Consider the following 57671-nt stretch of genomic DNA (forward strand, 5'->3'; position numbering starts at 1 on the left):
TCCGTCAGCGCCGTCGCGTCCGCGATCGCGAACGGCACGTTCAACAACCGCGCCAACGTCTGCGCCAGATACGTCTTGCCCGTCCCCGTCGGACCGATCAGCAGCACGTTCGACTTCGACAGCTCGACCGGGTCGCCGTCGGGACCCGACCCCTTGAGGCTCACCCCGGCGCGCACGCGCTTGTAGTGGTTGTAGACGGCCACGGCGAGCGCACGCTTGGCACCGTCCTGACCGATGACGTACTGCTCGAGGAACTCGAAGATCTCGCGAGGCTTGGGCAGCTCGTCGAGCTGCGCCTCCCCTGCCTCGCTGAGCTCCTCCTCGATGATCTCGTTGCACAGGTCGATGCACTCGTCGCAGATGTAGACGCCTGGACCGGCGATGAGCTTCTTGACCTGCTTCTGCGACTTCCCGCAGAACGAGCACTTGAGCAGGTCGGCGCCGTCTGAGATGCGAGCCACTGCGTGTCTCCTTGCCTCGGTGCCCCGGTCGGACGTGTCCTGCTCCCCATTCCACACCACCGCGACGACGTTGTCAGGTGGGCGCTCCGGCGGTGCGCGAGAACACGTCGCGCCGCCGACCCCGGGACGGGATCGACGGCGCGACGCTCGCTCCTGCGCAGCCGGCTCCGGTCAGGGCTTGTTGATCTGGACCGGCTTGCGGCTCTCGAGGACCTGGTCGACGAGACCGTAGTCCTTCGCCTGCGCAGCGGTCAGGATCTTGTCCCGCTCGATGTCCTGGCGGACCTGCTCGATCTCCCGGCCCGAGTGCAGCGCGAGGGTGTCCTCGAGCCACTCGCGCATCCGGATCAGCTCGTTGGCGTGGATCTCGATGTCGGACGCCTGCGCGTAGCCACCGCCCTCCATCGCCGGCTGGTGGATCAGGACCCGTGCGTTGGGCAGCGCGAGACGCTTGCCCGGCTGGCCAGCGGCGAGCAGCACGGCCGCGGCGGAGGCCGCCTGACCGAGGCAGACGGTCTGGATCTGCGGCTTGATGTACTGCATCGTGTCGTAGAGCGCCGTCATCGCCGTGAACGAGCCACCCGGCGAGTTGATGTACAGGATGATGTCGCGGTCGGGGTCCTGGCTCTCGAGGACGAGCAGCTGGGCCATGACGTCGTCGGCGGACGCGTCGTCGACCTGGACGCCCAGGAAGATGATGCGGTCCTCGAACAGCTTGGTGTAGGGGTCCTGGCGCTTGAAGCCGTACGCGGTGCGCTCCTCGAACTGCGGGAGCACGTAGCGTGCCGACGGGGCACCGCCCGGCATGGCGACGCCGCCGGGGCGGGCCGCCGGGCCGGCGAGGCGCTGCGCGGTGGACAGGTACTGGGACTCGGCGCTGAAGCTCACGGGTTCTCCTCGGGTGAAGTCTGTGTCCGGTGGCGGGTTCAGGAGGCCGTGGTGCCGCCGCCGCCGGTGACCGACGAGGCGTTCGTGACGACGTGGTCGATGAAGCCGTACTCCTTGGCCTCCGCGGCCGTGAACCAGTTGTCCCGGTCGTTGTCCTTGACGATCTGCTCGAGCGACTGGCCGGTCTGCTCCGCGGTCAGCTCCGAGAGCACGCGCTTCATGTGCATGATCAGCTGCGCGTTGATCCGCACGTCGGTCGCGGTGCCGCCGATGCCGCCGGACGGCTGGTGCATCATGACCCGGGCGTGCGGCGTCGCGTAGCGCTTGCCCTTGGTGCCCGAGGAGAGCAGGAACTGCCCCATCGACGCGGCCATGCCCATCGCGATCGTGGCGACGTCGGGCTGGATGTACTGCATCGTGTCGTAGATCGCCATGCCGGCCGTGATCGAGCCGCCCGGCGAGTTGATGTACAGCCAGATGTCCTTGTCCGGGGCCTCCGCGGCGAGCAGCATCATCTGCGCGCAGATGGCGTTCGCGTTCTCGTCGCGGACCTCCGACCCGAGCCAGATGATGCGCTCCTTGAGGAGCCGGTTGTAGATGGAGTCGTTGAGTCCGAGGCCCGGACCCTCGGCACGTCCGACCGGGGCCGTCGCGTCGGACGGCAGGTACAGCTCGTTCACTTCCATCTCCTTCGTCGCTCCTGCGGGGCTCCCCGCCTGCGCTGCGAGCGGTCGGGACGGTGTGCTCTCCGTCCGCTACCGCCTTGCTGCAGTGACCCTAACGCGGCGGGGGTCGCGCACTCGTCCCGACAGGGCGCCGTTTCGCTGTCGGCGCACCGACGCGTGGTCGCGGACAGGTCCGGCCGCACGACCACGGCCCGCACCCTCCGGGTGGAGGGTGCGGGCCGTGGTCGACCGGTGGAGCGGGAGGCCTCAGGCCTTCGCGCTCTTCGACGCCTTCTTCTTCTTCGCGGGCTCGGCCGCGGCGGCCTCCTCGGCCTCGACCTCGGCCACGGCCTCCTCGGCGAGCTCCTCGGTCACGGCCTCGGCGGCAGCCACCTCGGCGTCCTCCTCGGAGAGCTCCGGGACCTCGTCGGCCGCGTCGTCGGCGTCGGAGCCGATGAACTCGGTGAGGTCGACGACCGTGCCGGCGGAATCCTTGACCTCGACCTGCCGCAGTGCGACCGCGAGCGCCTTCGACCGGGCGACCTCTCCGACCATCGCGGGGATCTGACCGCCCTTGTCGATCGACTGGATGAACTCGTTCGGGTCCATCCCGTACTGACGCGAGGCCTGCACGAGGTACTCGAGGAGCTCGTTCTGGGCGACCTTGACCTCGAGCTGCTCGGCGAGCGTGTCGAGCAGGATCTGGTTCTTGATGGCCGTGGTCGCCTCCACCGTGACCTCGGCGCGATGCTCGTCGTCCTCGAGCCGGCTCTCGGACTCGAGGTGACGGTGCACCTCGGCCTCGACGACTCCGGCCGGGACCGGGACCTCGACGGCCTCCTCGAGCGCCTTGAGCAGCCCGTCGCGCGCGGCGACGGCCTGGTCCGACGTCTTGCTGCCGGCGGCCTGCTCACGCAGGTCCGTCGTCAGCTCGTCCAGGGTGTCGAACTCGGACGCGAGCTGGGCGAAGTCGTCGTCCGCCGCAGGCAGGTCGCGCTGCTTGACCGAGGTCGCGGTGACCGTCACCTCGGCGTCCTTGCCCTCGTGCTCGCCCCCGGCGAGCGGTGCCGTGAACGTCGTCGTCTCGTCCGCGGACAGCCCGGTGAGCGCCTCGTCCAGCCCGTCGAGCATGTTGCCCGAGCCGATCTGGTAGCTCACGCCGGACACGGAGTCGACCTCCTCGCCGTCGACGACGGCCTTGAGGTCGAGGACGACGAAGTCGCCCTCGGCTGCCGGGCGGTCGACGCCGACGAGGGTGCCGAAGCGCTCGCGCAGCGCGTCGAGGCGCTCGGTCACGTCCTCGTCGCTCACCTCGGCGGCGTCGACGGTCAGCGCGATCGACGACAGGTCCGGGAGCGTGATCTCGGGACGGATCTCGACCTCGGCCGTGAACTTCAACGGCCCCTCCGCCTCGAGCGGCACCTCGGTGACCTCGACCTCGGGCTGGCCGAGCGGACGGATGCCGGACTCGGTGACCGCCTGGCGGTAGAAGCCGGAGAGGCCCTCGTTGACTGCGTGCTCGAGCACGGCCGGCCGACCCACGCGCTGGTCGATGATGCGGGGCGGGACCTTGCCCTTGCGGAAGCCGGGGATGTTCACCTGCTCCGCGATGTGCTGGTAGGCGTGGTCGATGCTCGGCCTGAGCTCGTCGTACTCCACCTCGACGGTCAGCTTGACCTTGGTGGGGTCCAGGGTCTCGACGTCGCTCTTCACTTCGATGGTCTCCAACTGGTCTGGGCGGGCCGGCGTGCGGCCGGGGACAGCACCGTGCTCTCACGCGGACGCGTGGAACGAACGGAACGGGAGCGGAAGGCAGCAGTCCACGGGGATCCCCGCGGACGCGCCGACCACAGACGTCGCACGTGCGCGGACGAACGGGCAACCGTCCTATCGTACGGGAACGGTCAAGCGCGACGGTTCCCCGGGTCTCCTGCGACCGCCCGGAATCGCCCCCCGAGCTCCACGTCGCCGTCCGTCTCCAGCACGACCACGACGCTGTCCGAGACCGCCCAGGACTGGTGCTCCTCGCCCGGTGACCAGAGTGCAAGACGTCCCGGGGTCACGGTCGCTCGGGCGTCGTCGTCGCCGACCACCGTGCACTCCCCCGCCACGACGGCGAACACCTGGGTACGCGTCGCCCGGTGCCTGCCGATCGTGCCTCCGGCGGCGACCCGGGCCACGTGGACCTGGGTCCGCCCGTCCGTCGCCGGCGGCAGGGCGTCCATGACGACCCCGGTGCTCCCGAACCGCTCGACCGGGTACTGCACGACCTCGAAGATCCGCACGTCGGGGTGACAGGATTTGAACCTGCGACCCTCTGCTCCCAAAGCAGATGCGCTACCAAGCTGCGCCACACCCCGATGCCGGCCGCGGGGCGGCGGGCATGGCAAGTGTACTGGTGGAGGGCGGGTCCGGATGCTGGCCCCGGACGGCCTCCGGGGGACTCTGGGGGGGCTCCGGGGGGGCTCTGGGGGACTCTGCGGCGGGCGGGCCCCACGGTTTGCTATCGTTGCCGCCGCAGGCAGCCGGGCTCCCGGCGGCCCTCGCGGGCGTAGCTCAATGGTAGAGCCTCAGTCTTCCAAACTGATCACGCGGGTTCGATTCCCGTCGCCCGCTCCACCCACGGGCGCCCCACCGACTCGGTGGAGCGCCCGTCGTCGTCTCCACCCGCGGACAGCCGTTGCGGCTCCGCGACGCGGACCGATAGCCTCAGGGCAACGCACGTCGCAGCGCCGCACCGCCGCCACCGCACGGCGGCCCGCGACCGTCGGCGCGCATCCGACCAGGAGGAGCGAGGAATGACCGCGAGCACCGCGCTTCCCGCGCCGTCCCGTCGCGCTCTCGCGCGCACCTCCTGTTGTTGCTGTCCCGGCTGTCGCTGACGACCGCCCAGCGCGCGGACCGCCGCGCAGACCGACCGCGAGAGCTCGTGCCGCGCACGACGCGCCGTCGGTCGCCGCACGACGCGCCCCGCCCGTCCGCGGCACCTCGCTCCCGCACCACCACCGCCCCGGCTCGCCCGAGCCGTCGACAGAAGAGGAACTCATGGCACGCATCTACGACGACGTCACCCAGCTCGTCGGCAACACGCCCCTCGTCCGGCTCAACAAGCTCACCGAAGGCGTCGGCGCGACGGTCGTCGGCAAGCTCGAGTTCTACAACCCCGCGAACTCCGTCAAGGACCGCATCGGTGTCGCGATCATCGATGCCGCCGAGGCGTCGGGCGAGCTCGCGCCCGGCGGCACGATCGTCGAGGCCACCTCGGGCAACACCGGCATCGCCCTCGCGATGGTCGGCGCGGCACGCGGCTACGACGTCGTGCTCACGATGCCCGAGACGATGTCCAAGGAGCGTCGCGCGCTGCTGCGGGCCTTCGGCGCCGAGCTCATCCTGACGCCCGGCTCCGAGGGCATGAAGGGCGCGGTGAACCGCGCGGACGAGATCGTCGCCCAGCGCGAGGGCGCGATCCTCGCGCGCCAGTTCGCCAACGAGGCCAACCCCGAGATCCACCGGCGCACGACCGCCGAGGAGATCTGGGCGGACACCGACGGCGAGGTCGACATCGTCGTCGCGGGCATCGGCACCGGCGGGACGATCACCGGAGTCGGCCAGGTGCTCAAGGAGCGCAAGCCGGGCGTGCAGATCGTCGCGGTCGAGCCCGAGGAGTCGGCCATCCTCAACGGCGGCGCGCCCGGGCCGCACAAGATCCAGGGCATCGGCGCGAACTTCGTGCCCGAGATCCTCGACACCTCCGTCTACGACGAGGTCCTGGACGTCAACGCCGAGACCGCCGTCGAGTACGCGCGGCGCGCGGCGAAGGAGGAGGGCCTGCTCGTCGGGATCTCGTCCGGCGCGGCGATCTACGCGGCGCTCGAGCTCGCGAAGCGTCCCGAGAACGCGGGCAAGTTGATCGTCACGATCATCCCGTCGTTCGGCGAGCGCTACCTGTCCTCGATCCTCTACGCCGACCTGCTGGACTGACGTGTCGGCACCTGCTGCGCAGCGCGGCGCACCCGGCTCCCGGGTGCGCCGCTTCCTGCGCGTCCTCGCCGAGGACCTCGAGGCGGCCCGACGGCGCGACCCGGCCGCGCGGACACGTCTGGAGGTGGCGCTCGCGTACCCCGGGCTGCACGCCGTGTGGGCGTACCGGCTGGCGCACCGGATGTGGCGCGAGCCCCTGCTGCGCCTGCCCGCGCGCCTCGTCTCGCAGGCCGCGCGCACCGTCACCGGCGTGGAGATCCACCCGGGTGCCCGCATCGGGCGGAGGCTGTTCATCGACCACGGCATGGGGGTCGTCGTCGGCGAGACGGCCGTGGTCGGGGACGACGTCGTGCTCTTCCACACGTCGACCCTCGGCGGCCGCTCGATGCGCCGCGGCAAGCGCCACCCCACGCTCGGGGACCGGGTGGTCGTCGGTGCCGGCGCCAAGATCCTCGGCCCGGTCTGGGTCGGTGACGACGCGCAGGTCGGCGCGAACGCGGTCGTCGTCAAGGACGTGCCCGCGGGTGCCGTCGCGGTCGGCGTCCCGGCCCGCGTCCGGTTCCCGCGACGCGGCGCCGACGACAGCACGGTGGAGGACCCGTCGCTGCTGATCGAGTACGTCATCTGACCCGCTGCGCGGGCCCGGCACGTGCGGCCTGGGGATGGTCTCGAGCACTCCCGGGCGTCCGCTAGGCTACTTCCAGCGGTACCCGAGACCTCGCGTCCCGGATACCCCCCTGCCCGTGACGCGGCTCGGGTACCGCCCTACTCTCCCCCTCGGACCCACCAGTCCCTCGACGACGAGGAGCACCCATGCGCCTGGGAATCCACACCGGCTACTGGTCCGCCGGGCCTCCCCCCGGGATCCAGGACGCGGTCCTGGCGGCCGACCGGCTCGGCGTCGACTCGGTGTGGACCGCCGAGGCCTACGGGTCCGACGCGTTCACCCCGCTCGCGTGGTGGGGCGCGGCGACCTCGCACGTCCGCCTCGGCACCGCGGTCGCGCAGATCTCCGCGCGCACCCCCGCCGCGACCGCGATGGCCGCGCTGACGCTGGACCATCTCTCGGGCGGTCGCTTCGTGCTCGGCCTCGGCGTCTCCGGGCCGCAGGTCGTCGAGGGCTGGTACGGCCAGCCGTACGCGCGCCCCCTCGCACGCACGCGCGAGTACGTCGACGTCGTGCGTCAGGTCCTCGCGCGCGAGGCTCCGGTCACGTCGGCGGGACCCCACTACCCGCTCCCCCTGCCCGACGGCGCAGGAACAGGTCTGGGCAAGGCGCTGCGCTCGACCGTGCACCCGTTGCGCGCCGACCTGCCGATCCACCTCGCGGCGGAGGGACCCAAGAACATCGCCCTGGCCGGCGAGATCGCCGACGGTTGGCTGCCGCTGTTCTACTCGCCGCGCATGGACGCCTCGTTCCGCGAGCTGCTCGCGGACGGCTTCGCGAAGCGCTCGCAGCACCGCTCGCCGATCGACGACTTCGAGGTCAGCGCGACCGTCCCCGTCGTCGTCGACGAGCACGTGGAGCGCGCCGCGGACACGGTCCGCCCGTTCCTGTCGCTCTACGTGGGCGGCATGGGCGCCAAGGGCGCGAACTTCCACCGCGACGCGCTCGATCGGCTGGGATACTCCGACGCGTGCGACGAGATCCAGGCGCACTACCTCGCGGGCCGCAAGGACCTCGCGGCGGCCGCGGTGCCGACGGCGATGGTCGAGGACGTCGCGCTCGTCGGTCCGGCGGAGAAGATCGCCCACGACCTGGGTGCGTGGCAGGAGACCGCGGTCACGACCCTGCTCGTGCAGGGCGACGCCACGGCGGTCCAGGTGGTCGCCGCCGCGCTGGGAACCGAACCCACCGGGCACTGAGGCCACGCCGACCTCGTGGCGGCCGGGATCAGGGGTGCCGGTCCGGACCGGACCCGCCGGGCGCGGTATCGGCGTCCGGGTCGGGGAACCACACCGCCCGTCGCAGATCGACGCGCCGGCCGTCCGCGCTGAGCGGACAGCCCTCCGCCCGGAGCGTGCGCAGCACCTCCTCGCGCTTGTGCGCCGGGGGGTACCCCGACGCCGCGAGGACGCGCCACCACGGCAGGGGCGCGCCGTCGTCGTCCACGCCGGACGACTCCCGCAGGACCCGGCCCACCTGGCGGGGTCCGCCGCGGTGGAGCGTCTCGCCCACGATCTCTGCGACGAGGCCGTACGTCATCACGCGTGCGGTCGGGATGCGCCCGACGAGGGCGAGCACCGCCGCGGCGTACTCCGCGGCGTCCGCCGTACCGGTCGAGGCACCCAGGTCGTGGGACGGTTGCATCGAGACGGTCTCCCTGCGGGTCGCGCCGGGCGACGGTCGCCGGACCTCGCCATCGTGCCACGTGGGTCACAGGTTGCGCGGCCCGCGAGATTCTCCTGGCGCCGACCACCGCAGGTCGCGATGATCGAGGCATGAGCCACGACCGTCCGCCCGAGCCGACCACCCCTGGCGTCACCGCCGACCGGCTGCCCCCGCGGTACGCGTTCACCGACCTGCAGGTCGAGGACCTGCGTGCCGTGCTCGAGCTCGACGGCACGGTCTTCCCGTCTCCCGTCGAGGTGGACGAGCTGGTCGACCGACCGCTCCCGCTGACGTGGCCGCGCACCCTCGGCGTCGTCCACGAGGTGCCCGACCCCGCCGCCGAACCGGTGGACGGCGCCGTCCCCGTCCTGCGGGACCTCGTGGCCCTGCACAGCTCGTACCCGTTCTCGCGCTTCCCCGTGCCGGGCGGCGTCGCCCCGGTCGCCGGTCTCACGTGGGTCGCGGTGCACCCGGGACACCGCCGACAGGGGATCCTCACCGCGATGATCCACACCCACCTCGCCCGCTGCCGTGAGCGGGGCGAGCCGTTGTCCGCGCTCTTCGCCGCCGAGGCCGCGATCTACGGACGGTTCGGCTACGGTCGCGCGGCCGACGACCTGCGGGTGACCCTGCCCCGTGGCGCGCGACTGCGGGACGTCCCCGGCGCGGCGCGCCACACCGTCCGGATCGAGCGTGCGGACCGCGAGCGCCACGGGGACCTCGTGGCCGACCTGCACCGGCGCGTCGGCGACGACCCGACCGGGCACGGCGGCGTCGTGAACCGACCGGGGTGGGCTGCCCGCGAGACACCCGAGCTGCAGGCGATGTTCTGGGACGACGCGAAGGTCTTCCGCAAGGACCGTGAGCCCACCCGGATCGTCGTCGTCGAGCTCGACGGCGAACCACGGGGCTACGCCCGGTTCCACCGCACGCTCTCCTGGGAACCCTCGGGGCCGCGCGGGTCGGTCCGCACGGGCGAGGTCGTCGCGCTCGACGCGGCCGCCGCCCGGGCGCTGTGGGGGGTGCTCACCGACCTCGACCTCACGCACGAGGTCGTGCCGTTCGTGCTCCCCGTGGACGACGCCGTGACCCACCTGCTCGTCGACCCTCGCTCGGCGACGCCACGGATCGCCGACAACCTGTGGGTGCGGGTCGTCGACGTGGCCGACGCGCTCACCGCCCGACGCTATGCGGCCGACGTGGACGTCGTGCTGCACGTCACCGACGAGCTGCTGGGGGACAACACGGGGCGCTGGCGCGTGCGCGGCGACGCGTTCGGCCCCGCGGTCGCGCACCGCACGGACGACGCGGCCGACCTGTCCCTGGACGTCCGCGAGCTCGGTGCGGCGTACCTGGGCGGCACGAGCCTGGCCGCGCTGGGCGCAGCCGGGTTCGTCGCCGAGCACACGCCGGGTGCGCTCGCCCGGGCGAGCGCCGCCTTCTCGTGGCCGGTGGCGCCGGTCTGCGGCTGGGTCTTCTGAGGAGCCTTCAGCCCTGGCAGCGGGCGCACCGGTACAGCGTGCGGCCTGCCAGCTCGGAGCGCAGCACCGGGGTGCCGCAGACACGGCACGGGAGCCCGTCCCGGTGATAGACGTAGAACGCGTCGTCCGCGGGCACGGTGCCGGGTACCCCGTCGGTGTTCTGGCGCACCGTGCGGGCGCCGGGCCCTGCGCCGGCGACGGCGTCGCGGTCCTCGGGCCGCGTCGTGACGATCGCGCCGTCGCGCGCACCGGCACGCATGAGGACGACGAGGTCGTCCCAGATCGCGCGCAGCACCGCCGCCGGGACGTCGCGTCCGGGTCGCAGCGGGTCCAGCCCGGCGCGGAACGACGACTCCGCGCGGTAGATGTTGCCCACCCCCGCCACGACGTCCTGGTTCATGAGGAGCACCCCCACCGGGGTGCGCGACCGCCGCACCCGCGAGACGAACGTCTCGCGCGGGTCCGGCTCCCCGGGCACGACCTCACGGAGCGGGTCGGGACCGAGCCGTCCGGTGACGGCGCGCTTCTCCGCGTCCGTGATCACCTCGCAGGCCGCCGGACCCGTCAGGTCCGCGACCGCGTGCTCTCCCAGGAGACGAGCGCGGACGGCTCCTCGGGGCGGCGGGGCCGACCACGCGACGTCGGGCCCCTGGCCGGACGCCGACGGTCCCGGAGCGCCCGCGGGGACGGTCTCGCGCTCGCCGACGCGCCGCCGTGGCGCCCCGATCGCGTGCGCGACGGCGGTGCTGCCGTCCCCGGCGAACGTCCAGGCCCCGTACAGACCCAGGTGGACGCGCAACCAGCGCCGGCACCCGGCGGTCGTCGCCGGGCCCGCGCCCGGTCGCGGAGCGAAGCCGAGGAACAGGTGCTTGCCCCAGGCCTCGCTCGCGACGAGCACGTGCCCGTCGACGACGGCCGCGCCCGCGTCGAACCGACCCTGCGGGCTCGAGACCGCCAGCTGCTTCCCGAGGAAGAGGTCGAGGAACGTCCGCGCGAGCCGGTGGACGGTGTGCCCCTCCGGCACCTCAGGCGGAGGTGCCGCGCGAGGCCTCGTACGCGGCGAGCTGGTCGATGCGGCGCTGGTGACGTGCGTCGTCGCTGAACGGCTCGGCGAGGAACGCGTCGACGAGCTCGACGGCCTCGTCCGTCGGGTGCTGCCGGGCTCCCACCGCGACCACGTTCGCGTCGTTGTGCTGGCGTCCCAGCCGTGCGGTCTCGAGGTTCCACGCCAGCGCGGCACGCACGCCGTCGACCTTGTTCGCCGCGATCTGCTCGCCGTTGCCCGACCCACCGATGACGACCCCGAGCGAACCCGGGTCGTCGACGACGGCCTCCCCGGCGGCGAAGCAGAACGACGGGTAGTCGTCCAGGGCGTCGTAGGAGTGGGCGCCGTGGTCGGTGACGTCGTGCCCGGCGGACCGCAGGTGCTCGACGAGGTGGGTCTTGAGCTCGTATCCGGCGTGGTCGGAGGCGATGTGTACGCGCATGGGTCCATCATGCCGCCCCCGGACGCCGGGCACCGTGGCGAGGTCGTAGCCTGAGACGCATGACTCAGACCTCATCGTCGTCCACCCCACCGGCCTCGGACGAGCTGCGCTCGGGCATCGACCGCACCGCGCTCGACCCCGCGACCCGGCCCCAGGACGACCTCTACCGGCACGTCAACGGACGCTGGCTCGCGACGCACGAGATCCCCGGGGACCGCGCGATGGACGGCGCGTTCCGTGCCCTGCACGACCAGGCCGAGGCCGACGTGCGCGACATCATCACCGACCTGGGCGCCCAGGTCGCGTCCGGTGACCCGGACGTGAGCCCGGACGCTGCCAAGGTCGGGGCCCTGTACGCGAGCTTCATGGACACCGAGACGATCGGGTCGCTCGGCACCACGCCGCTGCAGACGGACCTCGCGCTCGTCGCCGCCGCCACGACGCAGGCCGAGCTGACGGGTGCGCTCGGCGCGCTCCAGCGCACCGGCGGGGCGGGCGCCGTCGCCCTGTGGGTCGACAACGACGCGAAGGACCCGGAGCGCTACGTCGTCTACCTGCACCAGTCCGGTCTCGGGCTGCCCGACGAGGCCTACTACCGCGAGGACCAGTACGCACCGGTCCGCGAGACGTACCGGGCGCACGTCGAGCGCATGCTCGGTCTCGTCGGGGTGACGAGCGAGGCGTGGGGTGCCGCTCCCGCCGAGGCCGCGCAGCGGGTCGTGGACCTGGAGACCAGGATCGCCGCGCAGCACTGGGACGTCGTGCGCGACCGCGACGCGGACCTGACGTACAACCCGATGAGCATCGGCGCGCTCGAGGAGTCCGCTCCGGGCTTCGACTGGCGCGCATGGGCGCTCGCGCTCGGCGCCCCCGCGGGCGCTCTGGACGACCTCGTCGTCCGGGAGCCGGACTTCGCTGCCGGCTTCGCGGCGTTGTGGCAGTCCGAGCCGCTCGAGGACTGGAAGCTGTGGATGGTCTTCCACCTGGTGACCGCGCGCGCTCCGTACCTGAACGACGAGCTGGTCGAGGCGAACTTCGACTTCTACGGTCGCACGCTCTCCGGGGCGCAGGAGGTGCGCGAGCGCTGGAAGCGCGGGGTCTCGGTCGTCCAGGGAGCACTGGGCGAGGCGGTCGGCGCGCAGTACGTGGCTCGGCACTTCCCGCCGTCGCACAAGGCACGGATGGAGGAGCTGGTCGCGACCCTCGTCGCTGCCTACCGCGAGTCCATCGGGACCCTCGACTGGATGACCGACGACACCAAGGCCAAGGCCCTCGACAAGCTCGAGGCGTTCACCCCGAAGATCGGCTACCCGGTGCGGTGGCGCGACTACTCGGCACTCGACGTCGAGCCGGACGACCTGGTGGGCAACGTGCGCCGGGCGCACGCGTTCGAGCAGGACCGCGAGCTGGGCAAGATCGGCAGGCCGCTCGACCGCGACGAGTGGTTCATGACGCCCCAGACCGTCAACGCCTACTACAACCCCGGCATGAACGAGATCGTGTTCCCCGCGGCGATCCTGCAGCCGCCCTTCTTCGACCCGGACGCGGAGGACGCCGTGAACTACGGCGGCATCGGCGCGGTGATCGGGCACGAGATCGGGCACGGGTTCGACGACCAGGGGTCGAAGTACGACGGCGCGGGCCGCCTCGAGGACTGGTGGACCCCGAGCGACCGGGACGAGTTCGAGACGCGGACCCGAGCCCTCGTCGCCCAGTACGACGCGTACCGTCCCGCGCAGCTCGGCGACGACGGCCCGCACGTCAACGGAGGCCTGACGATCGGTGAGAACATCGGCGACCTCGGCGGGTTGTCCATCGCGCTCAAGGCGTATCGGATCGCGCTCGGGCGTCCGTTGTCGCAGGCTCCGGTGGTCGACGGCCTCACGGGCGTCGAGCGCGTGCTCCTCGGCTGGGCCCAGGTCTGGCAGTCCAAGGGACGCGACGAGGAGGTCGTGCGCCGCATCGCGACCGACCCGCACTCGCCGAACGAGTTCCGCTGCAACGGCGTGGTGCGCAACGTGGACGAGTTCTACGAGGCCTACGACGTCCGGCCAGGAGACACCCTGTACCTCGATCCGGCGGAGCGCGTGCGCATCTGGTGAGGTGCGCGCAGCTCTGAGCGGCCCGGACGACCCGGGCCGCTCAGAGCGTGCTGATCCCCGCGCGAGCGATGACGAACCCCGTGCCCGTCGTGTCGTCCCGGCACGTCATCCCGGTGTCCTCGCTGTCGCACGTGTAGTCGCCGACCGTCTTGCTCGTCCCGTAGTCCAGCAGCGCGACGCTCTCGTCCGCGGGACCCGGCTGCTCGGAGGCCGGCACGCACGGTTGGTCCACCCCGTCCGCGTCGAGCGTCGCCCGGAAGCCGATGGACCCGTCACAGCCGTCGACGGGCGCGGGCTGGCTCGCGAGCGTCGCGATCGAGCAGGTCACGCCCAGGTCGGTCATCTCGCAGGTGATGTTGCGCGACTCGGACGCGAAGGTCTCCGACACGGTCGGTTCCGCCGGCTCCGCGGACTCGTCGTCCGTGGCGGCCGCGGATGGCGGCGCGGACGACTGCGTGGTGCCCTGCGGGTCGTCGTCGCCGCCTGCCAGGGAGAGGGCGAACAGCACCGCGCCGACGACGAGCAGGACGTCGATCACGATGAAGGCGATCCAGCCCGCACCGAGGCCTCGCCGCCCGCGGCGGCCACCGGAGCGTCCGCCGGACCCGCTGCCGGCACCGCCCGACGGCGGCGACGCCGGCGTGGTCGGTTCCCGGCGCTGCACGCTCTCGGCGGACGGCGCTCCGGCCGCCGCAGGCGGGTGGTACGCGGGCCGGGAACCGTTCGGCGAGGGAGCCGGTGCCTGCTGACCGATCGACCCGACCGGCGCCGGAGCGCCGTATCCCGGTTCGGTCGCGTAGCGGACCCGCTGCGGCGGGACCGCGGACCCCGCCCCGACGACCTGGGTGGACCCGTCCGCAGCTCCCGCGGTCGCGGCCGGCAGCTGGACGGCCGTGGGTGGCCCGTCGCCCGCCGCGACCGGCCGGGTGCGCGGCGCGTGCGCACCTCGCGCGCCGACCGGGGCGAAGGTCGGGGGCAGGGCAGAGCCCGACGACCCACCGGGCGTCGGTGGCGGAGGCGGCGGCACGGGTGCGTTCGCGGACATGCTCGGACTCCTCGTGGGCTTCTCGACGGCCCCGCGTGGTCGCGACCGCCACGGGGCGGGCCGTGCGTGCACGGCCCACAACCTCACGAAGCATGGCACGACGCCCCGGCCGCGGTCGAACCGCACCCACGCGCCCACGTACCGGTCACGTGGAGCAGGGACGGACGGGGAGTCAGTCGAAGACGGGTCCCTGGGTACGGCTGCGCTTGAGCTCGTAGAAGCCCGGCGTCCCGGCGACGAGCACGCACCCGTCCCAGAGCCGGCCGGCGGCCTCGCCCTTCGGGGCGGGTGTCACGACGGGGCCGAAGAACGCGGTACCGCCGAACGCGACGACCGGGGTGCCGACGTCGTCGCCGACGAGCCGGATCCCCTCCGCGTGCGACGCGCGCAGCTGCGGGTCGTACGCGTCGGAGGTGGCGGCGTCGGCCAGCTCCGCCGGCAGCCCGACCTCGGCGAGCGCCTCGGCCACGACCGCGTCGAGGTCCTGCCGCCCCCCGGGGTGGATCCGGGTACCCATCGCGTCGTACAGGGGCTTGACCACGTCGTCGCCGTGCTCCAGCCGCGCGGCGGTCACGACGCGGACCGGACCCCACGCGCGGTCCATCAGCGCACGGTAGTCCTCGGGCAGCTCGCGGTCCTCGTTCAGCACGGCGAGGCTCATGACGTGCCAGTGCACGGTGATGTCACGGACCTGCTCCACCTCTCCGATCCAGCGGCTCGTCATCCACGCCCACGGGCACAGGGGGTCGAACCAGAAGTCGGCGGTGGTGTCGGGTACGTCCGTCGTCGCAGCAGTGGTCACGGAGGGGTCCCTTCGGGATGGACGGTGGGTCGGGTGCTTCTCGCAGCGTATATCCCGGCGGTGGACCGGGGCTGCGTGGGATGATCGTCGCCGGCCCACAGGCCGCACCGAGCTCGTGCACCGAGCCCCGTCCAGACCGACCGAGGAGTAGCAGTGCCCGGAGAGAACCTCACCCGTGCCGAGGCGCGCGAGCGCGCAGAGATCGTCGACGTCGGCTCCTACGACGTCGCCCTCGACCTGACCACGGGGGCGTCGACGTTCGCGTCCACGACCGTCGTCCGGTTCACCGCGACGCAGGGCGCGTCGACGTTCGTCGACCTGGTCGCGCCGACCGTGCGCGAGGTCGTGCTGAACGGGCGTGCGCTCGATCCGGCGCAGGTGTTCGCCGACTCGCGGATCGCGCTGGACGGGCTCGCCGCGGACAACGAGCTGCGCGTCGTCGCCGACTGCGCGTACACCAACACCGGCGAGGGCCTGCACCGCTTCGTGGACCCCGTCGACGACAAGGTGTACCTCTACACGCAGTTCGAGGTTCCGGACGCTCGCCGCGTGCTCGCGGTGTTCGAGCAGCCCGACCTCAAGGCGACCTTCACCTTCACGGTGACGGCACCCGCCGCGTGGCAGGTCGTGAGCAACCAGCCGACGCCGGAGCCGGAGCCGCTCGGCACCGTGGCGGACCCGACGGGCACGGGCGCGGGCGACGTCGAGGTCGCGCGCTGGTCGTTCGGCCCGACCCCCCGCATCTCGTCCTACATCACCGCGCTCGTCGCGGGGCCGTACGTCGTCGAACGCTCCGAGCTGACCAGCGCCGACGGCCGGACGATCCCCCTGGGCGTCTTCTGCCGGGCGTCGCTGGCCGAGCACATGGACGCCGACTACGTGTTCGACAAGACACGCGAGGGCTTCACCTTCTACGAGGAGGCGTTCGCCTGCCCGTACCCGTTCGACAAGTACGACCAGCTCTTCGTGCCCGAGTACAACATGGGCGCGATGGAGAACGCGGGGTGCGTGACGTTCACCGAGACGTACGTGTTCCGCTCCAAGGTGACCGAGGCCGTCAAGGAGCGTCGCGTCGTGACGATCCTCCACGAGCTCGCCCACATGTGGTTCGGCGACCTCGTCACCATGAGGTGGTGGAACGACCTGTGGCTCAACGAGTCGTTCGCGGAGTACGCCTCGACGCTCGCGACCGCGCAGGCCACCGAGTGGACCGAGGCCTGGACGACGTTCGCCGCGATGGAGAAGTCCTGGGCGTACCGTCAGGACCAGCTGCCCTCGACCCACCCGATCGTCGCGACGATCAACGACCTCGAGGACGTCTTCGTCAACTTCGACGGCATCACCTACGCCAAGGGTGCCTCGGTGCTCAAGCAGCTCGTCGCGTGGGTGGGCCAGGAGCAGTTCCTCGCGGGTGTCGCGGCCTACTTCCGCAAGCACGCGTGGGGGAACACCGAGCTGCGCGACCTGCTGGTCGAGCTCGAGGCCACGAGCGGCCGCGACCTCGGTGAGTGGTCGGCGAAGTGGCTCGAGACGGCGGGCGTGAACACGTTGCGCCCCGAGGTCGAGATCGACGCGCACGGACGGATCGTGTCCTTCGCCGTGCTGCAGTCCGCGTCCTCGGACCACCCGACCCTGCGCCCGCACCGCCTCGGCATCGGCTGCTACGACGTGTCCACCGTCGACGGCCGTGAGGTCCTCGTCCGCACGCACCGGGTCGAGATCGACGTCGACGGCGCGCGGACCGAGGTGCCGGAGCTGCTCGGGCTCGACCGCCCGCAGCTGATCCTCCTCAACGACGACGACCTCGCGTACGCCAAGATCCGGCTCGACGACGCGTCGCTCCAGGTCGCGACCGAGCGGCTCGCCGACCTCGCGGACCCGCTGGCCCGCTCGCTCGTGTGGGGTGCCGCGTGGGACGCGACACGCGACGGCGAGGCGTCGGCGAGCGCGTACGTCCAGCTCGTGCTCGCCAACATCGGCCGCGAGACCGAGTCGACCACGATCCGTACGACGCTCAACCAGCTCGCGCTGGCCGCCAAGACGTACGTGGCGCCCGAGCGACGTGCCGAGACCCTCGTCGAGGTCGGCGACGCGCTGTGGACGCTCGCGGGCCGGGCCGAGGCCGGCTCCGACCTGCAGTTCCAGCTCGTGAAGTTCTTCGCCCACCTCGCCTCGACACCCGCGCACGGTGCGATCCTGAGGGGGCTGATCGACGGCTCCGCGCAGCTCGAGCGGCTGGAGATCGACACCGACCTGCGCTGGGAGATCCTCGAGGGCCTCGTCCTGCTCGAACTCGCGGACGACGCCGAGATCGAGGACACGCTGGCGGCGGACTCGACGGCCACGGGACGCCAGTCCGCCGCGCGCGCCCGCGCGACGGTGCCCACGGCCGCGGCGAAGCGCGCAGCGTTCGACCGGCTCGTCGGTTCCGCGGACGCGCCCAACGCGATCGTGCGGGCGACGACGCAGGGCTTCCAGCACGTCAACGACCCCGCGGTGCTCGCACCACTGGTCGGCGCGTACTTCGACGCCCTCCTGCCCCTGTGGGACGCGCGGTCCTACCACATCGCGGAGGCGTTGGTCACCGGTCTGTACCCGGCACCGCTCGCCAGCATCGCCCTGCGGGACGCCACCCGCGAGTGGCTCGAGGCGAACGACGCGGCCCCGCCGGCGCTGCGCCGGCTCGTCGTGGAGAACCTCGCCGGGGTCGAGCGCGCCCTGAACGCCCAGGCCGACGACGACTGACCTCTGCCCGAGGTAGCACGCCGGTCCGGCGTGCTACCTCGGCAGGGGCTGGTTCATCGCGGCGGCGAGGGACCGCAGCCGCGCGTTGTCGAACAGGTCCTCGAGCATGACCACGTTGCCGGCCGAGTCGCCGAGCGGGACCCGCCAGTTCGGGTACTCACGGTCCGTGCCCGGCTGGTTCTGCGCGCGGCGCTCCCCCACGGCGTCGGTGAGGGAGACGCCGAGGAGCGCCGCAGGGCTCTGCCGGATCATCAGGTGCAGCGCCTCCACGAGCTCGCGCTCGGACGGCTCCTCGCCCACGAGGCCCCGCTCCCGGAGGAAGGCGACCGTCCGCTCGCGCTCGACCCGGGCCTGTCGGCGCACAACGGCGACCGGTTCCGTGAGGACGCCGAGCCGCTCCCGCAGCTCCACGTGCTCACCCGCCAGATAGCCCGCCGTCGGGGGCAGGTCGTGGGTCGTGACCGTGGCGAGCGTGAGCGGGCGATAGTCCTCCGGTGCCAGGGGGGCGCCGTCGTCGGTCTTCTCGAACCACAGCACCGACGTGCCGAGCACGCCCCGCTCCGCGAGGTAGTCGCGCACCCACGGCTCGAAGACACCGAGGTCCTCGCCGATGACCGTCGCACCGGCCCGCTGCGCCTCGAGGCACAGGATCCCGATCAGCGCCTCGTGGTCGTAGCTGACGTACGCACCCGCGTCGGCACGGGCGCCGCCGGGGATCCACCACAGCCGGAACAGCCCGATGACGTGGTCGATCCGGATCGCACCGGCGTGCCGCAGGACGGTGCGCAGCATGTCCCGGTACGGCGCGTACCCGGCGCGCGCGAGCGCCTCCGGGTGCCATGGCGGCTGGGACCAGTTCTGCCCCTGCTGGTTGTAGGTGTCCGGCGGCGCGCCCACGGACACCCCCCGCGCGAGGACGGACTGGTTCGCCCAGGCGTCGGCCCCCTCGGGGTGCACGCCGACGGCGAGGTCGTGCATGATGCCCACGCACATGCCGGCCTCGCGTGCGGTGCGCTGCGCGACGCGCAGCTGCTCGTCCGCGACCCACTGCAACCAGCAGTAGAAGTCGATCGTGTCGGAGAGCTGCTCGCGCAGCCCTGCCACCGCCGGCGACGCCGGGTCCAGGACGTCCCGCGGCCACTCGGCGTCGCCGTAGTGGTCCGCGAGCGCGCACCAGGTCGCGAAGTCCTCCAGCCCTCTGCCCTGCCCCGCCCGGAACTCGTCGAACCCCGCCTGCCGGGCGGTCGAGCGCGGCGCGGCGAAGACGACCTCGAGCGCGGCCTTCTTCGCCTCCCACGCCGGGTCGCGGTCGATCGGAGCGGGGTCGGAGCCCAGGTCGCGCACCGGGTCGAACGCCCACTCCACGAGCGAGCGGTCGGCGGCCGACAGGTACGCGGTCTCCCTGATGTCCTCGACCCGCACGTACAGCGGGTTGACGAAGCGCCTGCTCGTCGGCAGGTAGGGCGACGGCGTCATCGGCGTGCGCGGCTCGGCGGCGTGCAGCGGGTTGATGAGCAGGAAGTCCGCCCCGGCCTCACGGGCCGACAGCCACGCCAGGTCGGCGAGGTCGGCCAGGTCCCCGACGCCCCAGGACGCACGCGAGCGCACGGAGTAGAGCTGTGTCATGAACCCCCAGGGGGCGCGGCCCTCCGGCGCCGGCGGCGGGTCGAGCCGCTCCGGCGTGACGACGAGCGTGGCCCGGGCCCGGGCCTCGCCGCTCACGGCGTGCAGGTCGTGCCACCCGAGGGGAAGGTCCGCCGGGATCTCGAACGTCGCGCGCCCGACGCGCCGGCCGTCCACCGTCTGCGGCGGGACCGGGACGTCGAGCTGGGTCGCGTCCCGGCGCTCGCGGACGGGACGCGGGCCGGACGTCCCGCGCGCCGCGTCGTGGGGGGCCTCGAGCTCGATCCAGACCTCGACGTCGGCTCCGTCGGCGACGTGCACGGGCACGGCTGCCGCGGCACCGTGCCGGACGACGACGGTCGGCGGGAGCATCCGGCGCCACGCGTCGTCGCGCGAGTGCTCGAGACTGACCGCGACCTTCTCCGGTGACGACGCCGGGACGCCGAGAGCCTCGAGGACCGAGACGAGGGTCGACGCGCGCACCGCGTGCCGTACGCCGTCGAAGCCGTGGAAGCCGGTCGCGACCCCGTGGGCGTCGGCCAGCTGTGCCAACGGCTCGGGCAGTTCCTCGTGCTGGGGTTCGCTCACGCAGACGATCCTGCCAGAACCGGCCACCGCAGGCAGGACCGGGTCCTCGGCGCGCCCCGGACCGGTTCGACCGGGCAGGTAGCCTGCCACCATGCTCTCCACCTTCCTCGCCGGCGCACAGACCGACCCGGACGGTTTCGACCCGAGCGAGCCGCACGACTGGTTGACCTGGTTCGTCGGGCTCCCGCTGCGCGTGATCCTCATCATCGGGATCGGCGCGGTGGCGCTCGGCCTCCTGCGCCGTGTCATCCGCGGGGTCACCGAGCACATCGCCGCCGGGACACCGACGCGGGCCGGTGCGCGGCTGCGCGGTCTCGGCCGGACCGAGGTGGGCTCCGCCATCATGCGTGCCACGCCGATCGCCAACCCGCTCGCGACCGCTCGCCGCGCCGCGCGCGCCCGCACGATCGGCTCCGTCCTGCGCTCGGCGGCGAACATCCTGATCGGGACCACCGTCGTCCTCATGGTCCTGGCCGAGCTCGGCATGAACATCGGTCCCTTCCTGGCCTCCGCCGGGATCGCCGGCGTGGCGCTCGGCTTCGGTGCCCAGAGCCTCGTGAAGGACTTCCTGTCCGGGACGTTCATGCTGCTCGAGGACCAGTACGGCGTCGGCGACGTCGTCGACTTCGGCGAGGTGACGGGAACGGTCGAGGAGGTGGCGCTGCGCGTGACCAAGGTGCGCGACCTGGACGGGACCGCGTGGTACGTGCGCAACGGCGAGATCCTGCGCACCGGCAACATGTCCCAGGAGTGGGCCCGCGCGACCGTCGACGTCCGGGTGGCCTACTTCGCCGACGTCGACGCGGTGCGTTCCGCGCTCCTCCAGGCGGCGCAGCGCGTCGCGGACGACCCGATGATCGGCTCGTACCTGATGGAGCCCGCCGAGGTCGTCGGGGTCGAGGACCTGACGGCGGAGGCGCTGCGGCTCAAGGTGTGGGTCAAGACCCAGCCCGCCATGCAGTGGGAGGTCGCCCGCGCGCTGCGCGTCAGCGTCCGCGACGTCCTCGCCGAGGCGGGCATCCCGCTCGCCGGCGCCCAGCAGGTCGTCGTCCTCGACCAGTCACCGGCACGGGCGGACGCGCAGGAGAATCCGGTCGACGGTGCCGACGTGCCCCGTGACGCGGCCGCTGCGGCTGCGGGGATCGCGCACCGGGACGCTCAGGACCAGGAGAACAAGGGGTCCTGAGCGACGACGGCCGCACCGGCCGTGGCACGCACGCGCACACGGTCGGGCTCGGCCTGCAGCGCGACGACCGGGCAGACCGTCGACAGCCCGGCAGCGACGACACGCGCGGGGTCCCAGGTGATGACGAGGTCGCCACGACGCACCTCCGCGCCGGCCTCGACGTGCAGCGTGAAGCCGTCCCCGCGCAGGTTCACGGTGTCGATGCCGAGATGGACGAGGATCGCGCGCCCGGAGGTCGTCTCGAGGGCGAACGCGTGCGGGAAGAGGGAACCGATGCGCCCGTCGGCGGGCGCCACCACGTGGGAGTGCTCGACCGGCTCGGGGTCGATCGCGATCCCCGGTCCGACGATCTGCTGCGAGAAGACCGGGTCGGGTACGGCGGACAACGCCACCACGGACCCCGCGAGGGGGCTCGTGACGAGCAGCGACGACAGGTCGTCGTGCGCGGGCGGGCGAGGCGACCGGGCCGTCGTCGGCCCCGTCACCGGTGTGCGCGACCTGCTCAACGCAGCGCGTCGAGGTCGGCGGCGAGGTTGTCGGCCTCCGGTCCCACGATGACCTGGACGACCCGGCCGGACCGCACGACGCCGAACGCGCCGGTCTCCTTCAGGCGTGCCTCGTCCACCAGCTCCGGGTCGCTGACCTCGACGCGCAGCCGCGTGATGCACGGCTCGAGGTCCACCACGTTGCCCTGGCCACCGAGGGCGTCGAGAATGTGCTGTGCCTTCTGGTCCGAGGGAGTGCTCATGAAATGTCGTCTCCTGAGGCAGTGGTGCGGTCAGTACCGCACGGTGGAACGGATCACGGGGCACGTGGTCGTGCTCCTGGCTCCAGGGTAGTCTCCCGACGCCGGGGGGACCGATCGCGCGTCGCGAGCCGCAGGTGCCGCACGTCGCTGCTCTCGGGTACGGTGCCGACCACGAGGCGGCGCGCGCCGAGCGGTGCGGGGCGGCCCGTGCGCAGGACGGCTCGGGGCGCCAGCCCGGGCGGACGGACGAGGCGGTGGCAGCAGGTGGCAGGACAGCTGATCACGGGGATCGGGGTGTGCCCGGGCACGGTCGTGGGGCCGGTGGTGCTCATGCCCGAGCCCGTCGAGGAGCCACCACCAGGCGTACGGGTCGCGCCTCAGGCGGACCACGAGGCGCAGGCGCGACGCATCGACGACGCCGCACGGCACGTCGCGACGGATCTCGAGCGCGCCGCCGCCCAGGCGGACGGCGAGACGCGCGACGTCCTCGAGGCGACCGCGGCGATGGCGGCCGACCCGACGCTCGCCGCCGACGCCCGGCGCCGGGTGCTCTCCGAGCACCTCGTGCCCGAGCGCGCGGTGTGGGAGGCCGCGGACGAGGTGGCGCGACAGTTCACCGAGCTGGGCGGGCACCTCGCCGAGCGGGCGCGCGACGTCGCGGACGTTCGCGACCGGCTCGTGGCCGCGCTGGCCGGCCGGCCCGCGCCCGGCGTGCCCGACCACACGGAGCCGTTCGTCCTCGTCGCCCTCGACCTCGCCCCGTCCGCCACCGCGGCGCTCGACCCGTCGCGGGTCCTGGCGATCGTCACCGACGGCGCCGGACCCACGTCGCACACGGCGATCGTCGCCAACGCCAAGGGCATCCCCGCCGTCGTCGCGGCGGACGGGGCGAGCGCGGCCCTGGCGGCCGGAGACCTGGTGCTGGTCGACGGGTCGGCCGGGACCGTCGTCGTGCACCCGTCGCCGGACCAGGTCGCCGCGGCCCAGGCGCGTGCGCAGCAGGCCCGCACGTTCGACGGGCGCGGACGCACGCGCGACGGGCATCGCGTCCAGCTGCTCGCGAACGTGGGCGACCCGGCGGGTGCCGCGCCGGCCGCCGCCGCGAACGCCGAAGGGGTGGGCCTGTTCCGCTCCGAGTTCTGCTTCCTCGACCGCCAGGACCCGCCCACGGTCGAGGAGCAGGTCACGGCCTACCGGACCGTCTTCCACGAGTTCGCCCACCGCAAGGTCGTCATCCGCACGCTCGACTCCGGCGCGGACAAGCCGCTGCACTTCCTCACGGTCTCGGACGAGGAGAACCCGGCGCTCGGTGTCCGCGGTCTGCGCACCGCGGCGCGCTGGCCCGACCTGCTCGAGCAGCAGCTGGACGCGATCGCGCAGGCCGCCGGTGCCGAGGAGGCCGAGGTCTGGGTCATGGCGCCCATGGTCTCGACCGTCGGCGAGGCCGAGTGGTTCGTCGAGCGCTGTCGCGCGCACGGCCTCGACGTGGCGGGAGTCATGATCGAGGTCCCGAGCGCCGCGCTGCTCGCCGGGCCGATCCTCGCCCGCGCCGCGTTCGCGTCCATCGGCACGAACGACCTCACGCAGTACACGATGGCCGCCGACCGCCTGCTCGGCTCGCTCGCCGAGCTCAGCGACCCGTGGCAGCCGGGCGTCCTGCAGCTCGTCGCCGCGACGTGCGCCGGCGGCGCGCAGCAGGGGCGACCCGTCGGCGTCTGCGGGGAAGCGGCCTCGCAGCCGGTGCTCGCGGTCGTCCTCGTCGGGCTCGGCGTCACCTCGTTGTCCATGACCGCCCGTGCGATCCCCGACGTGGCGGCGCTGCTGCGCGAGGTGGACCACGACGAGTGCCGGCGCCTGGCCCGCCTCGCGCTCGAGGCCGAGAGCGCGGCGCAGGCGCGCGCCGTCGTGCGGCAGAACCTGCCCGTGCTGGCCGAGCTCGGCCTGTGACCTGTGCCCCACCGGCTCGTGGATCCCGTGCCCGCACCCCGGGGCACGGGCACCGCGATGCGATGATGGGCCGGTGAGCCCGGACTCCAGCCCCCGCCCGACGCTGCCCGTCACCTCGGCACGGCCCGGCTCCGTCGCGTCCGGAACGTCGAGCGCGCCGGCGGACGGCCCTGCGGACGACCCCGCGCCGACGCGACCGAGCCGGTCGTTCTACGACGAGGTCGGCGGTCACGACACGTTCGTCCGTCTCGTCGACGCGTTCTACGAGGGAGTGGCCGAGGACCCCGTGATGCGGCCCATGTACCCGGAGCAGGACCTCGCCCCGGCGCGGCGGCGCCTGACGATGTTCCTCGAGCAGTACTGGGGCGGTCCGACGACGTACAGCGAGGAACGTGGCCATCCGCGCCTGCGCATGCGGCACATGCCCTTCACCGTCAACCCGGATGCTCGCGACCGCTGGCTCGCCCACATGCGGGCCGCGGTCGCCACGCTCGATCTCGCCCCGCTCCACGAGGCGACGCTCTGGGACTACCTGGAGCGCGCCGCGCACTCGCTCGTCAACACCTTCGACGACTGAGCACCCGCCCACCGACCCGAGGAGTCCCGTGGCCACCGACCGTCCCGTGCCCGACCCGAGCCCTCCGAGCCGCACGAGCCCGGGTCCGGACGGCCTGACGCCCTCCCCCGGTCCGACGTCGCAGCACGCGCCGAGCACCCAGGTGCCCAACCCGCTCGGCCACCTCCTCGAGGTGCTGCGGCTCGAGCAGGTCGACGACGGCGACGGGTCCGCCGCCGACCCGGAGCACTTCCGCGGCGCGAGCGTCCATCAGCCGAGCGGTCGGGTGTACGGGGGCCAGGTGCTCGCGCAGGCCGTGCTCGCCGCCGGTCGTACCGTCCCCGCCGGTCGCCTCCCCCACTCGCTGCACGGCTACTTCCTGCGGCCGGGTGCCCTCGAGGTGCCGATCGACTTCGCCGTCGAGCGGCTGCGCGACGGCCGGTCGTTCAGCGCACGTCGCACGCACGCGATCCAGCACGGCAAGCCGATCCTGTCGATGATCGCGTCGTTCCAGGAGGCCCAGGACGGGTTCGAGCACACGTCGGCGATGCCGAGCGCACCGCCGCCGCAGGACGTCCCCTCGGCGCTGGAGGTGCTCGGCGGGATCGACCACCCCGTCGCCCGCTTCTGGTCGCACCACTCCGCGTTCGAGCTGCGCCACGTCGGCGGCTCGCTGTACCTCACGCCCGACGCCGAGCCGAAGGACCACCAGATGGTGTGGATGCGCGCGCGGGGGCACGTCGGCGACGACCAGCTGCTGCACCGCGCGCTCATGGCCTACGCGTGCGACCAGGTCATGCTCGAGCCGATCCTGCGACAGTCCGGCACGAGCTGGGTCACGCCGGGCATCTCGATCGCCAGCCTCGACCACGCGATGTGGTGGCACCGCGACGTCCGGGTGGACGAGTGGCTGCTGTTCGTCCAGTCGGCATCGAGCGCGCAGGGTGGTCGTGGGTTGGGCGCCGCCCGCGTGTTCACGCAGGACGGCTCGCTCGTCGCGTCCATCGCGCAGGAGGGCATGGTGCGGCTGCCGGACGCGTGACCCACCCCCGGGACGGTCGCCGGGGGGCCGGCGGTCGTCCTGGCAGTGCGACGTCACCCGAACCGCTGCACACTGACCAGGTGCGACTGCGACGCGTGTCGGTGACCTCCCCCGGCTACTCCCGCCGGCCCAAGGGCGAGGAGTGGGTGTTCCTCGACGTCGAGGGCATGCCCCTGGCCGACGAGGAGGAGGTCGCCCGCTGCACCCGCCTCGCCGTCCCGCCGGCGTGGGGCGACGTCTGGATCTGCCGGTACCCGGACGGCCATGTCCAGGCGTTCGGGCACGACGCCGCCGGACGCGGGCAGTACCTCTACCACGAGCAGTGGCAGGCCCGCCGGGCGCGGCGCAAGCACGACCACGTGCTCGACGTCGGCCGCCGCCTCCCCGCGGCCAGGCGCCGCGTCACGCGGGACCTCGCCCTCCCCGCCGTGCCGCGCGAGAAGGTGCTCGCACTCGCGTTCCGCCTCCTCGACCTCGCCTACTTCCGCGCGGGCGGCGAGCTGTACGCGAAGCAGAACCGCAGCTACGGCCTGGCGACCATCCGCAAGGAGCACGCGAGCGTCCGCCGGGACCACAGCGTCCACTTCCACTACCCGGCGAAGTCCGGGCAGGTGCGCGACGTCGTGGTGGACGACGAGGTGGTCGCGGACCTCGTCACCACCCTCAAGAGGCGTCGTGGCGGGGTCGAGCTGCTGGCGTGGCGCGAGGAGGCGGCCGGCGGGAGCCGGGGATCCGCCGTCTGGCACGACGTGACCAGCGCCGACGTCCAGGCGGACATCAAGGACCGGCTCGGCGACGACGCGACGCCCAAGGACTTCCGCACGTGGCACGCGACGGTCCTCGCCGCGCGTGCGCTCGCGGACGCGGGTGCTCCCCCGTCGTCGGAGCGCGCCCGGCGCCGCGTCGTGGCGGGGATCGTCAAGGACGTCGCCGAGGAGCTGGGCAACACGCCTGCCGTGGCGCGCTCGTCGTACATCGACCCACGGCTGTTCGACCTGTGGGAGCGCGGCGAGACGATCGGCGCGACCCGGTCACGACCGCGCGCCGAGCACGAGGTCCTGGAGCTGCTGGCATGAGGGCCGCGGTCACCGGGGTCACCGGATACGTCGGCGGGCGGCTCGTGCCCGAGCTGCTGCGCGCGGGGTTCGAGGTCCGCGCGCTCGCGCGCCACCCCGAGCGGCTCGCGGGTCGCGACTGGGCGGACGAGGTCGAGGCCGTGGAGGCGGACGCGGGCGACCTCGACCAGATCCGCTCCGCACTCGCCGGGGCGGACGTCGCGTACTACCTCATCCACTCCCTCGGCACCGGACCGACGTTCGAGGCCCGCGACCGCCGGACCGCGCTGACCTTCGCCCGTGCCGCGCGCGAGGCCGGCGTCGCGCGGATCGTCTACCTGGGCGGCATGTTCCCCGACGTCCCCGAGGGAGAGCTCTCGCGCCACCTCGCGTCGCGCAAGGAGGTCGGCGAGATCCTGCTCGCGTCCGGCGTCCCGACGACGGTCCTGCAGGCCGCGGTCATCCTCGGCTCCGGCTCGGCGAGCTTCGAGATGATGCGCTACCTCACCGAGCGGCTGCCCGCGATGACGACGCCCAAGTGGGTGGACAACCGGATCCAGCCGATCGCCGTCCGGGACGTCCTGCACTATCTCGTGGGTTCGGCCACGATGCCCGACGACGTGTCGCGCACGTTCGACATCGGCGGTCCGGACGTGCTGACCTACCGCGACATGATGCAGCGCTATGCCGACGCCGCCGGGCTGCGCCGGCGCAAGATCGTCAGCGTCCCCGTGCTCACGCCGAAGCTGTCGAGCCTGTGGGTCGGGCTGGTCACCCCGGTCCCGAGCGGGATCGCTCGACCGCTCGTCGAGTCGCTGCAGCACGAGGTCTTCTGCCAGGAGCACGACATCGCCCGGTACGTCCTCGACCCGGACGAGGGACTGGTCGGGTTCGACCGTGCGGTCGAGCTCGCGCTCGAGCGCATCCACGACGGCGAGGTGAGCACGCGGTGGTCGTCGGCGGCAGACCCCGGCGCGCCGTCGGACCCGTTGCCGACCGACCCCGACTGGGCCGGCGGGTCGCTGTACGTCGACGAGCGCCGCACCGTCGTCGACGCACCGCGCGACGTCCTGTGGAGCGTGATCGAGGAGATCGGCGGTCAGGGCGGGTGGTACTCCTGGTCGCTCGCGTGGCGGGTGCGCGGGCTGCTGGACCGGTTCGTGGGTGGCCCGGGGCTGCGCCGGGGTCGCCGCGACGAGCGCCGGCTGCGGGTGGACGACGCGGTCGACTTCTGGCGCGTCGAGGCGATCGACCCAGGGCGCCGGCTGCTGCTGCGCGCCGAGATGCGCAGCCCCGGTCTCGCGTGGCTCGAGCTGCGCGTGGACGAGTCCGCCGAGGAGCTGGACGACGCGTCGGACCCGGACACCCCGGGCCCCACGCCGGACGACGCGAGCGGCCCGGGCCGCACGTACTTCGCCCAGCGCGCGCTGTTCTACCCCCACGGCCTCGGTGGTCAGCTCTACTGGTGGGCGGTCAAGCCGTTCCACGGCGTCGTGTTCGGCGGCATGCAGCGCAACATCGCGCAGGCGGCGGAGAGAGCCGCCGAGCGAGGCGACCGGCGCGAGTGACGCCCACGAGCCCGCGTCCCGGGCCCGTGCGACGCTCGGCCGGTCAGGTCCGGCGGCGGAAGGTCAGCGGGTCCTCGACGAACGGCTCCCACGCGGCGCGCTCGGTCTCGCTGAGCCGGCGGGGCCGGCCGGTCGCCGCGTCCACCACGACGATCGTCGTCGTCGCCTTCGCGTACGGGGCCCCGCCCGACGTGGGCCCGGTGCGGGCGAACGTCGCGGCGCCGTCGTGCACCTCGTAGCAGACCTCGATGCTCGCCCCGCCCAGGTGGCCCACCCAGAGCTCGACCCGCACCGGTGTCCGCGTGAACGCGAGCGGGCGCAGGTACTGGATCTCCTGGCGCGCGACGAGCGTGTGGCTGCCGGCGTGCGGTCCGGTCTCGAGGACCGCGGTGGGCCAGGCGTCCTCCCCCGCCTCCGGGTGCACCCAGAACGCGGTGATGCGCGCGTCCTCGAGGAGCCGGAACATCTCCACATTGTTGACGTGCGCGTACGCGTCGAGGTCGGACCACCGCAGCGGGACGGGGACGTGCAGGCGGGTCATGGAGATCCTTCCTCGACGGCGGGCGGTGCCCGCCCATTCTGCCCCCGTGCGGCCGCCGTCAGGACGACGACGCGACGACGGCCGCCGTGCGGCAGCGCGCGAGCGCGTCGAGCTCGTCGCCCACGGGTAGACGCACGAGCCGGTCGCCGACCAGCGCGACGGCGGCCCGCAGCCGCCGTCGGACGCGCGCGGCGCGCCGTCGGGCACCGACCCGTGCCGCGACGCGCGCCACGAGCCCGGTCACGACGCCGAGGACCAGGCCGCCGACCGCGAGCAGCGTGGGCCACGGGACGTCCCCCGTGCCGAGCGAGAGCACGGGAACGGCGAGCTCGGGCAGGCGCAGGTACACGAACGCCCACAGCACGCCGAGCCACGCGACCCCGACGACGAGCGCGGCGAGCACGAGCCACTGCAGGAGGCCGACGGTGCGCCACCAGAGCGGACGCCGTCCCAGCTCGAGGTCCACGCCGACGACCGCCTGGTCGAGCTCGTCGGCGAGCCCCTCCGTCGCGTCGGCGGCCCGCCGCCGCGCGGCCAGCGCCCAGGCGTCCGGCACCCCGGTCGTCGCGCCGTCGACGTACGCGCGGACCGCGGTGCGCGCGCCCGCCCGCACCGTGGCGGGGACGACCGGCAACGAGGTGCGGACGAGCCCGGCGGAGGCGGGCGGCGCGTCCTTGCCTCCCGCAGGTCGAGGGCGCAGCCCGATCCGCCGCAGCGGGTCAGCGCGGAACCTCGCCGTCCACCGCGTGAGCGGCCAGCCCGTCGCCGCGCGGGCGTCGCGCTCGGCGCCGCCGCGCACGGCCGCCACCACGGCGGGCACGCCGGCGGCCGCCTCGAACGCGTCCACGAGCTCGTCGCGCGCCCGACGCTCGGAGCGCGCCGGCGGAGAGGCCCCGCACGCGGCGGCGATCCGACGAGCGACGCCGCGCTCGTCGGCCGCGATCCGGTCGTTCGCCGCGCGGCGCTGCGCGGCCGCGTCGGCCAGCAGCGCGCGCAGCTCGTCGAGCCCCTCCCCCGTGCGCGCGGACGCGCCGAGGATGCGCGCCTCGGCGAGGCCGTCCTCCGTGACGCGGCGGCGCAGGTCGTCGAGGCACGCGGCGGCATCGTCGGGCGTCAGACGGTCCACCTGGTTCAGCACGACGACGGTCACGGCTGCGTGCTCGGCGAGGGGGCGCAGGTAGTGCTCGTGCAGGACAGCGTCCGCGTACTTCTGCGGGTCCACGACCCACACGAGCAGGTCGGCGCGCTCCACGAGCCGCTCGGCACGCACGCGGTGCTCGACGACGACCGAGTCGTGGTCCGGCAGGTCGAGCAGGACGAGACCGCTCGTGAGGTCGGCTCCCGCGCGCGGGCGCAGCACTCGACGCAGACCGCTCGCCGGGCCCTCGCCCCCGGCGGTGAGCGGCGAGGACATCTCGTGCCGACGCCGCACCTCGAGCCAGTCCAGGAGAGGTCCCGCGCCGGAGACCCCGTCCGGTCCCCAGACGGCGGCGAGCGCGCGGGACGTCGTCGGGCGCCGGACGCCGACCTCCGCGAGCTCGGCACCGACCAGAGCGTTGAACACCGACGACTTGCCCGAGCCGGTCGCTCCGGCGAGCGCGACGACCGTGTGATCGGCGGAGAGCCCGGTGCGCTCGCGCGCGTGGGCGACGACGGCCCGGCCGCGCGCGAGCAGGTCGGGGTCCAACCGCCCCTCGGCGACGCGGACGGCGGACGCGAGAGCGGCCGTGCGGTCGGTGAGTCCGATCGTCACGGGCGCTCACCCCTGCGGCGGAACAGGCGGGACCAGCGGCCGGGGCTGCGCTCGGCCACCTCGTCGGAGGTCCCGGCGCCACCCGGCCTCGCGGCCGGCTCCGCTCCCGCCGGACCCGCCCCGCGCAGGCCGCGCGCAGCGTGCCGTGGGCCGCGTTCGACGGGGCGCCGGCCCGCGCGCTCGGCACGCGACGCGTTCTCGACGCCGCGCGCCGCGTCCCGCACGCCGTGCGCGGTCCCGGCGGCGTCCGGCGTGCCGAGCGCGTCGAGCTGGGCCGTGTAGCGCAGGGCCTCGGCGTCGAGCAGCGACCCGATCCGTTCCGTCAGGCGCTCGCGCGCGGTCCGGGCCAGCCGGCGGACGGCGTCGTCGCCGAAGACCGCCTCGAGGAGCTTCTGCGCCACGACCGCCGTCCCGCCCGCGATACCGAGCTCGGCGCCGGTGAGGCCACCCGTCGAGGCGAAGACGACGACCATGAGGCTGACGCCGAGACCGTTGACACCGAGCGACAACGCCCGGGCGGCCCCGCGCTTGCTCGCACCCTGCTCGCGCACGAGGTCGAGCACGTCCCCCTGCCACGCCCGGATCTGCGTGTCGACGGCCGAGCGCAGCCCGGCCGACGTGCGGGACAGGTCCAGCCCGTCGAGCAGGACGGCGCCCGCCGGGTCGGCGCGCCACGCACCGTAGGCCTGCTCCGCCGCGGCCTCCGCGGCGTCGACGACGACCGCCTCGAGCCCGTGCGCGAGCGCCTGCTCCACCTGCGGGGCATCGACCGGCCGCCCGCGGAAGAACGCGGCGACGGCGTCGCGCACACGACCGACCCCTTGCTCGAACGCACGGAAGATCTCGCTCGTGCCGACGAAGTCCTGCCAGCGCGCGAGGACCTCGCCGCGCAGCAGCGCGCCGTCGCTCGTGGCCGCCGCCACGCGGTCCGCCGCGTCGCCGTAGGCGTGCGCTACCGCGGCCCGCAGGCGGGTGTCCGACTCGGCCTGGGCGTCCGCCGCGGACGCGACGTGCACGCTGCGTCGCACCAGGTCGTCGATCGCACCGTCGCGCGTCGCGGTCGCGACGCGGTCGCGGGCGGAGGCGTCGGCCCCGAGGTCGTTCAACCAGCCCGCGGTCTCGCTCACCACGGGTTCGGGGAGCATGCCGTCCACGAGCGCGGTCTCGGCGAGGACGAACAGCCGGGCCGAGTCCAGCCCGTTGTCGTCCATCATCCGGCGCAGGTCCTCGGCCACGGCCTGGGCACCCGGGTCGACGCGGTCGAGGATCATCGCGACCTGCGTGCGACGCCCGACCGCGCGGTGCAGCAGGTCCCACGGGACGGCGTCCGCGTACCGGGCCGCGGTCGTGACGAACAGCCAGAGGTCCGCTGCGGCGAGGAGCTGCGCCGCGAGGTCGCGGTTCGCGCTCTCCACGGAGTCGACGTCGGGAGCGTCGACGAGCGCCAGGCCCTGCGGCACCGCGTCGCTCGCCACGAGGCGCAGCGCACGGTCCCGGACCTCGCCCGTCCCGCTCGTCCCGCCCGTCCCGCCCGTCCCGCCGCTGACGCGCGCCAGGCCGGGCAGCACCCGGTCGGTGGTGAACCAGCGCTCGTCGAGCGGGTGGTGGACGAGCACGGGTGCCCGTGTCGTCGGGCGCAGCACCCCTGGCGCCGACACGTGCTCACCCACGAGGGAGTTGACGAGCGTGGACTTCCCGGCTCCGGTCGAGCCGCCGACGACCACGAGCAGCGGCGCAGCGTGCGACCGGAGGCGGGGCAGCAGGTAGTCGTCGAGCTGGCCCACCGCGGCGCCGAGGTCCGCGCGGGCCGAGGCGGCGCCGGGCAGCTCGAGCGGCAGGCGCACGCCGGCCAAGCGGGACCGCAGGATCTCCAGCGCCTCCACGAGCGGGGCGGTGCCCGACCCCGGCGCGTCGTCGCGGGTCGGGTCCGGCTCGGTCATCCGGCCAGTGTGCACCAGCGCCGCTGGTCAGGCGCGCGCACACGCAGGGGCCGCGGGGCGTCGTGCCCCGCGGCCGCGTGCCGCCGTCAGTCGCGCGTGAGCCGGCGGTACGTCACGCGGTGCGGACGGGCCGCGTCCGCACCGAGGCGCTCGACCTTGTTCTCCTCGTAGGACGCGAAGTTCCCCTCGAACCAGTACCAGCTCGCCGGGCTCTCGTCGGTGCCCTCGTACGCGAGGATGTGCGTCGCGACGCGGTCGAGGAACCACCGGTCGTGAGACACGACCACGGCGCACCCGGGGAACTCGAGCAGCGCGTTCTCGAGCGAGCCGAGCGTCTCGACGTCGAGGTCGTTCGTCGGCTCGTCGAGCAGCAGCAGGTTGCCGCCCTGCTTGAGGGTGAGCGCGAGGTTGAGGCGGTTGCGCTCGCCCCCGGACAGCACGCCCGCGGGCTTCTGCTGGTCCGGTCCCTTGAACCCGAACGACGCGACGTACGCGCGGGACGGGATCTCGACGTTGCCGACCTTGATGAAGTCGAGCCCGTCGGACACGACCTCGAACAGCGTCTTCTTCGGGTCGATACCGCCGCGGGACTGGTCGACGTAGGAGATCGAGACGGTCTCGCCGACCTTGAGCTCGCCGCCGTCGAGCGGCTCGAGCCCCACGATCGTCTTGAAGAGCGTGGTCTTGCCGACGCCGTTCGGGCCGATCACGCCGACGATCCCGTTGCGCGGGAGAGTGAAGCTGAGCCCGTCGATGAGCTGCCGGTCGCCGAACCCCTTCTGCAGGTTCGTCGCCTCGAGGACCAGGCTGCCCAGGCGCGGGCCCGGCGGGATCTGGATCTCCTCGAAGTCGAGCTTGCGCGTGCGCTCGGCCTCCGCGGCCATCTCCTCGTAGCGCGCGAGGCGGGCCTTGGACTTGGTCTGGCGGCCCTTCGCGTTGGAGCGGACCCAGTCGAGCTCCTCCTTGAGGCGCTTGGCGAGCTTCGCGTCCTTCTTGCCCTGGACCTCGAGCCGCTCGCCCTTCTTCTCCAGGTAGGTCGAGTAGTTGCCCTCGTACGGGTACAGGCGCCCGCGGTCGACCTCGCAGATCCACTCCGCGACGTGGTCGAGGAAGTACCGGTCGTGGGTGACCGCGAGGATCGCGCCCGGGTACGACGACAGGTGCTGCTCGAGCCACAGCACGGACTCGGCGTCCAGGTGGTTCGTGGGCTCGTCGAGCAGCAGGAGGTCGGGCTTCTCGAGCAGGAGCTTGCACAGCGCGACCCGGCGCCGCTCACCACCCGAGAGGACCGTGACGTCCGCGTCCGGCGGCGGGCACTGCAGCGCGTCCATCGCCTGCTCGAGCTGCGAGTCGAGGTCCCACGCGTCGGCGGCGTCGATCGCCTCCTGCAGCGTGCCCATCTCGGCGAGCAGCGCGTCGAAGTCCGCGTCGGGCTCGGCCATGAGGGCGGAGATCTCGTCGAAGCGATGCTTCTTCGCCAGGATCTCGGCGACGGCCTCCTGGACGTTGCCCAGGACCGTCTTCTCCTCGTTCAGCGGCGGCTCCTGGAGCAGGATGCCGACGCTGAAGCCCGGGGACAGACGCGCCTCGCCGTTCGACGGCGTGTCGAGGCCGGCCATGATCTTGAGGATCGTGGACTTCCCGGCCCCGTTGGGGCCGACGACGCCGATCTTGGCGCCGGGCAGGAAGTTCAGCGAGACGTCGTCGAGGATGACCTTGTCGCCGTGCGCCTTGCGCGCCTTGTACATGGAGTAGATGAACTCAGCCACAGCCTGTTGTTCCACCGTTTCGGTCGCTCGTGGGTGTCGACCACTCAGCCTACGCGGTCGGGGCGCCGCCTCGGCCCGGGAGCGTCAGACGCCCACGAGCGGCCGGTCGTCCGCATCGGCGTCGTCGTCCTGTCCCTCGGCGTCGGTGCCGGTCGACGGACCGGTCGCCGGGGCACCGAGGCTCCAGGGGTCCGCGTACGGATCCGCGTCGTCGCCCTCCGCGCTCGACTCCCGCGTCGGCTCCGAGGATCCCTCGGTGCCGGCCGCGTCGTCCGTGACCCCGGCGTCCGTCGACTCCGCGCCGGCCGGACCGCGCCGGTGCACGGTCCGGGCGAACCTGCTCTCCCCGAGCGAGAGGTCGTGGCCCAGCGCGCCCGCCTCGACGACGAGGCTCGTGCGCGGCGCACCGTCCTGGCCGGTCCACTCGTCGAGCGCGAGCCGCCCCGTGACGACCACGGGGTCGCCCTTGTGCAGGGACGTCGCGACGTTGCGCGCGGCGCTCTTCCACGCCTTCACGGTGAACCAGAGCGTGCGCCCGTCGACCCACTCGCCGCGCTCGCGGTCGAGGTAGCGCCGGGTCTGGGCGATCCGAAAGCTCGCGAAGTCGTTGCCCGACTCGGAGCGGAACAGGGTGGGGCTCGTCGCGACGAACCCGGACAGCGTGACCGTGACGTCACCGTGCATGGTGCCTCCCGAGGTGTGCCGGGCCGGGTCCGTCCCGGCCACGACCTCAGGGTGCGGGGCGCACGGCGTCGGTGTCCGAGGGCCCGCCCTCGCCTGTGGAGGAGGCGTCGAGGTCTGGTCCTGTGGGTAACCGTAGAGCGCCGGTCAGCGGGGCGGCCGGGTCACGGTCACGTGCCGACTGCGCCAGCTCGCGCACCCGGCGGTGCGCGTCGAGCAGCTCCTGCGTGGGCGCGGCCATGGTCTCGCGCACGACGCGCTCGATCGCCCCGCGACCCGACGCGAAGACCTGCTGCCGGCGCCGCCGCCCGAGCGTTCGCCGCAGCTGGAGCACCACGAGGAAGCACACGACGGCGGTCACGACGGCCACGGCGGCGACCACCGCGCACGTCGTGAGCAGCGGCCGGGACAGCGGCACGACATCGAGCGAGCCCAGCACCGCGAGCACGGCGGCCACGACCCCCAGGCCCAGCGCGACCCAGGCCGCGCGGCGCGTCGGCCGGGCCGACGACGGTCCCCGCGTGTCGAGCGGGATCCGGGCGAGCGCGGTGCTCACCTCCCGGGCGATGCCCGACGCCGGCGTGACGGCGCGGTCGAGAGAGCGTCGCCAGCCGGGTCGCAGCGCACGCCCGGCGCGGGTCAGCCACCGGGCCCGGGACAGGGCGACCGCCTCGGCGCTCACCGGCGACAGCTCCGGGCGGCCGTACCCGTTGCGGACGGCCGCTCCCACCTGCCCGGCCACCCCGCCCAGACCGCTCACCTCGACGAGCGAGTCGACCTCCTGCTCCACGGCGGTGCTCATGGTCCAGGGCACCTCTCCGGGGGTCTCGGCGAGCAGCAGCGCGCCCGCGCGGTCGAGCTCACCGGCGACCCGGCTCGCGGCGACGGACCGGCGTGCCACCGCCTGCTCGAGCAGCGAGCGCAGCTCGTCCATGCCCTCACCGGTGCGTGCGGAGACGGTGGTCACGTAGACGCCCGTCAGCCCGTCCTCGGTGAGCAGGCGATCCATGTCCTGCACGAGCGACTCGCGCCGCGACCCCGGCACGGTGTCGATCTGGTTGAGCGCGACCACCATCGAGCCCTCGAGCCCGCTCGACTTGCGCAGGTAGCCGGAGTGCAGCGCGTCGTCGGCGTACTTCTGCGGGTCCACGACCCACACGAGCAGGTCGACGAGCGGCAGGACCCGGTCGACGACGGCCCGGTGCTCGGGCGCGATCGAGTCGTGGTCGGGAAGGTCGAGCAGCACGAGCCCGGCGAGGGCGCTCTCGTCGTCCCCGTCGAGCTCGCCCCCGCGCGTGATGCGACGATCCTGCTCGACGTCCAGCCAGTCGAGCAGCGCGGTCGCGGCGGCGCTCCACGAGCAGGCCGTGACGAGCGCCGTCGTCGGGCGGCGGACCCCGACGTCCGCGAAGTCGAGCCGAGAGACGCTGTTGAACAGGCTCGACTTGCCCGAGCCGGTGCCGCCCGCGAGCGCGACCACCGTGTGGTCCACGCCGAGGGCGAGCCGCTCGCGCACGCCGCCGACGGCGTCGCGCACCTGGGCGGCCACCTCGGGATCGAGCCGGTCGCCCGCGAGCGCCAGCGCGTCCTCGAGGTCCTGGGTCCGGGTGCGCAGCTCGGCGTCGTGGGACGTCACGTGAGCCTCCTCAGCTCGGCAAGTCGGAGTCGCAGACCGGATGCGGCGTCGCCGGCGAGCGGCGGCTCGTCGAGCGCTGCCCGCACGGGTGCCGCCTCGGCGTCCACGACGGTGGTCGCACGGTCGGCGAGGTCCTCGGCGAGCGCGGTGACCAGGTCCTCGCCGTCGGTGGGCAGCGCCGTGGACGCCAGGTCGCGGGCGTCGTCGTCGCCGGTCGCAGCGACGAGCAGCACGACGGCCAGCCCCGTGGTCCCGAACGCCCGCACGGCGGCGAGCGCCTCCTCGGACCCGCCGGACGTCAGCCCGGTCACCGCGGTCACCGCCCGGTCGCACCACTCCTGGGCCTGCGCGGCGCTGCGCTCGTCGCGGACCGACGCCGCGTCGTCCGCGCCGACGAGGACGTCGTTCGCCCCCGGGAGCGGATCGTCGCCGCCGAGCGCGCTCTCGAGCGACACGTACGCGGCCGCGCCGTGGCCGGACAGGGCGCGGGCCGCCGCGCCGCGCACCTCGGGCAGCAGCGTGGACAGTGCGCGGTCGCGCGCGCGACCGCGGCGCCGTCCGGACCGCACGACCCCGCCGCGCACCTTCACGCGGTCGATGCGCGCCTCGCTCGACACGTGTGCCCACGCCGCGCGCAGCGAACCCCGCGCCACGTCCCCGCGCGCGACGGATGCGCGCGCCGCCTCGCGCGACGGAGGCAGCGCGTCGTCGACCGCGCCGCGCAGTCGCGCTGCGGCCTCGACCTGTTCCTCGACCGCCTCGACCAGCCCGTCGACCCAGTCGGGCAGCGCGGCGAGAGAACCCTTGAGGGTGCGCACGATCACCGCGCGCGAGCGGTCCGGACCGGCGAGCATCGTCAGCCAGCGGGCGACCGGTGCGACGACGGACCGCTCCAGCAGACCCTCGTGCGGGCCGACGTCGGGCACGACGAACAGCGGAGCGTCGTCCATGCCGTGGTCGCGCAGGCGCTGCAGCAGGTCGCCGCGGATCGTCGTCAGCGTCTCCGGCGGGACCCGGTTGAGCACCATCGCCACGCTCGCACCCCGCTCCTTGGCGCGCGTGAGCGCCTGCCACGGCAGGGCGTCGCCGTACCGCGATGCCGTCGTGACGAACAACCACAGGTCGGCGGCCTCGAGCAGCAGACCCGCGGTGTCGCGGTTCGTGGACAGCAAGGAGTCGAGGTCCGGCGCGTCGAGGAGCGCCGTGCCCCGGGGGACGCCGTCGTGCTCGATCATGCGCGAGACCCGGGTCGCGGGTCCCTCGACCAGGACGTCGGCGTCGAGCGGGTTGAACGCGATGACCGGCTCGCGCGTCGTCGGCCGCAGCACCCCGGCCTGCGACACCTCCTCGCCGAGGAGGGAGTTGTACAGCGTGGACTTGCCCGCCCCGGTCGACCCCGCGACGACGACGATCGCGGGCGACGACAGCTCTTTGAGCCGCGGCAGCAGGTGCTCGTCGAGCTGGGTCAGCAGGCGTCCGCGAGAGGCCTCGGCCTCTGCCGTGTCGTCGAGCGCGAGCGGGAGCACGACCGCGGCGACGTCCCGGCGCAGGTCGCGCGCGACGTCGTAGACGGTCAGTCCCAGCTCGTCGGAGGCGCGCTCGGAGGCGGCTCGGGTTCTCACTGGTTCATAGTGACGGTTGCACCCGACGGTGCAAAACGTACGCGCCGGACCGGCCGGGCCGAGCCCTTCCCGTGCAGGTGCGCACTACGATGGGCGCGCGCCCCGATAGCTCAATGGATAGAGCAACGGCCTTCTAATCCGTAGGTTGCAGGTTCGAGTCCTGCTCGGGGCACCACGTGCACAGTGCTGACGGATTCGCCCCAGGACCCGCCGTACCGGTCGTCGGTCGCGGCCCGCGGCGACGTGCCCATGGGGAGCTCTCACCCCCGCACACCCCCTGAGACGGTCAAGTAGGCGTCAGGGTGCGCCGATATACTCGCCGGACGCCGGAGTCGGTGACCGGCAGGCGACCGAGACAGCGCACGAGCGAAGGATCGAGATGACCGAGGCAGCAGCCCTTCAGCCCCCCGAGCCCAGCGAGACGCTCACGCTCAGCGCGCCCGAGCCGGTGAAGCCGGTCGCCACCACCCAGGCTCCGGCGATGGCACCGAAGGTCGACCCCGCCGCAGTCCCGGGCCTGCAGGCCAAGGTGAGCTCCTACGTCGACCAGCTCATGTCCACGGACACGCGCTCGCCGGAGTTCGCCGCGCAGGCGGACGACGTCCGCAAGATGGGCGACCAGGACATCCGCGCCGCCGCGGACGTGTCCAACCGCATGCTGGAGATGCCGGTCCGCGAGCTCAAGGAGGGTGGTGTCTCGGAGAGCTCGAAGGTCAGCCAGTCCCTCCTCGAGCTGCGCCGGACGGTCGAGGAGCTCGACCCGAGCGAGGCGACGTTCGGCAAGAAGCTGCTCGGGTTCCTCCCGTTCGGGGACAAGCTGACCGACTACTTCCGCCGCTACGAGTCCTCCCAGTCCCAGCTCAACGCGATCGTGCAGTCGCTCTACAACGGCCAGGACGAGCTCCGCAAGGACAACGCGGCGCTGAACCTGGAGAAGCAGAACCTCTGGGACACCATGGCGCGACTGAACCAGTACATCTACATCGCGGAGAACCTCGACAAGGCGCTGGCGACGAAGATCGCCGAGCTCGAGGCCTCCGACCCGGAGCGGGCCCAGGCGCTGCGCGAGGACGTGCTGTTCTACGTCCGCCAGAAGCACCAGGACCTGCTCACCCAGCTCGCGGTGTCCATCCAGGGCTACCTGGCGATGGACATCATCATGAAGAACAACGTCGAGCTCATCAAGGGCGTCGACCGCGCCACCACGACGACCGTCGCCGCCCTGCGCACCGCGGTGATCGTCGCCCAGGCGCTGGCCAACCAACGGCTGGTGCTGGACCAGATCACGGCGCTGAACACCACGACGTCGAACATGATCGCCTCGACCTCGAAGATGCTCGCGGACCAGTCCGCGACCATCCAGTCGCAGGCGGCGAGCGCGACCGTGGGGATCCCGCAGCTGCAGCAGGCGTTCCAGAACATCTACGCCACGCTGGACTCGATCTCCACGTTCAAGACGCAGGCGCTGGACTCGATGTCGCAGACCATCGGGGTGCTGGAGACCGAGACGACCAAGGCCAACGAGTACCTCGAGCGCGCGCGCCGGTCCGACTCCTCGCAGGTCGGCAACGGCTCGCTCGACATCGGCCGGGTCTGAGCACCCCTGGCGACCACGACGGCCGGGACGACCGGCACCACCCCGATCAGGCACCGACGACGCGAACGGATGGGCGAGACGTAGATGGGCTGGTTCTCCGACGTCATCGGGCGTCTGGCGGGGCGCCCCGACGAGCCCCCCGCGCTCGCGCTGCCGGCCCCGCCCACGGCGGCGGACATCCTCGCGGCCGCGGAGCGCGTCGAGCAGCAGATCGAGGGACGGGTGCCGCCGGCGGTGACCGCGCGCGTGCACCGCATCACGGGCACGGTCGAGGAGATGGTGCCGCGCCTGGACCGCGTCGGCGGTGGGTCGCAGCAGGCGCACACGGTCGTCGCGACGGCGACGAGCTACCTGCCGGAGGCCGTCGGCGCGTACCTGCGGCTGCCCCGCGACTTCGCCGACCGGCGGGTCGTGGCGAACGGCAAGACGTCCCTGATGCTGCTGTGCGACCAGCTCGACCTGCTCGGCGTCACGCTCGACAAGATCTCCGACGCGGTCTCGCGCGCCGACGCCGCGGCGCTCGTCGCCCACGGCGCGTTCCTCGCGGACAAGTTTCGCGACTCCTCGATCGCGCTGGCCCCGGGCGCCGGGGCCGGTACCCCGCAGCCCGGCTCTCCCCCGGCGGGCGGCCCGCCGACCACCCACGGACGACTGGAGGCCCCGTGACGAGCGCACCCGACCTCGCCGCCACGCTCGTCACGCTCGCCGACACGGCGCGCGCCGCGGGCGTCGACCCCGACGCCGCGCTCGACGAGGGCGCGCGCCTCGCCGCGGCCGTCGCCGAGTCGTCCGCCGGGGCCCCGGCGGCCTGGCTCGCCGCGCTCGGTCGCGACCCGGGAGCGACGGGGGCGTTCTTCACCGCGGCGTCCAGCGCGCGCCGCTGGCGATCGGCGCCGACCGACGTCCTCGCCGGGCTGGTCGCCGCGCGCTCCACCCACGCGGCGGCGTACGGGCAGGCGCTGGCGGACGTCGCGGCGTCGGCCGCGACCCTCGGCGCCCCCGGCCGGCACGTCGCGGGCAGTGCCGCGGCGACGGCGTCCGTCCAGCGCACCGCGGCCGCGGGGCCCGCTACCGGCTCGCCCGTCCCCGGACTCCCGGGCCCGCCGCCGGCCCGCCCCCGGGGCGGTCCTCTCACCTCCCGCGGCGGCGGGTCGTCCCTCGACCTCGGTGACCTGTCCGCGCTCGGCGGTCTCGCCGGCATCACCCGCTCCGCGCCGCCGCAGGTGCCGTCCGTGGCGGGGATCCTCGACGCGCTCGGGCGCACCACTTCCACCGCCTCGCCCGACCAGCCGCCGGCCGACCAGCCGCCGGCCGACCACCAGCCGGCGGCCACCGGCCCGGGCAAGGCTGCGACGTCGGGCACGGGGGACGCGGCCGTCGCGGCCGAGGGCGAGACGCGGGACGAGCCGCTGCCGACGCTGGAGGAGCTGCTCGCGGACCTCGACGCGCTGACCGGGCTGACTCGCGTCAAGGACGAGATCCACCGGCAGACGGAGCTGCTGCGCGTCGAGAAGCTGCGCACGGAGGCCGGGCTGACCCGCCCGACGCTCACGCGCCACCTCGTCTTCCTCGGCAACCCGGGCACGGGCAAGACGACGGTCGCCCGGCTCGTCGCGGGCATCTACCGCGCGCTCGGTCTGCTCGCGAAGGGCCAGCTGGTCGAGGTGGACCGTTCCGAGCTCGTGGCGGGCTATCTCGGCCAGACGGCGGTCAAGACCTCGGAGGCGGTGGCGACCGCGATCGACGGCGTGCTGTTCGTCGACGAGGCCTACGGGCTCGCGGAGGACCAGTACGGCGCCGAGGCGATCACCACGCTCGTCAAGGACATGGAGGACCACCGCGACGAGCTCGTCGTCGTCGTCGCGGGCTACCCCGGGCCGATGGGCGAGTTCCTCGCCACGAACCCCGGCCTCGAGTCACGCTTCGCGACGACGATCACGTTCGAGGACTACACCGACGCAGAGCTGCGCGCGATCTTCGCGAGCATGGCCGCGCAGGCGGACTTCGAGCCCGCGCCCGGCGCGCTCGACGTGTTCGAGCGGCTCGCGGGGGCCCAGCCCCGCACCGAAGGGTTCGGCAACGCCCGCTGGGCGCGCAACGTGCTCGACGCCGCGATCTCTCGGCACGCCTGGCGCCTCAAGGACGTCGCCGAGCCCACCCTGGACGAGCTGCGCCTGCTGCAGCCCGCAGACCTCGTGGACGGCGAGGGAGCGCCGGAGCTGCTGGCGACCCTCGAGCCCCCCGGCACCGCGTCCGACGACCATCCCGCGACGATCGAGACGGCCGAGTCGGCGGAGTCGACCGAGCCCTCCACAGCCGAGGAGAACGCATGACGAGCACCCCGGTCCGTCCGGCGAGCCCGCCCGTCCAGGGCGCAGCGCCGCCGCACCGCACCGACCCCGACCCCGGCGGCGCCGACCCGGCCCCTGCCGCGGCGAGCACGGGCATGGCCCGGGCCCGTGGCGCGCTGCGCCGCACCCCGGGCCAGCTGCGGCTCGTCCTCGTGCTGTGCGTGCTCGCGACGCTCGTGGTGGGCCTGCTCGGCTTCCAGGCCGGCCGGGTCCAGTCGTCCGCGCTCGAGGCCGCGAGCGCGGACTCGGCGCAGCTCGTGGGGGTGCAGGAGGTCCGCAACGCCCTCGTCGCCGCGGACGCGACCGCGACCGGGTCGTTCCTCGTGGGCGGTCTCGAGCCGACGGAGCAGCGTGCGCGCTACGACGACCTCGTCGACACCGCCGCGGCCGGCCTCGCGGAGCTCTCCGGCAGCAACGCGGCCGACTCCGAGCTGCTGGGTCAGGTCGCGTCCGACCTCACCGTCTACACCGGTCTCGTCGAGCGGGCACGTGCGAACAACCGCCAGGGCTTCCCCGTCGGCGCCGCCTACCTCGACCAGGCCTCGACCATCCTGCGCGAGCAGATGCTCCCCGCGCTCGACGAGGTCGTGGTGGACGACGCCGACCGGGTCGCCGCGGACTTCTCCGGGGTGCGCAACGCGTTGTGGGTCCTCGCGGGTGCCCTCGTCGCGCTCGCCGTGCTCGTCGTCTGCCAGATGTGGCTCGCGCGCCGCACGCACCGGGTCCTGAACGTCGGGCTCGCCGTGGCGACGGGGCTGATCCTCGTCGTCGGGGTCGCCGGGACGATCATGCTCTCGAGCGCGAGCTCGCGCGCGCACGACGTGCGCGACGGGCCCTACGCGGCCACGCTCGCCGCGTCGCAGGCGTACTCGCTCGGGAACGACGCCAAGTCGATGGAGGCCTTCACGCTCATCAAGCGCGGGTCGGGACAGTCCTACGAGGACGCGTTCGTCGAGGCGACCGCCGACGCGGCCGAGCGCCTGGACACGGCGCAGTCCGACGGCGTGCTCGACGACACGACGGCGACGGCGTTGGACGACTGGGTCGCGCAGCACGCCGAGATCCGGGCGCTGGACGACGGCGGCGACTGGGACGCCGCCGTCGAGCTCGCGACGAGCACGGGCGAGGACAGCCCCAACGCCGCGTTCGCCGCGTTCTCCGACGCGGCGCGGGCGGACATCGAGGCGGGTGCAGCCCAGACGCGCGACGACCTCGCCTCGGCCGGCACGACCTCGGCCGTCGCCGGCTGGCTGCTGCTGGCGGCCGGGCTCGTCGCGGCACTTCTCGCCTGGCGCGGGGTCACAGCACGACTGGAGGAGTACCGGTGAGCACGACACCCCGCACCACGACCCGTCGGACGAGCACCCGCCGTGGCGCCAGGGCGCGCGCGGCGATCGGCACGGGCCTCGCGTCCGCGCTGCTGCTCCTCACCGCGTGCTCGGGACCGACCGGTGCCGACGACCTGCGCCTCGAGGCGCCCGAGCCCACGGCGGAGGAGGAAGCACCGGCGCCGTCGAGCACCGCGCCCGTCGAGTGCGAGGACCCGCTCGCGTCGTACGCGCCCGAGGGCGACCTGCCGGCACCGGGCTCGCTGCCGTCGGGCAGCACGATGGCAGAGATCCGCGAGCGCGGCTCGCTCGTCGTCGGCGTGTCCGCGGACACGCTGCGCATGGGCTCGCGCAACCCGCTGTCGGGGACGATCGAGGGCTTCGACATCGACGTGCTGCACGAGGTGTCGCGCGCCATCTTCGCCGACCCCGACCGCCTCCGGTTCCGGGTGATCACCTCGGGCCAGCGCATCGAGGTCCTCGAGAACGGCGACGTCGACCTCGTCGCCCGGGCCTTCACCATCAACTGCGAGCGCTGGGACCAGATCGCGTTCTCCGCGGAGTACTACCACGCGGGCCAGAAGGTGCTCGTCGCGCGCAACTCGGACGCGCAGGGCATCGACGACCTCGAGGGAGAGCGGGTGTGCGCGCCCGAGAGCACCACGACGCTCACCCGGCTCGAGGAGTACCCGGGGATCGAGCCCGTGCCGGCTGCGACGCACACACAGTGCCTCGTGCTGTTCCAGCAGGGCCAGGTGGACGCGATCACGGGGGACGACACCATCCTCGCGGGCTTCGCCGCGCAGGACCCGTACGCCAAGGTGGTGGGCGAGGCCATCAGCGACGAGCCGTACGGCATCGGCATCCCGCCCGAGAACGTCGACATGGTGCGGTTCGTCAACGGGGTGCTCGAACAGATGGTGGCCGACGGGACGTGGGCCGACCTGTACGACCGCTGGCTCGCCGAGCTCGGCCCCGCACCGGAGCCGCCGGAGCCGGTGTACGGTCGCGCCCCGTGAGCCGCACCACCGCTCCCGAGGCGCCCGGGCAGCTCGGCGAGGCGATCCCCGCGCGCGAGCTCCTGACCTACCTCGGCGCGCTGGAGACCTGGCTCGACGACCGGCGCACCGAGCTCGACCGGCTCGACGCGGCCGCTCAGGCCGCTGCGACCCCGGACGCGTACACCTCGGACCTCGTGCTGGCGCTGACCCTGTGGCAGGCGATCCGTACGCGCACGGACGAGATGCGCGTCGCGTGGGACTCCGGACGGGTCGACGCGGTCGCGCGGGAGAAGCTGTCCCGGCTCATCTGGGGCCGCCTCGACTCCGGGTCGGGAGCGGCGCTCGTCTCGCTCGTGGAGGCCGTCAAGCTCTGCGACGCGCTCGTCGTGCAGCTGCGCACCCGGCTGTCGTTCGACCCGCACACCGCCGACCACGTCGCGCGGCTCCGCGGTCTGCGCGCCGAGCTGGTGCGGTGCGAAGACCTCGCCGGCCCCGACACCGAGGCGCGCGGACGGGTCGAGGCGCTCCGCCGTCGGCTCGAATCCGTCACCGAGCGCGCGACGCGCGGTGCCGACGTGTCGGGTCCCCTGGCCGAGCTCGAGGCGGACACCGCGCGCGCCGAGCGCGACCTGATCGTCGGCTCGTCGCAGCGCCGCGAGCTCGCCCGGGACCAGGCGCGCACGTCGACCCAGCGCGACGCGCTCGAGGCCCGCGAACCCGTGCTGCACGACCTGGTCGCACGGTGCCGGCGCGAGATCGCCCGTCCGCCGCGCCTCGCCGTCCCGGACGTCTCTCGGCTCGGACCGGTGCCCGACTCACGGTTCGAGCTCGACGCCTACGCCGGTCGCCTCGCGACCGTGGGTCGCGCCATGGAGCACGTCGAGGACGCCTACGCCGCCCCGCTGCGCGAGCGCGCCGAGCTGCGCTACCGCCTCGAGGGTCTCGCGGCGAAGGCGCAGGCGAACGGCCGCTCCGCCTCCCCCACCGTCCGTGCCGGCCTCACCGAGGCCCGCGATGCCGTCGAGGCCGTCCCGTGCGACGTCACGCTCGCGCGGTTCCTCGTCGAGCAGTACCAGTTCCTCGCCCGAGACCTGCCCACCCCGGAAGGAGCGCCGTCGTGACGACTGCGACCATCCCGTGCTCGGAGCCCGGTTGCCCGGGCACCATCGAGGACGGCTACTGCAACGTGTGCGGCGCTCCCGCGGGCGGCATGTCGCCCGACGGGGGGGCCTCGACCTCGAGCCCGACCGGCACGTCCGCCACCGCCGCCTCCCCGTCCGCGATGCTCGGCACCGGGTTCGCCGAGGCGGGTCCGGCGACCCGGGGCACCGGCGCCGTCGACCCCGACGCCGAGCGCTCGACACGCACGGGCCGCACGAGCTCGAGCCGCCTCGCGACCGCTGCGCTGGGCTCGGCCCGCACGGTCGCCACGGGGTCGTCCGCGACCCGGAGGGTCGGGACCTCCTCGACCCGGCTGCGCGGGCACCGCCTCGGCGCAGGCCTGACGACGGTGCCCTCGACGCCCGTCACCGACCCGCTGCAGGCGGTCATGGCGGTGCCCGAGGTCCCCGAGCGCAAGCGGTACTGCCCGGCGTGCGGCGAGAAGGTCGGGCGCGCGCGCGACGGTCAGCCCGGCCGTACCTCCGGGTTCTGCGCGCACTGCGGCAACCGCTACGACTTCACGCCCCAGCTCGAGCCGGGCTTCGTCGTCGGCGGGCAGTACGAGGTCGTCGGGTGCCTGGCCCACGGCGGCCTGGGCTGGATCTACCTGGCGCGCGACCAGAACGTCAACGGCCGCTGGGTGGTGCTCAAGGGTCTGCTCAACTCGGGCGACCCCGACGCGTACGCTGCCGCGATCTCGGAGCGGCAGTTCCTCGCCGAGGTCGAGCACCCGCTCATCGTGGAGATCTACAACTTCGCGATGTACGACGGCGCCGGCTACACCGTCATGGAGTACGTCGGTGGTCTCTCGCTCAAGGAGATCCTCCAGGAGCGCCGCGAGGAGAGCGGTGGTGCGGTCGACCCGCTGCCCGTCGACCAGGCGCTCGCGTACGTGCTCGAGGTCCTGCCGGCGTTCGCCTACCTGCACGACCACGAGCTGCTGTTCTGCGACTTCAAGCCCGACAACATCATCCAGCAGGGCGACGGGGTCAAGCTCATCGACCTGGGCGGCGTGCGACGTGCGGACGACATGACGTCGGCGATCTTCGGGACCGTCGGCTACCAGGCGCCCGAGGTCGCCGAGGTCGGCCCGTCCGTGGCGTCCGACATCTACACGATCGGACGCACGCTCGCGACCCTCGTCCTGGACTTCCGCGGGAACACGTCGACCTACATGGCCTCCCTGCCGCCGGTCGCGGACACCCCGATCTTCCAGACCTACGACTCGTTCTACCGGCTCCTGGCGAAGGCGTGCGCCCTGAACCCGGCGGACCGGTTCGCCACGGTCGACGAGATGCGCCACCAGGTGGTCGGCGTGCTGCGCGAGGTCGTCGCGACCGACCGCGGACCGGGGAGCACCGCGCTGCACTCCGCGGCGTCCGTCCTGTTCGACGCCCCGGTCGCCGACGTCGCCGAGCGCCCCATGGCGTGGGACGAGCTGCCTGCCCTGCGGCGCGACGAGCACGACCCGATGGCGAGCTGGCTCGCCGGGGTGAACATCGCCGACCCCGAGGCCCGCATCCTGGCCCTGATGGACGCCCCCGAGTCCACGATCGAGGTCCGGCTCGCCATCGCGCGTGCCGCGCTCGAGGCCCGGTGGTGGGGCGACGTCGACAACACCATCTCGAACATCCTCACCGACGACCCGTGGGAGTGGCGTGCCGCGTGGGTGGCGGGGCTCAAGAACCTCGCGCGCGGCGAGGTCGTCGAGGCGCGCGCGTCGTTCAACGCGGTCTACGGGCAGGTCCCGGGCGAGCTCGCACCCAAGCTCGCGCTCGCGACCGCGTGCGAGCTCAGCGCCGAGCCCGAGATCGCGGAGTCGCTCTACGTGATCTGCGCGCGCTCGGACGCGAACTACACCGCGCCCGCCGCGTTCGGGCTGACCCGGATCCGGCGCGCCCGCGGCGACCTCGACGGGGCGCTGCACGCGCTCGACCTCGTGACGCCCACGCGCAGCTCGTACGTCGAGTCGCGCGTCCTGCGGGCACACCTGCTCGCCGACTCCGGACGAGGGCTGCCCGCCCTCGCCGACGCGATGGCGAGCGTCGGACAGGTGACGATCGCACCACGGGAACGGGCCGAGCTCTCCGTGGGCGTGCTGCGCTCCGCGCTCGACACCGTCACGCAGTCCGGCCCGTCGCCGACCACGCAGATCGCGGGCGTCCCCGCGGACGAGCCGGCGCTGCGCGACGCCCTCGAAGGGGCGTACCGCGAGCTGGCCGCCCTGACCGACTCGCGCGACGAGCGCATCTCGCTCGTGGACAGCGCGAACGACGTCCGCCGCTGGACCGCACGATGAGCGGCGCGGACGCGGGGCCGGGACCCGCCACCCAGCCGGTCGACGGCCCCCTCGACTGCCCGGCGTGCGGGGAGTCCGCAGCTCCGGGCAGCCGCTTCTGCGAAGGGTGCGGGACACCGCTCCGCACGGCTGCGCAGGTTCCCCTCGTGATCGACCCGGACCCGCCTGCGGCCGAGAGCGGGTCCGGGCCGGGGTCGGGGACCACGGCGCCCACGGCCCCGGCGTCCGACCCGGCGACCGCCGCACGGCCGTGCGTCCGCTGCGGTGGCGCGGTGGCCGACGACGGCTACTGCACCGAGTGCGGCGAGCCCGCGGCCTCCGAGCGCGACCACTGGTCGGAGATCCCCGCGACGTGGGTCGCCGGTGTCTGCGACCGGGGGATCCGGCACAGCCGCAACGAGGACGCGATGGCGCTGCACGCCTCGGCCGACGCCGGCGCGACCGGGTTCGCGGCACTCGTCGTGTGCGACGGCGTGTCCGCGGCCCCCGACTCGGACGTCGCGAGCCTCGCCGCCGCGACCGCGGCACGCGACGCCCTCGCTCGTGGCGGCCCGGGCGGCGCGGAGCCGGTCACCGGGACGCTCTCGGCCCGGATGGGGAGCTGGAGCGCGCTCGTCGCGAGCTCGTCCCAGGTCGCCAACGACGCGATCCTCGCGACGGTCGGCGAGATGGCCGACCGCGACAACCCGCCGTCGTGCACGTTCGTCGCGGCCGTCGTCGACGGCCCGCTGGTGGTGGTCGGCTGGGTCGGCGACTCGCGCGTCTACTGGGTGCCCGACGACGGTGACGCCCGTCAGCTCAGCGTCGACGACTCGTGGGCGCAGGAGATGATCGCCCAGGGGATCCCGCGGGCGGACGCCGAGAACGCCCCGCAGGCGCACGCCATCACGCGCTGGCTCGGGCCGGACGCCCCCGACCCGGCGGCCCGCACCGCAGCGACCGTCCCGGAGGGTCCGGGCTGGGTCCTGGTCTGCTCGGACGGGCTGTGGAACTACTGCTCGCCGGCCGACGACATGGCGACCCTCGTGCGCGCCACCCAGGAGGCCGTCGGGACGCAGCCCGGGGCGAACGGTCCCGATCCCGCAGACCTCGCCGGCGCGCTCGTCCGCTGGGCGAACGCCCAGGGTGGCCGGGACAACATCACGGTCGCCCTCGCCCGGTTCGCACCGGCGGCGGGCACCCCGGACGAGAACGCATCCGCCTCCACCCGATAACCTGCCGGAACAGCAACAGCGAAGGAGCCCCCATGGCCGAGTTCTCCGCCGAGGTCTACCAGAACGAGTTCCTGTCGGACGGCGCGACCGACGTGCACGCCATCGTGACGGTGACCTGCACGGGCGCCGGCACGGCCGGCGCCGAGTCGGGCGGCGGCGTCGCCGAGATCATCATGGTCGACACCTCGGGTTCGATGTCGGGGCGGAACATCGAGGCCGCCAAGCATGCCGCCTCGGTCGCCGTCGACCAGATCCTGGACGGCACGTGGTTCGCCATCATCGGGGGCTCGCACGTCGCGAACCGCGCCTTCCCGTACCCGAACGCGCGCGTGGCGATGGTCCAGATGGAGCCCGGCGCTCGTGCCGAGGCCAAGCGCGCGATCTCGATGATGACGCCGGGCGGCGGCACCGCGATGAGCACGTGGCTGCGTCTGGCCGACCAGCTCTTCGAGACGCTCCCCCGGTCGACGCAGCGCCACGCGATCCTGCTCACCGACGGGAAGAACGAGTCGGAGCCGCGGGCGAACCTGTCGTCGGCGGTGCGCGACGTCACGGGCCACTTCCAGTGCGACGCGCGCGGCGTCGGTTCGCGCTGGCAGGTCGACGAGCTGCGCGAGATCTCGACCGCCCTGATCGGCACGGTCGACCTCATCGCCGACCCCAGTCAGATCGCCGCGGACTTCGAGGCGCTGATGCGTGCCTCGATGGCACGCGGGGTCGCGTCCGCCGAGCTGCGCGTCTGGGCCCCGCAGGGCTCGACCGTGCTGTTCGTGCGCCAGGTGGCGCCCACGGTGGAGGACCTGACGACCCGGCGCAGCGAGGCCGGCCCCCTGACCGGCGGCTACCCCACGGGGTCGTGGGGCGACGAGTCGCGCGACTACCACGTCGCGGTGCGTGTCGCGTCCAAGCCCGTGGGGTCCGAGCAGCTCGCCGCGCGCGTCCAGCTCGCGGTGAACGGCGAGGTCGTGTCGTCGGGCCTGGTCAAGGCCAAGTGGTCGGCCGACGAGGCGCTCACCACCCGGATCAGCCCGGAGGTGGCGCACTACACGGGTCAGACCGAGCTCGCGACCGCCATCCAGGAGGGGCTCGCCGCCAAGGCGTCGGGCGACGAGGCGACCGCGACGGTCAAGCTGGGCCGGGCCGTCCAGCTCGCGCAGGAGACCGGCAACGACGAGGCGACGTCGCGGCTGCGCCGCGTCGTCGACATCGACGACGAGGAGCACGGGACCGTGCGGCTCAAGCGCAACACGTCCACGCTGGACGAGATGGCGCTCGACACCGCCTCGACGAAGACCACGCGAGTCCGGCGGTGAGCGCGCTCTGCCCGAACGGGCACGCCTCGGGCTCGACGGACTACTGCGACGTCTGCGGCATGCCCATGGGAGTCCCCGACCCTGCTCCCGCCGTCGACCCGGGAGCAGCCGTCGCCGGGTCCACGGCCGGCGCAGCCGCGCCCGAGGCGTGCCCCCACTGCGGCGCGGAGGCGGCGTCCGGCGCGCTCTTCTGCGAGAACTGCGGCTACGACTTCACGACCGGGTCGCTGCCCGACCCGGTCGAGGCTCCGTCCGCGCTCTCGCTCGACCCGCCGACGCCACCCGGGCGACCGGCCCCGGCCGCACCCTCGGTCTCGGACCCCGACCCGACCCCGGGTCCGAACCCGGGGTCGGCCGGGTCCGACGATCCCGACGAGCGCACGGCCTCGGGGACGAGCCCTGCCCCGTCGGGCGGCCACCTGGCCGCGCCCCCGGTACCGGGTCCGGACGAGTGGGTCGTGGAGATCTGGATCGACCCGGACTGGTACACCGAGCAGCAGGCCGAGGACCCGATGCCCTCGGCGGGCCTCCCGGGCCTCGTGGTGCTTCGCGAACGCAGCGTCCTGGTCGGGCGCCCGTCGGTCTCGCGCGGCATCCACCCGCTGGTCGACTGCGGCGCCGACACCGGGGTGTCGCGTCGGCACTGCCAGCTGACGACGGACGGTCAGCGCTGGTGGGTCGAGGACCTGCAGTCGTCCAACGGGACGTACGTGAGTCCCGCGGGCGAGGCTCTCCCGAGCGACCCCGTTCCTCCGGGGCAGCGGCAGGAGCTCGGTGACGGGGACCGGATCTACGTCGGCGCCTGGACCCGGTTGGTCGTCCGCAAGGCGCTCCCGGGCGAGGTCTGACACCGGACGGTCACCACGGGATGGAGGTTTCCTCCACCCGAACCCGGCTCCCGACAGTCAGGGTCGGAGGATTCCTCCAAGCGCTTGTGCGGTTCCCTGCAGGTCGGCCCCTCCCCGTGGTCCGCTTGCGCGACGGCGACGGCGTCGCGCGCGTACCAGAGTGGTCCGTGCCGACCGACCAGACCGCACGGAAGTGGAGCACCATGCCCCAGACGCCTCCCGGCGCACCCACCGAGCCAGCCGACACCACGGTGCCCGTCGGGCCCGCAGCTGCCGACCGGTCGGTGGGCCCCACCGACCGGGTGGAGGCCGCACCGTCGGCCGCGCCGGGCCGGGGTGCGAGCCGGTTCGCACTCGACGCGTCCGACGTCGCCCGGATCGCGACGTTCGCCGCGCTCGTCGCCGTCCTGGGCATGCCCGGGTCGGTCGCGTTGTTCGGCAGCGCGGTGCCGATCACGCTCCAGACGCTCGGCGTGATGCTCGCCGGGTCGATCCTCGGCGCGTGGCGCGGATTCCTCTCGGTCGCGACGTTCCTCGCGCTCGCCGCCGCCGGTCTGCCCGTGCTCGCCGGCGGGCGCGGTGGCCTCGCCGCGTTCGTCGGGCCGTCCGCGGGGTACCTGCTCGGGTTCCTCGCCGGCGCCGCGGCCGTGGGCTGGCTGGTCGACCACCTGCGCCGGGTCACGTTCTGGGGCGTCGCCGGCGCGTGCGTCGTCGGCGGCATCGCGGTCGTGTACGCGTTCGGGATCCCGGTCCAGTCGCTCGTGACCGGCGTCCCGGTGTCCACCACCGCGCAGCTCTCGCTCGTGTTCCTTCCCGGCGACCTGATCAAGGCCGTGGCCGCGGCCGCCGTGACCGTCGGCGTGCTGCGGGCCTATCCCGCCGCCCGCCGCCCGCGCGCCTGACACCTGCGAGAGTTGTCCGGTGCCCGTCGCCCCCCAGGTCCTGCGCCACGCCGCGGACCCGACCACGCGCGAACGACCCGCGCTGCGCACCGCCGACCGCACCCGCACCTACGCGGAGCTCGGCGTGGACGTGCGGACGGGGGCGCACGAGCTGCGCGCCACCGGGACCGGCACCAGCGACCTCGTCGCCGTCTCCCTCGCGGATCCGGTCGACCTCGTGACCGCGGCCCTCGCCGTCGACCACGCCGGGGCGACACCTCTGGTCTGCGACCCGGCATGGTCGCGGGCGCAGCGCGCCGAGGTCCTGCGGACCGTCGCGCCGCGCACGTTCCTCGAGGTGCCGCTGCCGCGGGGCACCGTCGGGTCCGGCACCGACGCCCCCGCCCGCGCCGCCCGGCCGGACGATCTCGCCTGGGCCGGCTTCTCGTCCGGGAGCACCGGACGTCCCCGCGCCGTCGTGCGGACGCGGTCCTCGTGGGCCGGCTCGTTCGACCACGTCACGCGGCTCACGGGCACGACGGCGACGGACACGGTGCTCGTCCCGGGCCCCCTCGCGTCCTCGCTGTCCTTCTTCGCGGTCGCCCACGCGCTCGCGACGGGCGCGTGCGCGTACGTGACGCGCACGCCCGCGGCGACGGCCACGGCCCTGGCGGTCAGCGACGTCGTGCACCTGGTCCCGCAGGTCCTGGACACGATCCTCGACGCGGTCGACGCCGGCGCCCCGTCGCGGCTGCGCCGTGCCGTGGTCGGGGGCGCCTCGGTCTCCCCCGGCGCACGGTCGCGCGCCGCGGCCCACGGCGTCGGCCTCCTCACCTACTACGGGGCGGTGGAGCTGTCGTTCGTGGCCGTCGACGTCGACGGCCGGGGGCTGCGGCCGTTCCCCGGCGTCGAGGTGGACGTGCGGCCGCTCACGGGAGCCCACGTCGGCGAGGTGTGGGTCCGCTCCCCCTGGGTGGCGAGCGGCTATCTCGCGCACGTCACGGGACCGCTGCGCCGCGACGGGCCCTGGGCCACTGTGGGCGACCTCGCGGACCCGCCCGGAACCGGCCCGCTCGTCCTGCGCGGACGGGGCGACGGCGCGATCCTCACCGGCGGCGCGACGGTCGTCCCCGAGGACGTCGAGATCGTCCTGCGCGCCGTCCCCGGTGTGCGCGACGTGGTCGTGCTGGGTACGCCCCACCGCCGGTTCGGGGCCGTCGTCACCGCGATCGTGGAGTGCGACGGGCTCCCGGGGCTGCGTGCCCATCTCGAGCGCGTCGCGCGCTCGGCGCTCGCTCCCGCGCAGCGCCCACGCCGCTGGTACGGCACGTCGACGCTGCCGCGCACGCCCTCGGGAAAGCCGGCCCGCGGTGCCCTGAGCGAGACGCTCGAGGAGCTCGAGACGTCCGGCTCCGACCTGGTGCCGCTGCGATGACCGACCAGCACGCACCGGTGGTCGTCGCTGCGCGGCGGACCTGGATCGGCACCGTCGGTCGCGGCCACCACGAGCGCACCGAGACGGACCTCGCGGCGGCGGTCCTCGCCGCGACGGCCTGCGACCTGCGCGGGCTCGGGAACGACACGCCCACGGACGACGTCGTGCTCGGCAGCTGCACCGGCCCGGGCGGCAACGTCGCGCGGGCCGCGGCGCTCGCCGCGGGGCTCGGCGTGGGCGTGCCCGGGCTGACCGTGGACCGCCAGTGCGGGTCGGGGCTCGCCGCCGTGATCGCCGCTGCCCAGCAGGTCCGTGCGGGCGACGCGCGCCTCGTCCTCGCGGGCGGCACCGAGAGCGCGTCGCGTGCTCCGCAGCGCGCCCACCGTGCTCCGCACGGCCTGACGCCGTACGCGCGCGCCGCGTTCACGCCGGCCCCGTGGGCCGACCCCGACATGGGTGCCGCGGCGGACGCGCTCGCCCGGCGCCGCGGCATCACCCGCGAGCGCCAGGACGCCTACGCGGTGCGCAGCCACACCCTCGCCCGTGCCGCGCACGCCGCAGGACGGTTCGGCCCCGAGTCCGTGCCGGTGGGCGACCGGCTCGACCGCGACGAGCGGGCCCGCCGGCTCGACCCGGACGTCGTCGGACGCCTGCGCGCGGCCTTCACGCCCGACGGCACCGTCACCGCGGCGACGGCGAGCCCGGTCAGCGACGGGGCGGCCGTCGTCGCCGTCGTCCCGGAGTCGGTCCGGCGCGACCTGCGCGTGCCCGGGCTGCGCGTCGTCGCCACCGCGAGCGTGGGCTGCGACCCGGCCCTGCCCGGCTGGGGACCGGTCCCGGCGACCCGCGCCGTGCTCGACCGCGCGGGGTGGTCCGTCGCGGACCTCCGTGCCGTGGAGATCGTCGAGGCCTTCGCCGCGCAGGTCCTCGCCATGACGGACGCCCTCGGGCTCGACCCGCTCGGCGGGGACGAGCGCGTCTGCGCGGACGGCGGCGCTCTCGCGCTCGGCCATCCGTGGGGCGCGACCGGAGCGGTCTCGGTCGTGCGGCTGTTCTCGCGACTGGTCCGCGCGGGCGCTCCGGCAGGGGCGCGAGGTCTGGCGACCGCGGCCGTCGGCGGCGGGACGGGCGTCGCTGCGCTCGTCGAGGTGGTCCGGTGAGGTGGCGTCGGGGAGGGTCGGCCCCGGCACCCGTGCGCGCGGCCGACGAGCCGGTTCCCGCGGTCGGCGGCCCCCGCGGGTGCGTCGTCGAGCTGGACGACGTGCACGTGCGCCTCGGCGACCGGGACGTCCTGCGCGGGGTCGACCTCGTGCTGCGCGAACGTCGCGTCGGCGTCGTCGGCGCGAACGGTTCCGGCAAGAGCACCCTCGCGCGCCTGCTCAACGGGCTCGTGCTGCCGACGACGGGGCGCGTGCTCGTCGACGGCCTCGACACGCGCCGCGACGGTGCCCGGGTGCGTCGACGGGTCGGCTTCGTGTTCACCGACCCCGACGCGCAGATCGTCATGCCGACCGTCGCCGAGGACGTCGGCTACTCGCTGCGACACGTGCCGGTCGGCCCCGAGCGCGACGCGCGCGTCCGATCGGCCCTCGAGGCGCACGGCCTCGCGGACCATGGCGACCACCCCGCACACCAGCTCTCGGGCGGGCAGAAGCAGCTGCTCGCACTGACGTCCGTCCTGGTCGGCGAGCCCCGTCTCGTCGTCGCGGACGAGCCGACGACGCTGCTCGACCTGCGCAACACGCGCCGTGTCGCCGCCGAGCTCGCTGCGCTCGATCAGCAGGTCGTGCTCGTCTCGCACGACCTCGATCTCCTGCACGCCATGGACCGCATCCTGGTGGTCGACGGCGGGCGCGTCGTCGCGGACGACGGACCCGCCCCCGCCCTCGCGCACTACCGGCGCCTCGTGGACGCGGACGAGCCGGACGTCGCCCGGTGAGCCGAGCGGACCGGTCGACGCCGGGCACCTTCCGACCCGGCACGTCCGTCCTGCACCGAGCGTCCGCGGGTGCCAAGCTGCTCGGGCTGCTCGTCGCCTCCGCCGCGCTCCTGGCCTTCTCGGGCCCGGTCGCCGTCGGGGTGTCCGTCCTCGTCGTGGCCGCGCTGTACGCGGCCGCCGGGGTCGGGCCCGGGGTGGCGTGGGAGCAGGTGCGGCCGCTGCGCGTCGTCGCGCCCGTCCTGGTCGTCGTGCAGTGGCTCACGCTCGGTCCGTCGGCGGCCGTGGTGCTCTCGACGCGGCTGGTGGCCCTCGTGGCGCTCGCGGGACTGGTCCTGGTCACGACACGCACGACGGCCGTGCTCGCGGCGATCGAGCGCGGGCTGGGCCCGCTGCGTCACGTGGGGGTCGACGTCGGGCGGCTCGCCCTGCTGCTCGCGCTCGCGGTGCGCAGCGTGCCGGTCGTCACCGCGCTCTCCGCCCGGGTCCGCGACGCGTGCCGTGCGCGCGGACGCGAGCACGACGTGCGCGCCTACGCCGTACCGCTCGTCGTCGGCGCGCTGCGGCAGGCGGACGCGCTCGGTGACGCGCTGCGCGCGCGGGGGTTCGACGACTAGCGACCGCGAGGTCCGCCGCGGGCCTGCGCGGGCACGACGCGCCCGCGCAGCGCGAGCGCCGCCGCCACCAGGAGGCCGACGACGGTGACCGCCAGGACCGCCCGGTAGTCCACCACCCCCACCAGCGCCGCCCCCAGGACGGTCAGCACGAGCTGCGGGACGTGGGTGAGCATGTTCGTCGCCGCGCTCACCCGGCCCTGGAGCACTGCCGGGGTACGCAGCTGCCGTTCGGTGACGTACCCGACCACGGCCCAGGTGACCCCGAGCCCGACCGCGCCGAGCCCCACCACGACGGCCACGAGGTTCGAGCCGAGCGCCGGGACGACTCCGAGCGCGAGGATCCCGAACGACCCGGCGACGAACCGGCGGGTCCCCCAGCGTCCGATCATCCGGGCGGCGGTCAGGCCCGCGACGATCGCCGTGGCCGCCTGCACGGACGAGACCGGACCGAGCAGCTCGGGGGGCAGTCCGAGGCCGTCCTCGATGATCGCGAGGCTCACGGCGTTGAGCAGCCCGATGGCACCGAACGCGACCACCAGCGCGACGGTGAGCGCTCCGAGCGGCGGGGTGCGCAGCAGGTGGCGGAAGCCGGCCGTGCCCTCGGCGAGGAACGGCTCCCGGTCCTGCGCCGCGGTCGGTGCGGTCTCGACGACGGCGACACGCGCCATGACGAGCGCGGCCACGACGAAGGCCGACGACGCGGCGAGGACGAGCGGCACCGGACCGGCGACGGCGTAGGCACCCGCACCGACCACCGGCATGAGCAGGCGGAAGACCTGGTCGATCGTCGTCAGGCGTCCGTTGGCGAGGGCGAGCGCGGAGTCGGGCAGCAGGTCACGGACCAGGCCGGACTGTGCGGACGCCGTCGCGAACCCGACGCCCGAGTAGACGACCGTGACGACGAGCACGAGCCAGACCTGGTCGGGCCCGCGCACCGCAAGGAGCGTGAGGAGGCTCGCGGCGCCCGTGAGGTAGGACACGACGAGCATGCGCCGGCGCGAGACGCGGTCGGCGACCTGACCGAGCAGCGGGGCCGCGAGAGCGGGCAGGCCGAGGGCGGCGAAGACGAGCCCGGCGGCACCGTTCGATCCGGTGAGCTCCTTGACCCAGACCGCGAGGATGATCGCGAGCACGGAGTCCGCGAGGTTCGTGAAGCCCCACGCGACCGTGAGCCGACGAAACGGCCGCGCACCCAGCGCGGCTCTCGTCTCCGTCCGGTCGGGCACCGCAGCGGACCCGGTGGCCGGCGCCCCGACGGCGGGCGCCTCGCTCATCGGTCCGCCGCCGGAGGGTCGGCGTTGACGACACCCAGCAGGCGCACGGGTCGTGACCCGGCGGGCCGCAGCGACGGGTCGTCCGAGCGGCCGGCGAACCGGTCGACCAGGGCCTCGACCTCGCGCGAGAGCGCGTCGAGCTCGGTGCGCGTCGCCCAGAACGAGGCGGTCG

The 57671-nt window shown here is 74.1% G+C and carries 49 protein-coding genes and 3 tRNA genes (1 of these 52 running past the window's edge); 29 read left to right on the forward strand and 23 right to left on the reverse strand.

What is annotated here, in order from left to right; all coding sequences use genetic code 11:
• The 6 genes from IF651_RS16155 to IF651_RS16180 all read right to left on the reverse strand — a co-directional run.
• The coding region (locus IF651_RS16155) for a ClpX C4-type zinc finger protein (RefSeq protein ID WP_191830162.1) at positions 1 to 461 on the reverse strand (461 nt) is incomplete at its 3' end.
• A 171-nt stretch (positions 462 to 632) separates the two neighbouring features.
• Positions 633 to 1349, reverse strand: a complete 717-nt coding sequence (locus IF651_RS16160) for an ATP-dependent Clp protease proteolytic subunit (protein ID WP_338404011.1) — start codon at positions 1347 to 1349, stop codon at positions 633 to 635.
• Between the two features lie 38 nt (positions 1350 to 1387).
• On the reverse strand, positions 1388 to 2035 hold the full coding sequence (locus IF651_RS16165) for an ATP-dependent Clp protease proteolytic subunit (RefSeq protein WP_191830163.1): 648 nt from the start codon (positions 2033 to 2035) through the stop codon (positions 1388 to 1390).
• 246 nt (positions 2036 to 2281) lie between these two features.
• Positions 2282 to 3727, reverse strand: coding sequence for a trigger factor (gene tig, locus IF651_RS16170; RefSeq protein ID WP_191830164.1), 1446 nt, complete (start codon positions 3725 to 3727; stop codon positions 2282 to 2284).
• Between the two features lie 191 nt (positions 3728 to 3918).
• Positions 3919 to 4299: a cupin domain-containing protein gene (locus IF651_RS16175; protein ID WP_191830165.1), complete on the reverse strand. Its 381-nt coding sequence runs from the start codon at positions 4297 to 4299 to the stop codon at positions 3919 to 3921.
• A 1-nt stretch (position 4300) separates the two neighbouring features.
• Positions 4301 to 4374: transfer RNA gene (locus IF651_RS16180), tRNA-Pro, on the reverse strand.
• A 185-nt stretch (positions 4375 to 4559) separates the two neighbouring features.
• On the opposite strand from IF651_RS16180, the gene IF651_RS16185 reads away from it, so the two are divergent.
• The 4 genes from IF651_RS16185 to IF651_RS16200 all read left to right on the forward strand — a co-directional run bounded on the left by IF651_RS16185 (position 4560) and on the right by IF651_RS16200 (position 7861).
• Positions 4560 to 4633, forward strand: a tRNA-Gly gene (locus tag IF651_RS16185).
• Positions 4634 to 5059: 426 nt separating this feature from the next.
• Positions 5060 to 5995, forward strand: coding sequence for a cysteine synthase A (gene cysK / locus IF651_RS16190; protein ID WP_191830166.1), 936 nt, complete (start codon positions 5060 to 5062; stop codon positions 5993 to 5995).
• Between the two features lies 1 nt (position 5996).
• Positions 5997 to 6623 (forward strand): serine O-acetyltransferase, encoded by a 627-nt coding sequence (cysE, locus tag IF651_RS16195; RefSeq protein WP_338404012.1) that lies wholly within the window; start codon positions 5997 to 5999, stop codon positions 6621 to 6623.
• A gap of 185 nt (positions 6624 to 6808) precedes the next feature.
• Positions 6809 to 7861, forward strand: a complete 1053-nt coding sequence (locus tag IF651_RS16200; protein ID WP_191830167.1) for an LLM class F420-dependent oxidoreductase — start codon at positions 6809 to 6811, stop codon at positions 7859 to 7861.
• Positions 7862 to 7889: 28 nt separating this feature from the next.
• Here the strand turns inward: IF651_RS16200 and IF651_RS16205 are convergent, their stop codons facing one another.
• Positions 7890 to 8306 carry an MGMT family protein gene (locus tag IF651_RS16205; protein WP_191830168.1) on the reverse strand — a complete coding sequence of 139 codons (417 nt, stop codon included), beginning with the start codon at positions 8304 to 8306 and terminating at the stop codon, positions 7890 to 7892.
• Positions 8307 to 8437: 131 nt separating this feature from the next.
• Between IF651_RS16205 and IF651_RS16210 the strand changes: the two genes are divergently transcribed.
• Entirely contained in the window at positions 8438 to 9808 is a 1371-nt protein-coding gene (locus tag IF651_RS16210; protein ID WP_191830169.1) for a GNAT family N-acetyltransferase, read from the forward strand.
• A gap of 7 nt (positions 9809 to 9815) precedes the next feature.
• Here IF651_RS16210 and IF651_RS16215 read toward each other — a convergent pair whose 3' ends face one another.
• Entirely contained in the window at positions 9816 to 10832 is a 1017-nt protein-coding gene (locus IF651_RS16215; protein ID WP_191830170.1) for an Fpg/Nei family DNA glycosylase, read from the reverse strand.
• Between the two features lies 1 nt (position 10833).
• On the reverse strand, positions 10834 to 11295 hold the full coding sequence (locus IF651_RS16220; protein ID WP_191830171.1) for a ribose-5-phosphate isomerase: 462 nt from the start codon (positions 11293 to 11295) through the stop codon (positions 10834 to 10836).
• A gap of 59 nt (positions 11296 to 11354) precedes the next feature.
• Between IF651_RS16220 and IF651_RS16225 the strand changes: the two genes are divergently transcribed.
• Positions 11355 to 13397 carry a M13 family metallopeptidase gene (locus IF651_RS16225; protein WP_191830172.1) on the forward strand — a complete coding sequence of 681 codons (2043 nt, stop codon included), beginning with the start codon at positions 11355 to 11357 and terminating at the stop codon, positions 13395 to 13397.
• 40 nt (positions 13398 to 13437) lie between these two features.
• On the opposite strand, the gene IF651_RS16230 is transcribed toward IF651_RS16225, so the two are convergent.
• Positions 13438 to 14442, reverse strand: a complete 1005-nt coding sequence (locus IF651_RS16230; RefSeq protein ID WP_191830173.1) for a hypothetical protein — start codon at positions 14440 to 14442, stop codon at positions 13438 to 13440.
• A gap of 172 nt (positions 14443 to 14614) precedes the next feature.
• The gene (locus tag IF651_RS16235; RefSeq protein ID WP_338404013.1) at positions 14615 to 15244 is read right to left on the reverse strand and encodes a mycothiol-dependent nitroreductase Rv2466c family protein; all 630 of its coding nucleotides are present in this window, start codon (positions 15242 to 15244) and stop codon (positions 14615 to 14617) included.
• A gap of 153 nt (positions 15245 to 15397) precedes the next feature.
• Here IF651_RS16235 and pepN point away from each other — a divergent pair, with 153 nt between their 5' ends.
• The gene (gene pepN / locus IF651_RS16240) at positions 15398 to 17989 is read left to right on the forward strand and encodes an aminopeptidase N (protein ID WP_191830175.1); all 2592 of its coding nucleotides are present in this window, start codon (positions 15398 to 15400) and stop codon (positions 17987 to 17989) included.
• Positions 17990 to 18022: 33 nt separating this feature from the next.
• Here the strand turns inward: pepN and malQ are convergent, their stop codons facing one another.
• Positions 18023 to 20200, reverse strand: a complete 2178-nt coding sequence (malQ, locus tag IF651_RS16245; protein WP_338404014.1) for a 4-alpha-glucanotransferase — start codon at positions 20198 to 20200, stop codon at positions 18023 to 18025.
• Between the two features lie 91 nt (positions 20201 to 20291).
• On the opposite strand from malQ, the gene IF651_RS16250 reads away from it, so the two are divergent.
• Entirely contained in the window at positions 20292 to 21386 is a 1095-nt protein-coding gene (locus tag IF651_RS16250; RefSeq protein WP_191830177.1) for a mechanosensitive ion channel family protein, read from the forward strand.
• On the opposite strand, the gene IF651_RS16255 is transcribed toward IF651_RS16250, so the two are convergent.
• Together IF651_RS16255 and IF651_RS16260 are read right to left on the reverse strand one after the other, a co-directional pair.
• Positions 21359 to 21871, reverse strand: a complete 513-nt coding sequence (locus tag IF651_RS16255) for a PTS sugar transporter subunit IIA (RefSeq protein ID WP_338404015.1) — start codon at positions 21869 to 21871, stop codon at positions 21359 to 21361. The two genes, IF651_RS16250 and IF651_RS16255, sit on opposite strands and share 28 nt — an antisense overlap.
• Before the next feature lie 17 nt (positions 21872 to 21888).
• Positions 21889 to 22134: a PTS sugar transporter subunit IIB gene (locus IF651_RS16260; protein WP_191830178.1), complete on the reverse strand. Its 246-nt coding sequence runs from the start codon at positions 22132 to 22134 to the stop codon at positions 21889 to 21891.
• 264 nt (positions 22135 to 22398) lie between these two features.
• Here IF651_RS16260 and ptsP point away from each other — a divergent pair, with 264 nt between their 5' ends.
• The 5 genes from ptsP (at position 22399) to IF651_RS16285 (ending at position 28302) form a co-directional block, all read left to right on the forward strand.
• On the forward strand, positions 22399 to 24081 hold the full coding sequence (gene ptsP / locus IF651_RS16265; protein WP_338404016.1) for a phosphoenolpyruvate--protein phosphotransferase: 1683 nt from the start codon (positions 22399 to 22401) through the stop codon (positions 24079 to 24081).
• Positions 24082 to 24184: 103 nt separating this feature from the next.
• The gene (locus IF651_RS16270) at positions 24185 to 24658 is read left to right on the forward strand and encodes a globin (protein WP_191830218.1); all 474 of its coding nucleotides are present in this window, start codon (positions 24185 to 24187) and stop codon (positions 24656 to 24658) included.
• Between the two features lie 142 nt (positions 24659 to 24800).
• Entirely contained in the window at positions 24801 to 25679 is an 879-nt protein-coding gene (locus tag IF651_RS16275) for an acyl-CoA thioesterase (RefSeq protein WP_191830219.1), read from the forward strand.
• Positions 25680 to 25759: 80 nt separating this feature from the next.
• A complete protein-coding gene (locus tag IF651_RS16280; protein WP_338404018.1) occupies positions 25760 to 26755 on the forward strand; it encodes a DNA topoisomerase IB in 996 nt (331 codons plus the stop codon).
• Complete coding sequence (locus IF651_RS16285) at positions 26752 to 28302, forward strand: SDR family oxidoreductase (protein ID WP_191830180.1); 1551 nt, start codon at positions 26752 to 26754, stop codon at positions 28300 to 28302. Before IF651_RS16280 ends, IF651_RS16285 begins: the two co-directional genes overlap by 4 nt.
• Positions 28303 to 28345: 43 nt before the next feature.
• On the opposite strand, the gene IF651_RS16290 is transcribed toward IF651_RS16285, so the two are convergent.
• The 7 genes from IF651_RS16290 to IF651_RS16320 all read right to left on the reverse strand — a co-directional run bounded on the left by IF651_RS16290 (position 28346) and on the right by IF651_RS16320 (position 38244).
• Positions 28346 to 28843 (reverse strand): acyl-CoA thioesterase, encoded by a 498-nt coding sequence (locus IF651_RS16290; protein ID WP_191830181.1) that lies wholly within the window; start codon positions 28841 to 28843, stop codon positions 28346 to 28348.
• Positions 28844 to 28901: 58 nt separating this feature from the next.
• Positions 28902 to 30596: a GTPase gene (locus tag IF651_RS16295; protein ID WP_191830182.1), complete on the reverse strand. Its 1695-nt coding sequence runs from the start codon at positions 30594 to 30596 to the stop codon at positions 28902 to 28904.
• A complete protein-coding gene (locus IF651_RS16300) occupies positions 30593 to 32536 on the reverse strand; it encodes a dynamin family protein (RefSeq protein ID WP_241744540.1) in 1944 nt (647 codons plus the stop codon). The genes IF651_RS16295 and IF651_RS16300 overlap by 4 nt, the downstream gene beginning before the upstream one ends.
• Before the next feature lie 86 nt (positions 32537 to 32622).
• The gene (gene ettA / locus IF651_RS16305; protein ID WP_191830183.1) at positions 32623 to 34305 is read right to left on the reverse strand and encodes an energy-dependent translational throttle protein EttA; all 1683 of its coding nucleotides are present in this window, start codon (positions 34303 to 34305) and stop codon (positions 32623 to 32625) included.
• Between the two features lie 84 nt (positions 34306 to 34389).
• Positions 34390 to 35031: a single-stranded DNA-binding protein gene (locus IF651_RS16310; RefSeq protein ID WP_191830184.1), complete on the reverse strand. Its 642-nt coding sequence runs from the start codon at positions 35029 to 35031 to the stop codon at positions 34390 to 34392.
• A 4-nt stretch (positions 35032 to 35035) separates the two neighbouring features.
• Positions 35036 to 36622 (reverse strand): ABC transporter, encoded by a 1587-nt coding sequence (locus IF651_RS16315; RefSeq protein WP_191830185.1) that lies wholly within the window; start codon positions 36620 to 36622, stop codon positions 35036 to 35038.
• Positions 36619 to 38244, reverse strand: coding sequence for a GTPase (locus tag IF651_RS16320; RefSeq protein ID WP_191830186.1), 1626 nt, complete (start codon positions 38242 to 38244; stop codon positions 36619 to 36621). The genes IF651_RS16315 and IF651_RS16320 overlap by 4 nt, the downstream gene beginning before the upstream one ends.
• 99 nt (positions 38245 to 38343) lie before the next feature.
• On the opposite strand from IF651_RS16320, the gene IF651_RS16325 reads away from it, so the two are divergent.
• The 16 genes from IF651_RS16325 to IF651_RS16400 all read left to right on the forward strand — a co-directional run bounded on the left by IF651_RS16325 (position 38344) and on the right by IF651_RS16400 (position 56225).
• Positions 38344 to 38419 (forward strand) — tRNA-Arg (locus IF651_RS16325).
• A gap of 204 nt (positions 38420 to 38623) precedes the next feature.
• Entirely contained in the window at positions 38624 to 39841 is a 1218-nt protein-coding gene (locus tag IF651_RS16330; protein ID WP_191830187.1) for a toxic anion resistance protein, read from the forward strand.
• Between the two features lie 84 nt (positions 39842 to 39925).
• Positions 39926 to 40507: a hypothetical protein gene (locus IF651_RS16335; protein WP_241744541.1), complete on the forward strand. Its 582-nt coding sequence runs from the start codon at positions 39926 to 39928 to the stop codon at positions 40505 to 40507.
• Positions 40504 to 42174 carry an AAA family ATPase gene (locus IF651_RS16340; RefSeq protein ID WP_191830188.1) on the forward strand — a complete coding sequence of 557 codons (1671 nt, stop codon included), beginning with the start codon at positions 40504 to 40506 and terminating at the stop codon, positions 42172 to 42174. Before IF651_RS16335 ends, IF651_RS16340 begins: the two co-directional genes overlap by 4 nt.
• Entirely contained in the window at positions 42171 to 43520 is a 1350-nt protein-coding gene (locus tag IF651_RS16345) for a hypothetical protein (protein ID WP_191830189.1), read from the forward strand. The genes IF651_RS16340 and IF651_RS16345 overlap by 4 nt, the downstream gene beginning before the upstream one ends.
• A complete protein-coding gene (locus IF651_RS17910; protein ID WP_191830190.1) occupies positions 43517 to 44539 on the forward strand; it encodes a transporter substrate-binding domain-containing protein in 1023 nt (340 codons plus the stop codon). The genes IF651_RS16345 and IF651_RS17910 overlap by 4 nt, the downstream gene beginning before the upstream one ends.
• A complete protein-coding gene (locus tag IF651_RS16355; protein ID WP_191830191.1) occupies positions 44536 to 45642 on the forward strand; it encodes a hypothetical protein in 1107 nt (368 codons plus the stop codon). Before IF651_RS17910 ends, IF651_RS16355 begins: the two co-directional genes overlap by 4 nt.
• On the forward strand, positions 45639 to 47981 hold the full coding sequence (locus IF651_RS16360) for a tetratricopeptide repeat protein (RefSeq protein WP_338404019.1): 2343 nt from the start codon (positions 45639 to 45641) through the stop codon (positions 47979 to 47981). Before IF651_RS16355 ends, IF651_RS16360 begins: the two co-directional genes overlap by 4 nt.
• Positions 47978 to 49195 carry a protein phosphatase 2C domain-containing protein gene (locus IF651_RS16365; protein ID WP_191830192.1) on the forward strand — a complete coding sequence of 406 codons (1218 nt, stop codon included), beginning with the start codon at positions 47978 to 47980 and terminating at the stop codon, positions 49193 to 49195. The genes IF651_RS16360 and IF651_RS16365 overlap by 4 nt, the downstream gene beginning before the upstream one ends.
• Before the next feature lie 32 nt (positions 49196 to 49227).
• Positions 49228 to 50508: a VWA domain-containing protein gene (locus IF651_RS16370; protein WP_191830193.1), complete on the forward strand. Its 1281-nt coding sequence runs from the start codon at positions 49228 to 49230 to the stop codon at positions 50506 to 50508.
• Positions 50505 to 51356 (forward strand): FHA domain-containing protein, encoded by an 852-nt coding sequence (locus tag IF651_RS16375; RefSeq protein WP_191830194.1) that lies wholly within the window; start codon positions 50505 to 50507, stop codon positions 51354 to 51356. Before IF651_RS16370 ends, IF651_RS16375 begins: the two co-directional genes overlap by 4 nt.
• A gap of 203 nt (positions 51357 to 51559) precedes the next feature.
• Complete coding sequence (locus tag IF651_RS16380) at positions 51560 to 52258, forward strand: biotin transporter BioY (RefSeq protein ID WP_191830195.1); 699 nt, start codon at positions 51560 to 51562, stop codon at positions 52256 to 52258.
• A gap of 19 nt (positions 52259 to 52277) precedes the next feature.
• Positions 52278 to 53672: an AMP-binding protein gene (locus tag IF651_RS16385; protein ID WP_206715365.1), complete on the forward strand. Its 1395-nt coding sequence runs from the start codon at positions 52278 to 52280 to the stop codon at positions 53670 to 53672.
• Positions 53669 to 54832 (forward strand): thiolase family protein, encoded by a 1164-nt coding sequence (locus IF651_RS16390; protein ID WP_191830196.1) that lies wholly within the window; start codon positions 53669 to 53671, stop codon positions 54830 to 54832. Before IF651_RS16385 ends, IF651_RS16390 begins: the two co-directional genes overlap by 4 nt.
• 92 nt (positions 54833 to 54924) lie before the next feature.
• Complete coding sequence (locus tag IF651_RS16395) at positions 54925 to 55611, forward strand: energy-coupling factor ABC transporter ATP-binding protein (protein ID WP_191830223.1); 687 nt, start codon at positions 54925 to 54927, stop codon at positions 55609 to 55611.
• A complete protein-coding gene (locus IF651_RS16400) occupies positions 55608 to 56225 on the forward strand; it encodes a CbiQ family ECF transporter T component (protein WP_191830197.1) in 618 nt (205 codons plus the stop codon). Before IF651_RS16395 ends, IF651_RS16400 begins: the two co-directional genes overlap by 4 nt.
• Here the strand turns inward: IF651_RS16400 and IF651_RS16405 are convergent.
• Together IF651_RS16405 and IF651_RS16410 are read right to left on the reverse strand one after the other, a co-directional pair.
• Positions 56222 to 57499 (reverse strand): MFS transporter, encoded by a 1278-nt coding sequence (locus IF651_RS16405; protein WP_191830198.1) that lies wholly within the window; start codon positions 57497 to 57499, stop codon positions 56222 to 56224. The genes IF651_RS16400 and IF651_RS16405 overlap by 4 nt on opposite strands.
• On the reverse strand, positions 57496 to 57671 hold the final stretch of the coding sequence (locus IF651_RS16410) for an ArsR/SmtB family transcription factor (RefSeq protein WP_191830199.1). The gene runs 415 nt beyond the window's last position; 176 of the gene's 591 nt are visible here — the last part of the coding sequence; its start codon lies beyond the right edge, outside the window; it ends in the stop codon at positions 57496 to 57498. Before IF651_RS16410 ends, IF651_RS16405 begins: the two co-directional genes overlap by 4 nt.

The sequence above is a fragment of the Cellulosimicrobium arenosum genome (genome assembly GCF_014837295.1).
Classification (GTDB): domain Bacteria; phylum Actinomycetota; class Actinomycetes; order Actinomycetales; family Cellulomonadaceae; genus Cellulosimicrobium; species Cellulosimicrobium arenosum.

What these genes read in the sequence shown, in the direction of transcription:
- IF651_RS16230 (WP_191830173.1), bottom strand. Translation starts at nt 14,442, where the DNA reads ATGTCCGCGAACGCACCCGTGCCGCCGCCTCCGCCACCGACGCCCGGT.
- IF651_RS16365 (WP_191830192.1), top strand. Translation starts at nt 47,978, where the DNA reads ATGAGCGGCGCGGACGCGGGGCCGGGACCCGCCACCCAGCCGGTCGAC.
- IF651_RS16260 (WP_191830178.1), bottom strand. Translation starts at nt 22,134, where the DNA reads ATGAGCACTCCCTCGGACCAGAAGGCACAGCACATTCTCGACGCCCTC.
- IF651_RS16220 (WP_191830171.1), bottom strand. Translation starts at nt 11,295, where the DNA reads ATGCGCGTACACATCGCCTCCGACCACGCCGGATACGAGCTCAAGACC.
- IF651_RS16300 (WP_241744540.1), bottom strand. Translation starts at nt 32,536, where the DNA reads ATGACCGAGCCGGACCCGACCCGCGACGACGCGCCGGGGTCGGGCACC.
- IF651_RS16250 (WP_191830177.1), top strand. Translation starts at nt 20,292, where the DNA reads ATGCTCTCCACCTTCCTCGCCGGCGCACAGACCGACCCGGACGGTTTC.
- IF651_RS16330 (WP_191830187.1), top strand. Translation starts at nt 38,624, where the DNA reads ATGACCGAGGCAGCAGCCCTTCAGCCCCCCGAGCCCAGCGAGACGCTC.
- IF651_RS16390 (WP_191830196.1), top strand. Translation starts at nt 53,669, where the DNA reads ATGACCGACCAGCACGCACCGGTGGTCGTCGCTGCGCGGCGGACCTGG.
- IF651_RS16210 (WP_191830169.1), top strand. Translation starts at nt 8,438, where the DNA reads ATGAGCCACGACCGTCCGCCCGAGCCGACCACCCCTGGCGTCACCGCC.
- IF651_RS16405 (WP_191830198.1), bottom strand. Translation starts at nt 57,499, where the DNA reads ATGAGCGAGGCGCCCGCCGTCGGGGCGCCGGCCACCGGGTCCGCTGCG.
- IF651_RS16225 (WP_191830172.1), top strand. Translation starts at nt 11,355, where the DNA reads ATGACTCAGACCTCATCGTCGTCCACCCCACCGGCCTCGGACGAGCTG.
- IF651_RS16285 (WP_191830180.1), top strand. Translation starts at nt 26,752, where the DNA reads ATGAGGGCCGCGGTCACCGGGGTCACCGGATACGTCGGCGGGCGGCTC.
- IF651_RS16200 (WP_191830167.1), top strand. Translation starts at nt 6,809, where the DNA reads ATGCGCCTGGGAATCCACACCGGCTACTGGTCCGCCGGGCCTCCCCCC.
- IF651_RS16345 (WP_191830189.1), top strand. Translation starts at nt 42,171, where the DNA reads ATGACGAGCACCCCGGTCCGTCCGGCGAGCCCGCCCGTCCAGGGCGCA.
- IF651_RS16370 (WP_191830193.1), top strand. Translation starts at nt 49,228, where the DNA reads ATGGCCGAGTTCTCCGCCGAGGTCTACCAGAACGAGTTCCTGTCGGAC.
- IF651_RS16165 (WP_191830163.1), bottom strand. Translation starts at nt 2,035, where the DNA reads ATGGAAGTGAACGAGCTGTACCTGCCGTCCGACGCGACGGCCCCGGTC.
- IF651_RS16335 (WP_241744541.1), top strand. Translation starts at nt 39,926, where the DNA reads ATGGGCTGGTTCTCCGACGTCATCGGGCGTCTGGCGGGGCGCCCCGAC.
- IF651_RS16205 (WP_191830168.1), bottom strand. Translation starts at nt 8,306, where the DNA reads ATGCAACCGTCCCACGACCTGGGTGCCTCGACCGGTACGGCGGACGCC.
- IF651_RS16290 (WP_191830181.1), bottom strand. Translation starts at nt 28,843, where the DNA reads ATGACCCGCCTGCACGTCCCCGTCCCGCTGCGGTGGTCCGACCTCGAC.
- cysK (WP_191830166.1), top strand. Translation starts at nt 5,060, where the DNA reads ATGGCACGCATCTACGACGACGTCACCCAGCTCGTCGGCAACACGCCC.
- IF651_RS16380 (WP_191830195.1), top strand. Translation starts at nt 51,560, where the DNA reads ATGCCCCAGACGCCTCCCGGCGCACCCACCGAGCCAGCCGACACCACG.